Annotated in this window: 59 protein-coding genes (1 of these 59 cut by a window edge); 29 read left to right on the forward strand and 30 right to left on the reverse strand. The window is 55.1% G+C overall.

Features of this window, described 5'->3' with window-relative positions; translation table 11 throughout:
* The 6 genes from K0I31_RS16895 to K0I31_RS16920 form a co-directional block, all read left to right on the forward strand.
* Positions 1-410, forward strand: the end of a protein-coding gene (locus tag K0I31_RS16895) for a cation:proton antiporter family protein (protein WP_220079133.1). 1,219 nt of this gene lie to the left of the window's left edge; only the last 410 of its 1,629 coding nucleotides appear in the window; its start codon lies beyond the left edge, outside the window; its stop codon occupies positions 408-410.
* Between the two features lie 93 nt (positions 411-503).
* On the forward strand, positions 504-1,505 hold the full coding sequence (locus tag K0I31_RS16900; protein ID WP_220079134.1) for a TolB family protein: 1,002 nt from the start codon (positions 504-506) through the stop codon (positions 1,503-1,505).
* Complete coding sequence (locus tag K0I31_RS16905) at positions 1,502-4,756, forward strand: glycoside hydrolase family 2 TIM barrel-domain containing protein (protein ID WP_220079135.1); 3,255 nt, start codon at positions 1,502-1,504, stop codon at positions 4,754-4,756. The genes K0I31_RS16900 and K0I31_RS16905 overlap by 4 nt, the downstream gene beginning before the upstream one ends.
* Before the next feature lie 18 nt (positions 4,757-4,774).
* Positions 4,775-6,199 carry a solute:sodium symporter family transporter gene (locus K0I31_RS16910; protein WP_220079136.1) on the forward strand — a complete coding sequence of 475 codons (1,425 nt, stop codon included), beginning with the start codon at positions 4,775-4,777 and terminating at the stop codon, positions 6,197-6,199.
* A 263-nt stretch (positions 6,200-6,462) separates the two neighbouring features.
* On the forward strand, positions 6,463-7,629 hold the full coding sequence (gene galK, locus K0I31_RS16915; RefSeq protein ID WP_220072326.1) for a galactokinase: 1,167 nt from the start codon (positions 6,463-6,465) through the stop codon (positions 7,627-7,629).
* A 111-nt stretch (positions 7,630-7,740) separates the two neighbouring features.
* Positions 7,741-8,781, forward strand: coding sequence for an aldose epimerase family protein (locus K0I31_RS16920; RefSeq protein ID WP_220079137.1), 1,041 nt, complete (start codon positions 7,741-7,743; stop codon positions 8,779-8,781).
* Positions 8,782-8,898: 117 nt separating this feature from the next.
* Here K0I31_RS16920 and K0I31_RS16925 read toward each other — a convergent pair whose 3' ends face one another.
* A complete protein-coding gene (locus tag K0I31_RS16925; protein WP_144202743.1) occupies positions 8,899-9,333 on the reverse strand; it encodes a hypothetical protein in 435 nt (144 codons plus the stop codon).
* A gap of 310 nt (positions 9,334-9,643) precedes the next feature.
* The gene (locus K0I31_RS16930) at positions 9,644-10,657 is read right to left on the reverse strand and encodes an NAD(P)H-quinone oxidoreductase (RefSeq protein ID WP_220079138.1); all 1,014 of its coding nucleotides are present in this window, start codon (positions 10,655-10,657) and stop codon (positions 9,644-9,646) included.
* 282 nt (positions 10,658-10,939) lie between these two features.
* Here K0I31_RS16930 and K0I31_RS16935 point away from each other — a divergent pair, with 282 nt between their 5' ends.
* Positions 10,940-11,404 (forward strand): chemotaxis protein CheX, encoded by a 465-nt coding sequence (locus tag K0I31_RS16935; RefSeq protein ID WP_011867071.1) that lies wholly within the window; start codon positions 10,940-10,942, stop codon positions 11,402-11,404.
* A 26-nt stretch (positions 11,405-11,430) separates the two neighbouring features.
* Here K0I31_RS16935 and K0I31_RS16940 read toward each other — a convergent pair whose 3' ends face one another.
* From K0I31_RS16940 to dnaB, 3 genes are all read right to left on the reverse strand, one after another.
* The gene (locus K0I31_RS16940; RefSeq protein ID WP_220079139.1) at positions 11,431-12,720 is read right to left on the reverse strand and encodes a BamA/TamA family outer membrane protein; all 1,290 of its coding nucleotides are present in this window, start codon (positions 12,718-12,720) and stop codon (positions 11,431-11,433) included.
* A gap of 4 nt (positions 12,721-12,724) precedes the next feature.
* On the reverse strand, positions 12,725-13,801 hold the full coding sequence (gene alr, locus K0I31_RS16945) for an alanine racemase (protein WP_220079140.1): 1,077 nt from the start codon (positions 13,799-13,801) through the stop codon (positions 12,725-12,727).
* A gap of 109 nt (positions 13,802-13,910) precedes the next feature.
* Positions 13,911-15,317, reverse strand: a complete 1,407-nt coding sequence (gene dnaB, locus K0I31_RS16950) for a replicative DNA helicase (protein WP_011867074.1) — start codon at positions 15,315-15,317, stop codon at positions 13,911-13,913.
* 116 nt (positions 15,318-15,433) lie between these two features.
* On the opposite strand from dnaB, the gene K0I31_RS16955 reads away from it, so the two are divergent.
* Both K0I31_RS16955 and K0I31_RS16960 read left to right on the forward strand, forming a co-directional pair.
* Entirely contained in the window at positions 15,434-17,638 is a 2,205-nt protein-coding gene (locus K0I31_RS16955; protein ID WP_220079141.1) for a S46 family peptidase, read from the forward strand.
* Between the two features lie 142 nt (positions 17,639-17,780).
* Positions 17,781-18,182 carry a hypothetical protein gene (locus K0I31_RS16960; protein WP_220079142.1) on the forward strand — a complete coding sequence of 134 codons (402 nt, stop codon included), beginning with the start codon at positions 17,781-17,783 and terminating at the stop codon, positions 18,180-18,182.
* 93 nt (positions 18,183-18,275) lie between these two features.
* On the opposite strand, the gene rplI is transcribed toward K0I31_RS16960, so the two are convergent.
* The 4 genes from rplI to rpsF are packed head-to-tail and all read right to left on the reverse strand — an operon-like array spanning position 18,276 to position 19,717.
* The gene (gene rplI, locus K0I31_RS16965; RefSeq protein WP_011867077.1) at positions 18,276-18,728 is read right to left on the reverse strand and encodes a 50S ribosomal protein L9; all 453 of its coding nucleotides are present in this window, start codon (positions 18,726-18,728) and stop codon (positions 18,276-18,278) included.
* 27 nt (positions 18,729-18,755) lie between these two features.
* Positions 18,756-18,983, reverse strand: coding sequence for a 30S ribosomal protein S18 (gene rpsR, locus K0I31_RS16970; protein WP_011867078.1), 228 nt, complete (start codon positions 18,981-18,983; stop codon positions 18,756-18,758).
* 12 nt (positions 18,984-18,995) lie between these two features.
* Entirely contained in the window at positions 18,996-19,301 is a 306-nt protein-coding gene (priB, locus tag K0I31_RS16975; RefSeq protein ID WP_144202728.1) for a primosomal replication protein N, read from the reverse strand.
* Between the two features lie 8 nt (positions 19,302-19,309).
* Complete coding sequence (gene rpsF / locus K0I31_RS16980; RefSeq protein ID WP_011867080.1) at positions 19,310-19,717, reverse strand: 30S ribosomal protein S6; 408 nt, start codon at positions 19,715-19,717, stop codon at positions 19,310-19,312.
* Between the two features lie 222 nt (positions 19,718-19,939).
* Between rpsF and K0I31_RS16985 the strand changes: the two genes are divergently transcribed.
* Positions 19,940-20,683 carry a DUF481 domain-containing protein gene (locus tag K0I31_RS16985; RefSeq protein ID WP_220043398.1) on the forward strand — a complete coding sequence of 248 codons (744 nt, stop codon included), beginning with the start codon at positions 19,940-19,942 and terminating at the stop codon, positions 20,681-20,683.
* A gap of 439 nt (positions 20,684-21,122) precedes the next feature.
* Here K0I31_RS16985 and K0I31_RS16990 read toward each other — a convergent pair whose 3' ends face one another.
* The 9 genes from K0I31_RS16990 to zapE form a co-directional block, all read right to left on the reverse strand.
* Positions 21,123-21,920, reverse strand: coding sequence for a hypothetical protein (locus K0I31_RS16990; protein WP_220079143.1), 798 nt, complete (start codon positions 21,918-21,920; stop codon positions 21,123-21,125).
* A gap of 1,167 nt (positions 21,921-23,087) precedes the next feature.
* A complete protein-coding gene (rlmB, locus tag K0I31_RS16995) occupies positions 23,088-23,828 on the reverse strand; it encodes a 23S rRNA (guanosine(2251)-2'-O)-methyltransferase RlmB (protein WP_220079144.1) in 741 nt (246 codons plus the stop codon).
* A gap of 14 nt (positions 23,829-23,842) precedes the next feature.
* Complete coding sequence (gene rnr, locus K0I31_RS17000) at positions 23,843-26,317, reverse strand: ribonuclease R (RefSeq protein ID WP_220079145.1); 2,475 nt, start codon at positions 26,315-26,317, stop codon at positions 23,843-23,845.
* 57 nt (positions 26,318-26,374) lie between these two features.
* A complete protein-coding gene (locus tag K0I31_RS17005) occupies positions 26,375-27,064 on the reverse strand; it encodes a tetratricopeptide repeat protein (protein ID WP_220043402.1) in 690 nt (229 codons plus the stop codon).
* A gap of 267 nt (positions 27,065-27,331) precedes the next feature.
* The gene (locus K0I31_RS17010) at positions 27,332-28,627 is read right to left on the reverse strand and encodes an adenylosuccinate synthase (RefSeq protein WP_011867087.1); all 1,296 of its coding nucleotides are present in this window, start codon (positions 28,625-28,627) and stop codon (positions 27,332-27,334) included.
* 66 nt (positions 28,628-28,693) lie between these two features.
* Positions 28,694-28,882 carry a DUF2065 domain-containing protein gene (locus tag K0I31_RS17015; RefSeq protein WP_011867088.1) on the reverse strand — a complete coding sequence of 63 codons (189 nt, stop codon included), beginning with the start codon at positions 28,880-28,882 and terminating at the stop codon, positions 28,694-28,696.
* A gap of 106 nt (positions 28,883-28,988) precedes the next feature.
* Positions 28,989-29,381 carry a 30S ribosomal protein S9 gene (gene rpsI, locus K0I31_RS17020; RefSeq protein WP_011867089.1) on the reverse strand — a complete coding sequence of 131 codons (393 nt, stop codon included), beginning with the start codon at positions 29,379-29,381 and terminating at the stop codon, positions 28,989-28,991.
* 15 nt (positions 29,382-29,396) lie between these two features.
* The gene (gene rplM / locus K0I31_RS17025; RefSeq protein ID WP_011867090.1) at positions 29,397-29,828 is read right to left on the reverse strand and encodes a 50S ribosomal protein L13; all 432 of its coding nucleotides are present in this window, start codon (positions 29,826-29,828) and stop codon (positions 29,397-29,399) included.
* A gap of 273 nt (positions 29,829-30,101) precedes the next feature.
* Positions 30,102-31,208 (reverse strand): cell division protein ZapE, encoded by a 1,107-nt coding sequence (gene zapE / locus K0I31_RS17030; RefSeq protein WP_220079146.1) that lies wholly within the window; start codon positions 31,206-31,208, stop codon positions 30,102-30,104.
* 310 nt (positions 31,209-31,518) lie between these two features.
* Here zapE and degQ point away from each other — a divergent pair, with 310 nt between their 5' ends.
* Both degQ and degS read left to right on the forward strand, forming a co-directional pair.
* Positions 31,519-32,871 carry a Do family serine endopeptidase DegQ gene (gene degQ / locus K0I31_RS17035; RefSeq protein ID WP_144202716.1) on the forward strand — a complete coding sequence of 451 codons (1,353 nt, stop codon included), beginning with the start codon at positions 31,519-31,521 and terminating at the stop codon, positions 32,869-32,871.
* Between the two features lie 137 nt (positions 32,872-33,008).
* Entirely contained in the window at positions 33,009-34,088 is a 1,080-nt protein-coding gene (gene degS / locus K0I31_RS17040) for an outer membrane-stress sensor serine endopeptidase DegS (RefSeq protein WP_144202714.1), read from the forward strand.
* Positions 34,089-34,234: 146 nt separating this feature from the next.
* Here the strand turns inward: degS and K0I31_RS17045 are convergent, their stop codons facing one another.
* The 8 genes from K0I31_RS17045 to K0I31_RS17080 form a co-directional block, all read right to left on the reverse strand.
* On the reverse strand, positions 34,235-34,393 hold the full coding sequence (locus tag K0I31_RS17045; RefSeq protein ID WP_186300622.1) for a hypothetical protein: 159 nt from the start codon (positions 34,391-34,393) through the stop codon (positions 34,235-34,237).
* A gap of 151 nt (positions 34,394-34,544) precedes the next feature.
* The gene (gene murA, locus K0I31_RS17050) at positions 34,545-35,804 is read right to left on the reverse strand and encodes a UDP-N-acetylglucosamine 1-carboxyvinyltransferase (RefSeq protein WP_011867094.1); all 1,260 of its coding nucleotides are present in this window, start codon (positions 35,802-35,804) and stop codon (positions 34,545-34,547) included.
* A gap of 15 nt (positions 35,805-35,819) precedes the next feature.
* On the reverse strand, positions 35,820-36,071 hold the full coding sequence (locus K0I31_RS17055; protein ID WP_220072340.1) for a BolA family protein: 252 nt from the start codon (positions 36,069-36,071) through the stop codon (positions 35,820-35,822).
* Between the two features lie 15 nt (positions 36,072-36,086).
* Positions 36,087-36,380 carry an STAS domain-containing protein gene (locus K0I31_RS17060; protein ID WP_220079147.1) on the reverse strand — a complete coding sequence of 98 codons (294 nt, stop codon included), beginning with the start codon at positions 36,378-36,380 and terminating at the stop codon, positions 36,087-36,089.
* A complete protein-coding gene (locus K0I31_RS17065) occupies positions 36,380-37,033 on the reverse strand; it encodes an MlaC/ttg2D family ABC transporter substrate-binding protein (protein WP_220079148.1) in 654 nt (217 codons plus the stop codon). The genes K0I31_RS17060 and K0I31_RS17065 overlap by 1 nt, the downstream gene beginning before the upstream one ends.
* Before the next feature lie 11 nt (positions 37,034-37,044).
* Complete coding sequence (gene mlaD / locus K0I31_RS17070; protein WP_011867098.1) at positions 37,045-37,518, reverse strand: outer membrane lipid asymmetry maintenance protein MlaD; 474 nt, start codon at positions 37,516-37,518, stop codon at positions 37,045-37,047.
* A gap of 71 nt (positions 37,519-37,589) precedes the next feature.
* Entirely contained in the window at positions 37,590-38,375 is a 786-nt protein-coding gene (gene mlaE, locus K0I31_RS17075) for a lipid asymmetry maintenance ABC transporter permease subunit MlaE (RefSeq protein WP_041509945.1), read from the reverse strand.
* Entirely contained in the window at positions 38,362-39,171 is an 810-nt protein-coding gene (locus K0I31_RS17080; RefSeq protein WP_220080889.1) for an ATP-binding cassette domain-containing protein, read from the reverse strand. Before K0I31_RS17080 ends, mlaE begins: the two co-directional genes overlap by 14 nt.
* 234 nt (positions 39,172-39,405) lie before the next feature.
* On the opposite strand from K0I31_RS17080, the gene K0I31_RS17085 reads away from it, so the two are divergent.
* The 15 genes from K0I31_RS17085 (at position 39,406) to K0I31_RS17155 (ending at position 51,140) form a co-directional block, all read left to right on the forward strand.
* On the forward strand, positions 39,406-40,365 hold the full coding sequence (locus K0I31_RS17085) for a calcium/sodium antiporter (RefSeq protein WP_220079149.1): 960 nt from the start codon (positions 39,406-39,408) through the stop codon (positions 40,363-40,365).
* A gap of 33 nt (positions 40,366-40,398) precedes the next feature.
* Complete coding sequence (locus K0I31_RS17090; protein ID WP_220043407.1) at positions 40,399-41,376, forward strand: KpsF/GutQ family sugar-phosphate isomerase; 978 nt, start codon at positions 40,399-40,401, stop codon at positions 41,374-41,376.
* Between the two features lies 1 nt (position 41,377).
* Complete coding sequence (gene kdsC, locus K0I31_RS17095) at positions 41,378-41,929, forward strand: 3-deoxy-manno-octulosonate-8-phosphatase KdsC (protein ID WP_220079150.1); 552 nt, start codon at positions 41,378-41,380, stop codon at positions 41,927-41,929.
* Positions 41,926-42,483, forward strand: coding sequence for an LPS export ABC transporter periplasmic protein LptC (lptC, locus tag K0I31_RS17100; RefSeq protein WP_011867104.1), 558 nt, complete (start codon positions 41,926-41,928; stop codon positions 42,481-42,483). Before kdsC ends, lptC begins: the two co-directional genes overlap by 4 nt.
* Positions 42,470-43,015, forward strand: coding sequence for a lipopolysaccharide transport periplasmic protein LptA (lptA, locus tag K0I31_RS17105; protein WP_011867105.1), 546 nt, complete (start codon positions 42,470-42,472; stop codon positions 43,013-43,015). The genes lptC and lptA overlap by 14 nt, the downstream gene beginning before the upstream one ends.
* A complete protein-coding gene (gene lptB / locus K0I31_RS17110) occupies positions 43,012-43,743 on the forward strand; it encodes an LPS export ABC transporter ATP-binding protein (RefSeq protein WP_011867106.1) in 732 nt (243 codons plus the stop codon). Before lptA ends, lptB begins: the two co-directional genes overlap by 4 nt.
* A gap of 134 nt (positions 43,744-43,877) precedes the next feature.
* Entirely contained in the window at positions 43,878-45,365 is a 1,488-nt protein-coding gene (locus K0I31_RS17115) for an RNA polymerase factor sigma-54 (RefSeq protein ID WP_220079151.1), read from the forward strand.
* Between the two features lie 30 nt (positions 45,366-45,395).
* Positions 45,396-45,683 (forward strand): ribosome hibernation promoting factor, encoded by a 288-nt coding sequence (gene hpf / locus K0I31_RS17120; RefSeq protein WP_011867108.1) that lies wholly within the window; start codon positions 45,396-45,398, stop codon positions 45,681-45,683.
* Positions 45,684-45,685: 2 nt separating this feature from the next.
* Positions 45,686-46,129, forward strand: coding sequence for a PTS IIA-like nitrogen regulatory protein PtsN (gene ptsN, locus K0I31_RS17125; protein ID WP_011867109.1), 444 nt, complete (start codon positions 45,686-45,688; stop codon positions 46,127-46,129).
* Positions 46,126-46,974 (forward strand): RNase adapter RapZ, encoded by an 849-nt coding sequence (gene rapZ / locus K0I31_RS17130; protein ID WP_144202698.1) that lies wholly within the window; start codon positions 46,126-46,128, stop codon positions 46,972-46,974. Before ptsN ends, rapZ begins: the two co-directional genes overlap by 4 nt.
* Positions 46,967-47,242: an HPr family phosphocarrier protein gene (locus tag K0I31_RS17135; RefSeq protein WP_011867111.1), complete on the forward strand. Its 276-nt coding sequence runs from the start codon at positions 46,967-46,969 to the stop codon at positions 47,240-47,242. Before rapZ ends, K0I31_RS17135 begins: the two co-directional genes overlap by 8 nt.
* Before the next feature lie 100 nt (positions 47,243-47,342).
* On the forward strand, positions 47,343-48,710 hold the full coding sequence (gene mgtE, locus K0I31_RS17140) for a magnesium transporter (RefSeq protein ID WP_220079152.1): 1,368 nt from the start codon (positions 47,343-47,345) through the stop codon (positions 48,708-48,710).
* A 104-nt stretch (positions 48,711-48,814) separates the two neighbouring features.
* Complete coding sequence (locus K0I31_RS17145) at positions 48,815-49,498, forward strand: response regulator transcription factor (protein WP_011867113.1); 684 nt, start codon at positions 48,815-48,817, stop codon at positions 49,496-49,498.
* Between the two features lie 11 nt (positions 49,499-49,509).
* Positions 49,510-50,772 carry a sensor histidine kinase gene (locus K0I31_RS17150; protein WP_220079153.1) on the forward strand — a complete coding sequence of 421 codons (1,263 nt, stop codon included), beginning with the start codon at positions 49,510-49,512 and terminating at the stop codon, positions 50,770-50,772.
* A 119-nt stretch (positions 50,773-50,891) separates the two neighbouring features.
* Positions 50,892-51,140 carry a hypothetical protein gene (locus tag K0I31_RS17155; RefSeq protein ID WP_220079154.1) on the forward strand — a complete coding sequence of 83 codons (249 nt, stop codon included), beginning with the start codon at positions 50,892-50,894 and terminating at the stop codon, positions 51,138-51,140.
* Positions 51,141-51,221: 81 nt separating this feature from the next.
* On the opposite strand, the gene K0I31_RS17160 is transcribed toward K0I31_RS17155, so the two are convergent.
* From K0I31_RS17160 to mnmC2, 3 genes are all read right to left on the reverse strand, one after another.
* Positions 51,222-51,434, reverse strand: a complete 213-nt coding sequence (locus tag K0I31_RS17160) for a hypothetical protein (RefSeq protein WP_220079155.1) — start codon at positions 51,432-51,434, stop codon at positions 51,222-51,224.
* A 264-nt stretch (positions 51,435-51,698) separates the two neighbouring features.
* Positions 51,699-53,258: an FG-GAP repeat domain-containing protein gene (locus tag K0I31_RS17165; protein WP_220079156.1), complete on the reverse strand. Its 1,560-nt coding sequence runs from the start codon at positions 53,256-53,258 to the stop codon at positions 51,699-51,701.
* A 162-nt stretch (positions 53,259-53,420) separates the two neighbouring features.
* Complete coding sequence (gene mnmC2, locus K0I31_RS17170; RefSeq protein ID WP_220079157.1) at positions 53,421-54,131, reverse strand: tRNA (5-methylaminomethyl-2-thiouridine)(34)-methyltransferase MnmC2; 711 nt, start codon at positions 54,129-54,131, stop codon at positions 53,421-53,423.
* Positions 54,132-54,515: 384 nt separating this feature from the next.
* Between mnmC2 and rarD the strand changes: the two genes are divergently transcribed.
* Positions 54,516-55,442, forward strand: a complete 927-nt coding sequence (gene rarD, locus K0I31_RS17175) for an EamA family transporter RarD (protein WP_220079158.1) — start codon at positions 54,516-54,518, stop codon at positions 55,440-55,442.
* Here rarD and K0I31_RS17180 read toward each other — a convergent pair.
* The gene (locus K0I31_RS17180) at positions 55,362-55,997 is read right to left on the reverse strand and encodes an esterase/lipase family protein (protein WP_220079159.1); all 636 of its coding nucleotides are present in this window, start codon (positions 55,995-55,997) and stop codon (positions 55,362-55,364) included. The genes rarD and K0I31_RS17180 overlap by 81 nt on opposite strands.
* A gap of 105 nt (positions 55,998-56,102) precedes the next feature.
* Between K0I31_RS17180 and K0I31_RS17185 the strand changes: the two genes are divergently transcribed.
* Positions 56,103-57,116 carry a class I SAM-dependent rRNA methyltransferase gene (locus tag K0I31_RS17185; RefSeq protein ID WP_220079160.1) on the forward strand — a complete coding sequence of 338 codons (1,014 nt, stop codon included), beginning with the start codon at positions 56,103-56,105 and terminating at the stop codon, positions 57,114-57,116.
* Positions 57,117-57,509 lie beyond the last annotated feature (393 nt).

Genomic DNA, 57,509 nt, shown 5'->3' on the forward strand with positions numbered 1-57,509 from the left:
CCAACCAGTTTGACGGTGAGATCCTGGGGATAGAACACAAGCAAGATCTGGTGGACTTCCACCGCCAACAGGGACGTAACGTAGTACAGGGCGATGCCTCGGATACCGACTTCTGGGAGAAGCTGGACAGGGCGCCGAATCTCGAGCTGGTGCTGCTGGCCATGCCCCACCACGCGGGTAACCAGTTTGCGGTGGAGCAACTAAAACGCCTAGATTATCAGGGCAAGCTGAGCGCGATCGTGCAATACAGCGAGGATGCCCAATCCCTCAAGGCCGCCGGGGTGCACAGCGTGTTCAACCTCTACGAGGCCGCCGGCGCCGGTTTTGTCGAGCATGTGGTTTGCGAGCTCAAGTCCGGCAAGCAGCACGAGGCCGACATCGCCGTAGAGACCCAGGAGACCACAGGCTAGCCCTAACTGCGCTCAAACCATAGATTGTATACATTATTCTAAATATCTTGTATTGTACTTGCCATCCTGCGATAAGATGGGAAGTACAATACTGTGCCGACAAAAAAACAAAAAACTAATCAATACAATACTTTCGGAAACATACTCAAGACCAGTCTCTGCCTATTGGCTGGCGTGACCGCTCAGGTCAGCGCCGCGGGCTATGACATCTGGCTCTATCCCTTAGCCAAACAGGCCGAGGCCCCCCACTGGCGACTCGGCGAGCCCATCAGGGTCAGCGACCGCACGGGTTACGACAACCAGGCGGCATTTGGCCCCAAGGGCAAGCAGCTGGTGTTCGCGTCCGATCGCGCAGGTGTTCATAACGACATCTATCGATTCGACATCGACACGGGCGAAATAACCGCCCTGACCCACACCCCAGAGATCAGCGAATACTCGCCTCAGCTAAACTCACAGGGCATTACCTCTGAGCTCCTCACCTATGTGGCCGAGCAGGGCGTGCCCCACCAGAGTATCTGGCGGCAGTCACTGCATGATGAAACCGCTCCCGAGCGCGCGGTAAACAGCCTGATCCCAGCAGGTTACTATGCCAGGCTAGAGGGTATCGGCACCCTGATCTGGGCCAGATATGGCTATAACCTCTACTATGAGCCAGTCGGCGAAAGCGCCGACGAGCGCCACTTCGTGGTGAGCGATGTCGGGCGCAGCCTGCACGCCCTGCCGAGTATCAAGCAGTTCAGCTACCTTAAGAAACGTATGGACGGCGAGCGAGTGGTCACCCTGTTCGACCCAAAATCTCGCAGCCACACGCCGCTTATCGACCTGGGCCAGGGCAGTGAAGACTATGCCTGGAGCAGCGATGGCTGGCTGTTTAACCTTGAGGGCACTGTGCTTCGCGCCTGGCCCTACGCCCCGTTAGCAGGCACACATGAAAGAATGACCAAGATACCGCAGCAAGAGCTGCCCGGTTGGCAGGCGGTAACTAAGCTTGCCCCGCCGACGCCGCACCATCAGAGCCCTTCTCGTATCGCCATCAGCCCCACTTTGGATTTTATTGCCATCACCTGGCAACGTAAGGACACGCCACAATGATCAACCGCTTCTCTCTGCTACAGAGACTCTCCTATACACTTGCATTCCCCCTAGTCTTTGGGCTAGTAATCTCCAACCCGGCGTTTGCAAGGGATCGCTGGCAGGATCACACCCTATTTGAGATCAACAAGCTGGCGCCCCATGCCAGCTTCTTCGGCTATGAATCCGAGCCCCTGGCGCTGTTAGATGAGATGGAACTCAGCCAGCATTATCTGGCTCTCAACGGCCGCTGGCGCTTTCATCTAGCCAAGAATCCCGATGCCACACCCAAAGAGTTCGCCGCTCCCGAGTTTGATGCCAGCCACTGGGGCAGCATACAGGTGCCGGGCAATTTCGAGACCCAAGGCTACGGCCACGCCATCTACCTCGATGAGCGCTATCCCTTCGACACGAAGTGGCCCGATGCACCAAATGATCACAACCCCACAGGCCTCTACCGCAAGACCTTCACCCTGCCCGCCCATTGGCAGCAAAAACAGGTGTTTATCCACATAGGCGCGGCGCGTTCGGCCCTCACCCTGTTCGTCAATGGCCGTGAGGTCGGCTACAGCCAGGGCGCCAAGACCCCGGCTGAGTTCGACATTACCCCCTACCTGCAAGCGGGCGACAATCTTGTCGCCATGCAGCTTATCCGCTGGAGCGATGCCAGTTACCTGGAAAGCCAGGATATGCTGCGCATGACAGGGATAGAGCGCGAGGTCTACCTCTATGCCCCCCCCAAGCAGCGCATAGAAGATATCCAGGTTATTACTCATTTAAACGAGGATCTCACCCAAGCCGAGCTTGCCATCAGGGTAAATCTCACCAGCCACCAGCCAGAGGTAAGAGCCCTTGAATTAGAGGCGCGCCTGTTGGATCCCCAGGGCAAGCAGGTCGCGAAAGATAACCAGCGCCTGAGCCTGAAAGGCGATGCCAAGCTCGACTTTAGCCAGACCCTAAAGCATCCCAAGCTGTGGAACGCCGAGATGCCGAATCTGTACCGGCTCATCTTGACCCTCAAGACTGAGGCGGGAGAGACGCTTCAGGTTGCCAGTCAGCAGATAGGCGTGCGCAAGATCGCCATCGAAAATGGTCAGCTTAAGGTCAACAACAAGGCGATCACCATACGCGGCGTGGATCGCCACGAGACAGATCCCCAAACCGGCCATGTGGTCAGCCGAGAAACCATGGAGCTGGATATCCGCCTGATGAAGCAGAACAATATCAATGCGGTGCGCTCCAGCCACTACCCCAATCATCCCTACTGGCTCAACCTCGCCGACCGCTACGGCCTGTATGTGATCGATGAGGCCAACATAGAGTCCCACCCGCTGGCGATAGACGACAAGACCCAGCTGGGCAACGAGATGAGCTGGCTGCCCGCCCATCAGGCACGTATCGAGCGTATGGTCGAGCGCGACAAGAACCACGCCTCGGTGATCATCTGGTCTCTGGGTAATGAGGCCGGTGAAGGCAAGCTGTTCGAGCGCCTCTACCAGTGGATAAAGCAGCGGGATCCCAGCCGCCCGGTGCAGTATGAACCGGCGGGCGAGGCGCCTTACACAGATATCGTCGCCCCCATGTATCCCTCCATCGAGCGGATACGCGAATACGCCGAGCGCGCCAGCGACCGACCGCTGATCATGATCGAGTACGCCCACGCCATGGGCAACTCTGTGGGCAACCTGCAAGACTACTGGGATGTGATAGAGGCCTATCCCCAACTACAGGGCGGCTTCATCTGGGACTGGGTGGATCAGGCGCTGGCCTTCACCAACGATCTAGGTCAGAGGTACTGGGCCTACGGTAAGGACTATCACCCCGATATGCCCACCGACGGCAACTTCCTCAACAACGGCCTGGTGGATCCCGACCGTAATCCCCATCCCCACTTGAGCGAGGTGAAGAAGGTCTATCAACCCATCAAGTTGAGAGACTTTAAGATTGAGGGTGATAAGGCCTCAGTGAATCTCATCAACGGCTTCGACTTCGCCTCCACATCTGGCCTGAGCCTGAACTGGACGCTGCAGCGAGATGGCAAGATCATCGCCAGCAAGCGCCAGGCCATGCCGACACTCTCCCCTGGCGAGCAGGCCCGGGTGAGCTTCAAGCTGCATAGCAAACAAAGCTTAAGCGCCCCCTTCGAGTATCACCTGCTACTCGAGGTACTGGTCGATACCCCTAGACCCCTGCTGCCGAGCGATCACCGCATCGCCTTCGAGCAGTTCGCCCTGCCGCGCTACGCGGCTAAAACCGCTTACCAAGTAAAGAAAAACCAGGCCAAGATAAGCGAAGATAGCGACAGCTATCGCCTCATCTCGGGTGAGCTGAGCTATGAGTTTGATAAGCGCAGCGGCTGGCTGACCCAGATCTACCAAGAGAGTGAGCCTCAGCTTAAGGCGCCTCTGGTGGCCAACTTCTGGCGCGCGCCAACCGATAACGATCTGGGTAATCAGATGCCCGAGTGGGCCAGCGCCTGGCAAGACGCGGCAAAGCAACTTAAGGTCAGTAAGATAGCAAGCGACTCCGCACTCGGTCTGACCATCAGCCAGAGCCATCCCGAGATGGGCTTTAGCCTGCGTACCCGCTACAGCCTGGATAATGCAGGGCGCCTGGCTATCGACAGCCAATTTATCCCTGGGAATAAGCCGCTCGCCGATCTGCCCCGCTTCGGCTTCAGCACCAGGCTAGGCTTTGAGCACAGATACCTGAGTTACTTTGGCCGCGGCCCAGAGGAGACCTATGCCGATCGCCAGTCGGGCAATCCCCTGGGCTGGTATGCCCTGCCAATCGAGCAAACCTATCACAGATACCCAAGACCCCAGGAGACGGGCCAGCGCACCCAGGTGCGCTACGCCGCGGTGACAAATCATCAGGGTCAAGGATGGCTAGCGATCGCTAACCAGGCCCAAAGCGGAAATAAGGCAGGAGAGTTGTCCGGAGATCAGGGCAGCAAGGAGGCAGATGAGGTCGCCACCCTACAGACCAGCCTCTGGCCATTCGCCCAGGCCGACATAGATTTTCGCCGCGGCGATGCCCAGGACTCGGCCTCAGGTCTGGTGGCCGTCACCCGCAACCACGGCGCCGAGATCCCGCTCAGGGAGTTCGTCACCTGGAATATCGATTACCGCCAGATGGGCGTCGGCGGTGACACCTCCTGGGGCCGTCCTGTGCACGGGCCCTACCGCATCAAGGCCGAGCCGATCCGCTTCGGCTTTACCCTGATGCCAGTGGGCAGCGATGACGATATCAGCAACCTGGCAAGACAATAACAATAAGGAAGCAAGCAGATGGAACAGACAATACAGGTGGCGATCTTCGTCGCCCTCACGACGCTGGTCGCCCTGATCACCTATCTTAAGTGTCGCAAGGTGACCCGCGACGCCAACGACAGCCGCGACTACTTTCTCGCCGGCGGCGGCCTGAGCTGGATAGTGGTCGCAGGCTCCTTGATGATGACCAACATCAGCGCCGAACAGATCGTCGGCATGAATGGCGCCCAAACTCTGCTGGTCGCCTGGTGGGAGATCGCCGCCGCAATCGGTCTGATCATCCTGGCCAAGTGGCTGATCCCCATCTATTACCGCTACAACTGCACCACCACCACAGAGCTGCTGGAGCGTAAGTATCAGGACAAGGGAATCCGCGCCATGGTCTCTGTGCTCTTCATGCTGGGCTACGCCTTCATCCTGCTGCCCGTGGTGCTCTACACAGGTTCGCTGTTTATGAAGTCCATGTTCGGCCTCTCCATCTCTGTCACAGTGCTGGCGATCATCTTTGCCGTGGTGGGCGCCATCTACGCCATCTTCGGCGGCCTGAGAGCCATCGCCATCTCAGATACCCTCAATGGCCTGGGGCTGATCCTGATGGGGCTGGCGGTCTCCTATCTGGCGATGCACGCCGTGGACTGGGATCTCTCCGGCGTCCCGTTGGAACGCCTGACCCTGATCGGCGATAGCCAGTCAGATATTCCCTGGTCGACCCTGCTCACCGGGATGATCTTCATCCAGATCTTCTACTGGGGCACCAACATGGTGATCACCCAGCGCGCCCTTGCCGCCAAGTCGGTGAAGGAGGCGCAGAAGGGTCTGTACGCCGCCGTGGTGATGAAGCTGATCATCCCGGTGATCGTGGTGCTTCCGGGCATAGTCGCCTTTAAGCTCTATGGCGATGTGGGCGACGTGGCCTACGGCAAACTAGTGGGCGACCTGCTGCCTAGCTGGCTCTCTGGCGCCTTCGCCGCGGTGATCGCCGGCGCCGTGCTCAGCTCCTTCAACTCCTGCCTCAACTCGGCCGCCGCCCTCTACACCTGCGACATTCACCAAAACTACATCAACGCCGATGCCGACGTGCGCAAGATAGGCACCCGGGTCGCTCTACTGTTCACCCTGATCTCGGTCGCCCTGGTGCCCCTGTTTGCCCGCTCCGAGAGCATCATAGCCCTGCTGCAACAGCTCAACGGCCTCTACTCGATGCCGGTACTGGCGGCCTTTATCTGTGCGCTTGTCTTCAAAAATGTCAGCGCCAAGGCGATAAAATGGGGGCTGGTCTTCGGGGTCTTACTCTATGCCCTGTTCACCTTCGTCTGGAGCCCGCTGCACTTCATTCACCTGATGGCGATCACCCTGCTGGCGACCATACTGGTTACCCTGGTCTTGAGTCGCCTGTTTGCCCAGCCTGTCATCGCCCCCGTCGCCGAGCCAACCCTGGACTAAGCTATTTGACCAGAGCAAACAGACCCGTTCCAGGTTTTCCCTGCCGAGCCCATGATGGCTCGGCAAGTGGCCAAGATAAAACATCTGATTAACACTAGAGCCAGTCGGCGATATTTTCCCGATCCCAGCTGACAAATCTCAGTTACATCAATGACTGAGACATGATATAAAAATGACAAGGATGACTCATGGTTGTTACCACCATGAACAAGACTGCCCACAGGGGCAGAGAACGCTAACTTTTTCTGAGAAGTTCAACACCAATGTCGAATACCGCACAGCGCGCCAATAAACTTTTTGTGCAGACCTTTGGTACCACGGCCGATGACCTGTATCAGGCGCCGGGCCGGGTTAACCTGATCGGCGAACATACAGATTACAACGATGGGTTCGTCCTCCCCGCCGCCATCAACTTTAGAACCGTTATCGCAGTGAAACAACGCGACGACGACAAGTTCCGCGCCGTATCCGACGCCTTTCCCGGCAAGATCTACACCTGGCACTTCGGCCAGGAGGGTGAGATGGACCCCAACGACAGCTGGATCAATTACCTCAAGGGCTTTACTGCGGCGGTATCGGCCAGCGGCTTGCCTGCCAAGGGGATGGATCTGGCGGTCGTGGGTAGCGTCCCCCTAGGGGCTGGCCTCTCCTCATCGGCGGCCCTGGAGATCGCCTTCGGCACCGCGCTCAACGATTGCAGCCAGCTCAGGCTATCGCCGCTGGCGGTGGCCCAGATGGCCCAGCGCGGCGAAAACCAATATGTCGGCTGCGCCTGCGGCATCATGGATCAGATGATCAGCGCCATGGCTCAAGAGGAGCATGCCCTACTGATCGACTGTGAAGATCTCGACTGTGAGCCAGTGCCCATCCCCGAAAGCCTGAGCCTAATCATAGTCAACTCCAACGTCCCCCGCGGACTGGTGGACAGCGAATATAACCTGCGCCGTGAGCAGTGCGAGCAGGTCGCCGAGCATTTCGGCATCGAGAGCCTACGTCATCTTGAGCTGCGTACCCTGGAAGGGGCCAAGGATGAGCTGCCGGAGGTCTGTTACCGCCGGGCGCGCCATGTGCTGAGCGAAAACCGCCGCACCCAAAATGCCGCCCACGCCCTGGAGGCGGGTAACATTGCCAAGCTGAGCGAGCTCATGGCCCAGTCGCACCAATCGATGCGTGACGACTTTGAGATCACCGTGCCCGAGATCGACAAGCTGGTCGAGATCATCGACGCCGTGGTTGGCGATCGCGGCGGCGTGCGCATGACGGGTGGTGGCTTCGGCGGCTGCGTCGTGGCACTGGTGGATCACGACCTTACCGACGCCGTGGTCGAGGCGGTCGAGCGCCAATATCAGGCGGCGACAGGCCTGGAGCCCAGCGTCTACCTCTGCTCTGCAAGCCAGGGCGCCTCAAGGTTGGACGAGGAGCTCTATTAATCGCTGAGCCTTAGGCGTAAATCGCTGTTTAGAATACGTATTCATGCCCTCGTCCAGGGGCGAGATAATACAATAGGATCCCAACTTTAATCGCTTAAGGAAAAGATTATCATGGTACGTTTTCGCCCGCTCGATGCCTGGAACGATCCCCGTGGTGGCCAGATTGAACGCATCATCATAGACAACGGCACCCTGGCCATCGAGGTGCTTAGCCTCGGTGGCATTATCCGCTCCCTCTGGGCGCCGGATAACCAGGGCGAGCGTGGCAATATCGTACTGGGCTGCGACAGCGCCCAGGATTATCTGACCCAAGACGCCCACCTGGGCGCCATCGCCGGACGCTATGCCAACCGCATCTCAGGCGCCCGCCTGAGCCGCGATGGTCAAGCGTTCAGCCTGGACAACAACCATCAGGACAACTGCCTGCACGGTGGCCGCGAGGGCTTCAATCGTAAGCAGTGGCATATCGGCCAACTCAGCGATGGCGTGCGCCTCAGCCTGTTCAGCCCGGATGGCGACATGGGCTTTCCCGGTAACGCCAATATCCAGCTCGACTACCGCCTGGTGGGCAACAACCTCTATGTGGAGATCCTCGCCAGCACAGATAAACCCTGCCCCATCAGCCTGACCCAGCACAGCTACTTCAACCTGGAAGGCGCGAGTGAGCGCAGCAGCCTGGGGCATATCATCCAGAGCGACAGCCAGCATTACCTCACCACAGATGAGCAGGGGATCCCGACAGATGTGACTCGGGTAGCCGGTACGCCGCTGGATCTCAGCCAGGGACAGTCCCTCGCGAGCCTCAAGACGGCGCTGGAAACCGAGCCGACAAGGGGCATAGATCACTGTTACCTGACGCCCAACCACGACGGCAAGGCCCTGAGCCGCTTCGGCACTGTCAGCGCCCCGGCCTCAGGCAGACGCATGACCCTCTACACCAATCAACCAGGAGTGCAGATCTACGGCAGTAACTTCCTCGAGGGCACCCTTGGCAAACAAGGGCAGAAACTGGCCTCATATCAGGCGGTATGTATCGAGCCACAGCAGCTGCCCGACGCGCCCAATCAGGCACACCTAGCGGGCACGCCTTGGCTGATGCCGGGCGAGGTGTATCACCACATGAGTCGCTATCAGTTCGATCTCATCAAATGAGATGCTAACGGGAAGAGAGATAAGAGAAGTAAAAAAGATTTAGGTAGGGGTTCCAGAGGGACCGGAACCTCTTACCTAAGGATGGCGGCGAACTAAGCAGGAGTCCTGGCAGGTTGCCTAGTTGCGGTCGTCATCGTCAGACCAATCATCATAGCCGTCGTCCAGGCTATCGACTTCGAGTTCGACATCATCATCGTCGTCATCGCTGGTGCCTTCTTCGGCGTCCACCTTCACCTTCTTAGGCGCTGGTGCAGGTTTAGCATGAATCGCCTCAACCCAACCGGCATGCTGCTGCATGAAGGCGGCTCGGGTAGCTAACCAGTTCGCGTCATATTCAGCTTTAGCGGCCTTAAGTTCCTCTTCCGTAAGGTCATGCAGGTTCACCTTAACGATGTCCTCGGCATATTCAATCACGGCATCTCTTACCGTGTTATAGAGATAAACTCGTCCCGCCGTGGCTTCGGGAAACTCTTTGTCGTGAATGAGGATAGTATTACCTCGAGCCGTACGAAGTTCACCATACCAAACAGGTTCTTTAGACGTGTCATACATATATGCTAATACCCTTAAATCAACACATACCAATATAAAATTATAAAGCTGACAACAGTTAGCTTAGTCACTGCCATCGCCACAAACGCCTCTGGACAATAGCCCACACATTTTTAATAAATACCGCCAGAAATCAATAGCCAAATGGATCTATTTTATTTAATTGCTATCAAAATGTTCACTCGGTAGATACTAGTAACGAATTTAGCCGATCAAATCAGTTATTCAAGTTTTTTCTAACCTACTTTATACCAAAGTTAACGGACCGCTCAGCCCCCATGAGCGCGCGGCTTGTCACACCCGTTGACGGCTAGTCATTCGCCACCTTGAGCACCAGCTTTCCTCTGTGTTGCCCCGACTCCATCAGGGCGTGGGCCTTGGCCGCATCACCCAGCGCAAACTCGGCAAACAGGTGAGGCACCAGGCTGCCGCCCTCCTGGGTGTCGAACTTAGGCCACACCTGCTCACGCAGGCCATCGGCGATCGCCTGCTTGGCCGCCACCGATTGCGGCCTCAGGGTCGCCCCCGTCCAGCAGATACGCTTAGCCATCAAGAGCGCCACATCCACCTCGGCGCGCCTGCCCCGCTGCAGGGCTATGGTGACCAAGCGCCCCTCGATCGCCAGCACCTTGAGGTTAAGATCGATTAGGTCACCCGAGGCCATATCCAGCACCAGATCCACCCCATGAGGCACCACCGCCTTTATCTGAGCCAGCAGATCCTCGTCGTGGTAGTTAAAGCCGTGGTCGGCCCCCAGGGCGAGGCAGTAGTCAATCTTCTCCTGACTGCCGCAGGTGACCAGCACCTTAACAGCGAATTGTTTCGCTAAGGTGACCGCCGCCGAGCCGATACCGCCCGAGCCGCCATGAATAAGCACTGTCTCACCTGCCTTGAGGCCGCCGCGCATGAACATGTGTCCCCACACGGTGAAGAAGGTCTCGGGCAGGGCAGCCGCCTGGGCCATGGTCACTCCTGTGGGAATAGGCAGGCAGTGTACCGCCCAGGTCGTCACATACTCGCCATAGCCACCGCCGGGTACCAGGGCGCACACCTTGTCCCCCAACTGCCAGCCGGTCACCTGCTCGCCCATGGCCACCACTGTGCCAGACACCTCCAACCCCAAGATCTCGCTGGCACCGGTTGGCGGTGGATAGAGGCCGCGGCGCTGGGCGACATCCGGGCCATTCACCCCGGCATATTCCACCTTGATCAGCAGCTGATCCGGCGCTATGGCAGGCAAGGGACTCTGCGCCAACTCCAGCACCTCGGGCCCACCTGGGGCGTTAAATTGCACATGGGTATAGTGTGTGGGAAGCATTGACATAGCGGCTCCTAACATTAGCGGGCGTTAATGCTGTCGAGGCTAGCGCGAAATGGGTGAATTGGGCAAGCCTTAGCCGTCATCCTTATACGCCTTGGGCGACAAAAACAAACAGCAGCTCACAAATATCTTTACCATTAGTAAGTTAGATATAAAAGATTTGTCGCCCCGCCAGAGCTTTATGTTATGGTGTTAAAGTGCCAGCAGGCTTTACGCCCATTTATCACCTAAGCTTAAAGTCCGATATGCTGCGATCTGTTATCACCAGAAGGGGCTGCACCTGCGATGAATGTAGACTTTATCAATCCTTTTCTCGATTCCCTGCTCAATGTGCTCAAGACCATGGCCAACATGGAGCTCAAACCCGGCAAACCTAACCTGAAAAAAGATAACCTGGCCAAGGGCGATGTGTCAGGCCTGATCGGCATGGTCGGCCCTCAGACCAAGGGCTCGCTGTCGATCACCTTCGAAGAAACCTTGATCTTAGAGATCATGAACAAGATGTTGGGGGAGAAGCCGGAGAGCATAGACGAAGAGGTGACGGATCTGGTGGGCGAGCTGACCAACATGGTGACCGGTGGCGCCAAGAATCTGCTGAGCGATAAGGGCTACGAGTTCGATATGGCGACCCCAATAGTGGTGTCGGGTAAGAACCACACCATAGCCCACAAGTCGGACGGGCAGAAGATCATCATGCCCTTCAGCAGCATCTACGGCACCGCCTACATAGAGATCTGCTTCGAAGGCTAACCAGCGCAGCATTACTCAAGTAATGATTAGAAAGGCTGGTTCACCATGACCCAGAACTGGCTTTCCTCCTCGCCGATGGCGAGATCGGTACGCACCACCACACCTTCCACCTCGAAACGAATACCGGCGCCGAAGCTGGTTTTCATCTGGCTGTGCAGGCTATCTAAGGCAAACTCATCGCTCACCTTGCCCGCCTCGACAAATGCCGTCCATTGCCACCAGGGAATATCGAACCAGCGAAACACCGGCAGGCTCTGCAATGGCTGCCACTTGGGCTCTAGCCGATATTCGGCCGCATATAACAAGGCGCTGCGGCCGGTGAACTGATCGCCGCTGTAACCACGCAGGCGCTTAAAGCCCCCCAGGCCCACCCCGGCAAATCCAGGCGGACGCCCGTTGGTCTGACTGTTCGGGTCATAGTCGTTCCAGGTAGGGGTGTCGGCGAGATAAAAGTTAAAGGCCAATACCCGACTGTCGAACCAGCCAGATTGCCCAAGGGACAGGTAGAGGCTCTGCTCAAACTCCCAGGTGGTCCAGCTCTGACGCTTGCTGCTGCCCCAGTCGCGGGTCAGGGTCAGGCTGGTGCGCCCGCCCTGTTTGCTGTTCTCGCGATCGTCGCGGTTGTCCCAGGCAAGCTCAAGCTCAAGCCCCCGCGCCGATTGTGGCAGCGACTCATATCCCTCCAGGCGTTGCTCGGTAAAGAAGGGAGTCAACTCTATGCTGCTCACCCCAGAGGTGAGTGGGTTCCATTCGTGACTGCCTAAGGGTGCGCTTCGCAAACTAGCGGCCGCGCCCTTGGCGCCTCGTCCCCAGGGCAGCACATATTTAAGGTGCAGCCTGGCAAAGGATTCATCCCCCTGAGTCACCACCCTCTCAGGCGCATCGGCGGCGCGTCCAACCTCTTGCCCTGGGATGTAAAAGATCCCTTCTGTGTAGCGGGCGCGGTAATACTCACCGGAAAACAACCAGCTATCCACACCCGGCAGCTGATAGTCGTTGGCGCCAAGATAGGTAACCCAGGAGTCGTTGGCCGTGCCCAGCCCCAGGGCAAACAGGGAGGCCTGACGCTGACCGGCATGCTTGACCACACCAGCGGCGCCCACTGAGGTACTCAGGCTCTCGGTGGCGAAGATGAAGGGCACGGCCACATACTCGGCCTCGGTGCCATCATCGCTGCTTACCTGAACCTGAGGCGCCAGGTCATCGCTGGCCAGTGCCTGCTGGGTGGCTAAGGCGAGCAAGCCTGTAAAAAACAGACGGCTAGCCCGAGAAGCTAGCCGCGTGAGAGATATTTTCGCCATCAACAACTTAGTCATCTGATCATTCTAGGCAGACGGCGACACGGGGGGTCAGCTTAGTCACCAGCTCGTAGGCGATAGTGCCGATATGCTCGGCCACCTCCTCGACCGGCAGCGCCTTGCCCCAGAGCACGGCGGTATCGCCCACCTTGTCTGTGGCATCTAGGCCGAGATCCACCGTCAGCATATCCATGGAGACACGTCCCACCACGGGCACCAGGCGGCCATTGACCCAGACTGGGGTGCCTTCTGGGGCGTTACGGGGATAACCATCGCCATAGCCGATGGCCACCACGCCTAGCTTGGTGTCTTGTTTGGCGCGCCAGTAGCTGCCATAGCCAACGGGATCGCCAGCCTTATGATCCCGCACCGCAATCAGCTGAGACACCAGCTCCATGGCGGGCTCCAGACCATGATTGCGACCGAGATCGCCGACCACAGGCGATACGCCATAAAGCGCGATTCCGGGGCGGATCCAGTCCGCCTGAGTCGCCTGCCAGTAGAGGGTCGCGGCCGAGTTGGCCAGGGTGCGATCGCCCGGCAAGTTCGCCGTCATCTGCTCGAAGCGGCGCGCCTGCTCTGCGGTAGCCGGATTATCCGGCTCATCGGCGCAGGCAAAATGGGTCATCAGATTGATGGGCTTGGCCACGTTGGGACAGGCCTGCAGGCGCTGATAGATAGCCTCAAACTGATCTAGGTTAAAGCCCAAACGATGCATGCCGGTATCTATCTTCATCCACACAGTCACCGGCTTGGCCAGACTGGCGGCCTCCAGCATCTCGAGCTGCGACTCGTGGTGCACCACGGTATCGATATCATGCTCGACCAGGGTCGCCACGTCGCTTGGGCGAAAGAAGCCTTCCAGCAGAAGCAGCTTGGCATTCACGCCACCGGCCCTGAGCTCCAGTGCCTCTTCGAGGCGCGCCAGGCCGAAGCCGTCGGCGCTGGCCAGGCAGTGGGCCACATTCAACAGGCCGTGACCATAGCCGTTGGCCTTCACCACTGCCATCACCTTACTCTGGGGGGCCAGCTGGCGTAATCGCTTTAGGTTGGTTTTCAGCGCATCGCCGCTGATCTCTGCTCGGGGAAAGGGTTTCAAACAATAACCTTAATGTTAATGGCGTCGAGACTCGATGAGGGTAACGCAAAATAGCGACCCATAGGGCTAATTAAACCAAGTTTAATCTCACCCTATGAGCTTAGTCGGATTAATCTTCTTCGAACTGCGGACCGGCGTAGTTATCGAAACGGGAGAACTGGCCCTGGAAGGTCAAACGTACCCGGCCGATGGGGCCGTTACGCTGCTTACCTATGATGATCTCCGCGGTGCCCTTATCTTCGGAGTCGTCGTTATACACCTCATCACGATAAATAAACATGATCAAATCCGCATCCTGCTCAATAGAGCCAGATTCACGCAAGTCGGAGTTTACCGGGCGCTTGTCGGCGCGTTGCTCCAGAGAGCGGTTGAGCTGCGACAGGGCGATCACAGGGATCTCGAGTTCCTTCGCCAGCGCCTTGAGCGAGCGGGAGATCTCGGCGATCTCCAGGGTACGGTTGTCGGACAGAGCGGGCACCTGCATCAGCTGAAGGTAATCGATCATGATCATCGACAAACCGCCATATTCGCGGGCGATACGTCTGGCGCGGCTGCGCACCTCGGTCGGTGTCAGGCCCGAGCCATCGTCGATATACATCTTGCCCTGCTCCAACATGATCCCCATGGTGGAGGAGACGCGCGCCCAATCGTCATCGTCGAGCTGACCCGTACGTATCTTGGTCTGATCCACCCGGCCCAGAGAGGCCAGCATACGCATCATGATCTGCTCAGAGGGCATCTCCAAGCTGAAGATGAGCACTGGCTTGTCTTCATGCAGCGCCGCCTGTTCACACAGGTTCATGGCGAAGGTGGTCTTACCCATAGAGGGACGCGCCGCGACGATGATCAAATCGCCCGACTGGAAACCCGCGGTCATGCGGTCGAGATCGTTGAATCCACTGGACACCCCGGTCACACCGTTGTGAGGGTTGTTGTACAGCTCCTCGATCTTATCTACCGTCTTCTCGAGGATAGTCTTAATCCCCTCGGGGCCCTCGTTGGCGTTGGCGCGCTGCTCGGCGATCTTAAATACCTTGCTCTCGGCCAGATCCAGAAGCTCGCTGGAGTTACGCCCCTCGGGGTTAAAACCGGCGTCGGCGATCTCGTTGGCCACCTTGATCATCTCGCGCACCACGGCGCGTTCACGCACGATGGCGGCGTAGGAGAGAATGTTACCCGCGCTCGGGGTGTTCTTGGCGATCTCGCCCAAATAGGCGAAACCACCGGCATCTTCTAAGTTATCTTCCAGCTCCAGCTGTTCGGAGACGGTGATCAGATCGATCGGCTGACCCGCGGCTACCAGGGCCTCCATGGCGGTAAAGATCATCTTGTGGGAGCGGGAGTAGAAGTCATCCTTCACCACGGCCTCGGCCACCTTATCCCAGGCATCTGAATCCAACATCAAGCCACCGAGCACAGACTGCTCGGCCTCAATCGAATGGGGCGGCATCTTCAATGCGTCGATCTGTATATCTCTAGGCTTTTTCTTAGCCTGAAATCCACCTTGCTGTGACATTAACTCTCCAAATTTCCAACGATTAGGCAAAATATGATATAAAACCCGGGTCAAGCAGAAACAGGCCTCTCACCTGTTCGTCCTACAAACTTACACATAATAATTAAGGAATAAACATGCGCAAAGCATTGGTTGCAGCCTTAATGCTGTCATCTGGCGTAGTGATTGCCGATGAAGGGCAATGGCAACCGTATCAAATGCCTTCGATCGCCGACAAGCTGAGCGAACGCGGTATCCAAATTCCAGCAAAACAACTCGCCGATCTGACCCAATATCCGATGAATGCAGTTGTCGGACTGGGGTATTGTACCGCCAGTTTCGTGTCCCCCCAAGGGTTAGTTGTGACGAATCACCACTGCGCCTACCGCGCGATTCAATACAACAGCAAGAAAGAGCACAACTACATCGCCGATGGCTTCCTGGCGCGCAAACAAGCGGACGAACCTTCTGCCGGCCCTAACGAACGTCTCTACATCACAGAGGCGGTCACCAACGTGAGCGAGCAGGTCACCAAAGAGCTCAGCGACGACCCGCTGAAACGCTACGAGGAGATCCAGGCCAACCGTAAGGCACTGATCAAAGAGTGTGAGAGCGACGACAACTATCGCTGCTCGGTGCGCAGCTTCCACAACGGTCTGGAATACTATCTGATCAAGCAACTGATCATTCGCGACGTGCGCTTGGTGTACGCGCCACCTAAGAGCGTCGGCTCCTTCGGCGGCGATATCGACAACTACGAATACCCACGCCACTCGGGCGACTTCACCTTCCTGCGCGCCTATGTGGGCAAGGATGGCAAGCCAGCGGCCTACTCGCCTGACAACGTGCCCTTCAAGCCTAAGAGCTACCTGAAGATCAACGCCGACGGCGTCAAGGCGGGCGACGGTGTGTTCGTGGCCGGATACCCGGGCTCGACCAGCCGCTACCGCCTCACCAGCGAGCTAAAGTTTGCCAGCGACTGGCTCTACCCTACCCTGGCCAAGCGTTATCAGCAGCGTATCGACACCATAGAAGCCATGGGCGCACAGGACGCAGGCGTTAAGATCAAGTACGCAGGCACACTGGCCTCTATGGCCAACCGCATGAAGAAATATAACGGTCTGCTCGACGGTTTCAAGGCCACCGACATCGCTGGCATCAAGCAGGGTCGTGAAGACGACTTCCGCAAGTGGCTCACCACAGACGCCCAGTATCAGAGCTATCAGGCCAAGTTCGACCAACTCGAGACTCTGTTAGTTGAGCAGCGCCAGGCGCAGCAGACTCACTACTTCTTCGAGAACGCCCAATCGAGCGATCTGCTCTCTGCGGCCAACCGCCTCTACCGTCTGGCCAAGGAGAAGACCAAGCCTGATGCCGAGCGTGAAGAGGGCTACCAAGAGCGCGACATGAAGATGTTCAAGGCGCGCCTCAAGCGTATCGACTCAAGCTTCGCCATCAGCGTCGACAAGACCTTATGGCTACAGGATCTCGACGCCTATCTGGCCCAAGACAACCGCGTGCCAGAGCTGGATGCCATGCTGAAATCGGACGATGCAGAGGTGAGCCTGAGCGACAAGCTGGACGGCCTCTACTCGCTGACCGGCCTCACCAATCAGGATGAGCGCCTGGCCTGGATGGACGCCGATGTGAAGGCATTTGAAACCAGCGCCGATCCTTTCATCCGCATCGCCGTGGCCCTGTACGACACCAACCTGGCCCAGGAAAAAGCCAAGAAGACCCTGGCCGGTAAGCTGTCTAAGGCGCGTCCTGGCTACATGGAAGCGGTTATCGCCTACTACAAGGCCAACAACTGGCCGGTATACCCGGATGCCAACGGCACCCTGCGTATCACCTACGGCATGGTGGATGGTTACCAGTCGAAAGATGCCCTCTACAAACAGCCCTTCACCCGCCTGGAAGGCATAGTCGCCAAGCACACGGGCGTCGAGCCGTTCGATGCACCTCAAAAGGTGCTGGATGCCATCAAGGCCAAGCGTTATGGCAGCCACAAGGTCGAGTCTGTCTATCAAGACCCAGCCTCTTGGCTGTGCCGCCTCTTCTCTTGCCTGGATAAGCCGGAAAGCTTCGGCTCTGTGCCGGTGAACTTCCTCTCCAGCGTAGACACCACAGGTGGTAACTCGGGCTCTCCTGTGTTTAACGGCAAGGGCGAACTGGTGGGGCTAAACTTTGACTCTACCTATGAGGCCATCACCAAGGACTGGTTCTTCAACCCGACCATCACCCGCGCGGTGCATGTGGATTTCCGCTACATTCTCTGGATGATGGATGAGGTGGATCACGCCGACAACCTGATGGGCGAGCTGGACTTAGTCAGAAACTAGTCAGAAACTAGTCCTACGTCAGAGCGTTTACCCAATCGACAAATACCCGGCCTCGCCGGGTATTTTTTTACTTGTCGCTAACTCGGCAGTGGCATAGGTTAATAAGATGGACATCAAGATGAGGCATAGGACGAGGCATAGGATGAGCAGCCCATTAGGCGGATATTATCTCGCGGCCCAACAACGAAGAATACAAGCCCTGCAGCGCCAGCGCAGCACACCTAAGTGCCGCCTCAACTTCACCCTCACAGGCGACGACCGACCGCTTATTGCCCAGTGCCTCACCCTCGAGCCAGGCGAGAGTGATCTTGGTAATCAGGCAGTGACTATCCGGCTTTGCGCAAGCTTCACCCCGACGGGCCTGCTTAAGGTGGTGAGTGACATCTACCTATGCGCTGCGGATGAACCTCGCCATATCGGCACGCAAGAACTCTATCTAAGCCCGAATGCCCCCGTGACTAGCCTGGTAGCAGGCAACCCTCACTATCGGCTAACGCTGATGGCCACACAATTTGCACAGGATAAATCAAACCAAGCCGAATAGCGGCGAGAGCAGCTAGCGGTTATTTCAGGCATAAAAAAACACCGCACTAATCAGATTAGCGCGGTGTTTCTTTTAATCGTTTAAAACTGTGTATTAGTCTTCTGCAACAACAGAAAGTTTAACAACAGCCTTAACTTCAGCGTGAAGCTGAACGTCGATTTCGAATTCACCAGTAGCGCGGATAGCACCTAGTGGAAGACGAACTTCGCTCTTAGCCAGTTCAACGCCAGCAGCAGTTACTGCATCAGCGATGTCACGGTTACCGATTGAACCGAACAGCTTGCCTTCGTCGCCCGCTTTAGAAGCGATAACAACAGCTTCAAGAGCAGCCAGCTTCTCAGCGCGCTCAGTAGCAGTTGCTAGTTCAGCAGCTAGCTTAGCTTCTAGTTCAGCACGACGTGCTTCGAATACTTCAGTGTTAGCAGCGTTAGCAACTACCGCTTTACCTTGAGGTAAAAGGAAGTTACGAGCATAACCAGCTTTAACTGACACTTGGTCACCCAGGTTGCCTAGGTTAGCGATTTTATCAAGTAGAATAACGTTCATTATTAATTCCTCTAAATTGATGCGCTATTACTGATGTAGATCAGTGTAAGGCAGTAGAGAAAGATAACGAGCACGCTTGATAGCGCGAGCCAGTTGACGTTGGTATTTAGCGTTTGTACCAGTGATACGGCTAGGAACAATTTTACCACTTTCAGTGATGTAGTTCTTTAGAGTAGCGATATCTTTGTAATCGATCTCAGTAACGCCTTCTGCAGTGAAACGGCAGAACTTGCGACGACGGAAATAACGTGCCATTTTGACAGTCTCCTAAGTTTTCAATTCGACATTTTCAGCGTGTAATACCAGGCGGTTTTGACCATTGCGTCCTCTCTGGAGGGCGATGAAACCTTTTACCTCAATATCCACACCGGTTTTCAGTTTGTCTGTGATGCTGTTAAAGCGTTCGCCACTTAATATCACTTGCATCTGGCAGTATACGTTTCTCAGCATCTCTGCTTCATAAACCTGCGATTTGTGTTCCAGCATGATCACACAATGTGGGATGCCTGCCGGGCTACTAAAGCTTCTGGACCGGGTTATGGTTCCAGATAACACCAAGTGATTGGTGGCCACAAATAAACTTACTCTGCTGCGTTTTCAGCGGCTTCTTCAGATACTTCAGCTTCTACAGCTGAACGCTCTTCGCTAGAACGACGTGCTTCACGCTCGTCTTTCGCTTTAGCCATTGGAGAAGCTTCGGTGATGGCACCCTTGGTACGCATAACCATGCTACGAAGAACAGCGTCGTTGAAACGGAAAGCTGTTTCTAGCTCTTCAACCGATTCTGCAGTCGCTTCTACGTTCATCAGAACATAGTGAGCTTTATGCAGTTCGATGATTGGGTAAGCCAGTTGACGACGGCCCCAGTCTTCTAAACGGTGGATTTGACCGCCAGCTTGGGTAAGGATACCCGTGTAACGTTCGATCATACCTGGCACTTGTTCACTCTGATCAGGGTGAACTAAAAATACGATTTCATAATGACGCATTTTTTGCTCCTTACGGTTATCTAGCCTCGTTGTTGGCTCAGTCAGACCAAATGGAGGCAAGGAACTAAATAAAGTGACTGAATTAAGCCGCGGAATAGTACATGGTCACACATCAAAACTCAAGCAATATCTTTCGTGATTCACTTTGCCCATCGCCCAGTGAAACGGTATGATAGTCCGCTGTCATTTTTGTGTTCTAGACGCGTGCAAAAAATAAAAATAATGTTAAGAGCAACAAGTTTATTTATCACACTCGGCCTCAGCCACAGCGCCTGGGCATTGGTGCCCCCGGACTATCAGGAACCCCCCAGCGACTTCTCTGCCGAGATAGAGGCCGGGTTGCAGATCAACACGGGTAACACAGAATCCAGCAGCTTCAACGGCCGCACCAAACTCGTCTACGACACAGACAAGTTTCGTCAGGAAGGAGTCTTCAAGGCCTACTTCGCCTCCGACTCGGAAAAGACCACTTCGGAGAAGTACGACGTCCAGCTCCAGTCGAGCTACAAGATCTACTCAGGCTATATCTTCGCCCGCGGTGATTTCACCGAAGACAGATTCGGTAGTTATACCCGCATCTCCACCGTGTCGACCGGTTATGGTTTCGACGCCATCAGCGACGACAGCACTAAGCTGAGTCTCGAAGTCGGCCCAGGTTATCGATACAACCTGCCCCAGGTAAGCGAGTCGGTACCCGACCCCGAGGCCGATCGCGAGATCATTCTGCGTACCGCCGCCAAGTTCGAACAGAAGATCCACGAATACACCAGCTTCAACGCCGACCTCACTGCCGAGACCGGCGAGGCCAACAACACAGTCACCCTGGACATGAGTTACAAGAACACCCTATTTCAGGACTGGGCGTTTAAAATAGGCATGAACATCAAGTACACGGAAGTGGTACCAGAAGGATCGAAGCAGACGGATACTGTCACTACCTTTAATCTGCTTTACACCTTTAAATAAAGGTTTGCGAACCTTGATGGGCACAAGGATTCAATGCTGCCTATATAGGTGAAGCGCTGCTTCAATGGTTTTGGCTTTTAGCCGGGTTGAAATTTGAAAGGGTGCTTTGAACCATGGCTTCTTGGTGTATCAATTGCCTGCCGCAGGCTTTATGTGCAAACACGTTTTTGGCACGCCACTAGCACTTCCCTGTGGGCTCTACGAAATCATCCCTGATTTCGAAGGCCAAAAACGTGTTTACACCGATATCTATCGTCTCTTCGATTTGATGTTATTGTCATGACCCTAACAATCAAAAGCTAAGTCATTTTTGAAAAATTCCGAGTTAAATTTTTAATTATAAGTAATTACTACCGGATGAAGATTCCTATCGGCTAACGCCGTACTCTACGGAAATCTGAAAGTGCCAAGTAAATTTTCCGTAGCAGCATCTTGTTAGCTACCACACGTTCACCTCTGTATGATCAGATATCGGCACTATTACAAGTTTATTGTCTCCGCTGTTAATATAAGCATTTTTAGGCGTTAATAAAATCAATCTTCCTGCAACCTCAAATGCAGCCTTTTTATTCTGGCTCTTATCAACGATCTGTATACTTTTACCGCCTCCCATGTTAAAGCTCCTCAACCCCATAGACACCACTTCTGAAGTCACATCTTGATTAAAAAAAGGTAAAAAGATGGATGCAGCGATAAATAATATTGGTGACAACCAATTTTGAAGGTTTTTTTTGAAACCATGCCCCACAAAGGAGTAAAAGAATGCACAAAACATAGCTGATATTCCCATCAGCCAAAGGACTAAGTATGGCTTGTCATTTGCCAACGACAGTTCAAAGAACATTACATGTATCAAAACAGATACCAAAATAAACATCCAGGTTATAAACCTGTATCCATTCCTCCCCTCTTCTTTCTGCTGCTGTATTCCCAGCTTTAAAAACAGAAAAAAACCATAGAAGTACAATGACATAAAAATGACAAGTATTGCTGCTGCAACTATAAATGTATTTAAACCAAATATTCCTTCCACAAAAAAATCATATGAAAAGAAGCTGTTTTCGTGCATGTATATAATGAACAGATAAAATGGTAAAAAGCTGATCCACCCAGCTGTAATAAGCGCTACAAACACCCTTATTACGATCTGGATTGGCTTAAGAGAAATTTCATCACCTCGTTTAGGCGCCAAAAATAATAGTCTTGGCTTGAAAAAAAAATCTTTAATTCTATGCACTAATGCTCCTTATGTAGCTAACATGTTTATAGTGAGCGAGTCGGTTATTTTTTCACCACAGTGACGCTCACCTACCTTAAAGGCTTATTAGTAACAAAGTTATTAACCGATTGCTACATATATAAAAAATTGGTAGTTCCTCTTTTCCCTTCTAACAAAAACGAGATTGGGTCGCTTTCTTGGCTATGCGAGCCCTTAAACTATAACTGTATATTTAGTACTTAGAGAGCATGGCTAAATGCTCAACACATTAAAAAATATAAGGCGTTATTGCAGTTTTCAGGCGCTTAATTTTCTCTAGCTAGCACGTTTTGGGGCAAAACCAAATTAACTTTTGCCCCCCCCTTCACACTAAACACGGTCAAATCGAAGAGACGTTTGGATATGGGTGTAAGCACGCTTTTGGCTCTCGGCGGCATGGCCAAAAATGTTCCTACATTTTTTGGCATTCCCTACATCCATGTAGGTCAGTACCGCCGTGAAGCGTATAGAGACATATTCAAATACCCCCCTGTTTAACAGCCAGTTCGGCATCCATGCCTCTCGCTAATTAGCGCGAAACTGCGCTTCACTCACCGTACCAAAAGAGTGCTTGCACATCTCCCGCCAGACAGACAATAGACAACGGTGACGGTTAACGCTGCACGATCCAAGCAAGAACAAATGCACTTTTACCAGACACATAGAAAATTCCGATACCGTTCAATCGAAGAGATGAAAATACCGGGTGTAGATGCATCTGCGGACGTCGATGGCAGGGATGCCATCGTCGAGCCTCCAGGGAGGGATTCACGGCGTGTAGCAGATGTATCTGCACATAAGCGAGCCGCAGGCTATTAACAACAGCAACGGTTAACGCTACAAAACCCAACCCAACCCAAGTACATATCCCCCGCCGGGCAGGCGATTGGTAACAACGATGGTTAACGCTGCACAAACCACCCCAAGTACATCCCCCCCGCCGGGCAGGCGATAGGTAAAATCGACGGTTAACGCTAAACAACAGGTTATAAACCTAGATGACGGTGCGCATTACACCTAGACAATGGCTAACTGGTTAGCTGATTCCTGATCCGCATCAGATACAAAAATGCCGATGAAGTCTCCCTCATCGGCATTCATCAACCTTGAGTCAGCGACTCAAAAATTGACAGATCGAATTTCCGATCACCCCAACCTTTGGCGAACCGCCTCAAACAAACAGATCCCTGTGGCCACAGAGACGTTGAGGCTAGAGACGCTACCCGCCATAGGGATAGAGGCCAACGAGTCGCAGCTCTCGCGAGTCAGGCGACGTAGGCCCTTGTCTTCGGCGCCCATGGCGATGGCGATGGGGCCTTTAAGATCGGCCTTATAGAGGTCGTGCTCGGCTTCGCCGGCGGCGCCGACGATCCACACGCCCTTCTCTTGCAGGGCCTTCATGGTACGCGCCAGGTTAGTCACCTGGAACAGGGGCACCACTTCCGCGGCGCCGCAGGCAACCTTGCTAACGGTTGGCGTGAGGCCGACCGAGTTGTCGCGCGGCACAATCACCCCATGTACCCCGGCGGCGTCGGCGTTACGCAGACAGGCGCCCAGGTTGTGAGGGTCTGTCACGCCATCGAGGATCAACAGAAACGGCGTCTCTGTCTTATCCAGCAGCGCCTGCAGATCGTTGTCATTGAGCTGCTTGGCAGGCTTGGCGCGTACCAGCACGCCTTGGTGCTGACTGCTACCGGCCTTGTCGTCCAGCGCCTTGCGTGAGGCCTGCTGCACTGACACACCATATTCGGCGGCCATGGCGATCAGCGGCATCAGACGTTGATCGTCGCGTCCCTGCAACACCCACATCTCGATCACCCGCTCAGGGCTGTTTTTTAGCAAGGCCTCGACGGCGTGGATGCCGAAGGTGAAATCTTGTTTCTTCATCTAATTTGAGTCTCTTATTTCTTACTGCTGCGCTTCTTCACGCTCTTACGTTTCTTGGCGCCCGGCTTGGCCGATGACTTCTTCGCCCCGGCCTTCGACTTGCTCGCGCCCGCCTTACCGGCTCCCGACTTACCTGCTCCGGGCTTACTTGTCCCAGGTTTAGCGTCGCTGCGTCTGGCGGAGCGGCGCTTGCCAGTCGGCTTGTCATCTTCTTTGCCCTTGCGCGCCATCTTGGCGCCCTCGAGGTTGACCCGCTCGCGGGCGGTCAGTGGCTTCTTGGCGCGGCGGGGGCGCGATGTCTTACCATCGTCGCCCACCATCATGAGATCGATCTGGCGATCGTCCAGGTTGACCGCGGCCACCTTGACGGTGACAGGGTCGCCTATCTGATACACCAGGCCCGAGGCCTCACCCACTAGGCGCTGACGCATATTATCATAGTGATAATAGTCACCACCCAGGGTGGAGATATGCACCAGGCCGTCGATGAAGAGATCGCTCAGGCGGACAAACATGCCGAAATGAGTCACAGAGGCGATCACCGCCTCGAAGGTGTCGCCCACATGGTCACGCATAAACTCACACTTGAGCCAGTCGCTGACGTCGCGAGTCGCCTCGTCGGCGCGTCGCTCTGTGTTGGAACACTCCTCGCCCAGCAGATCCAGCTCTTCGATCTGGTAGTGATAGCCGCCATCTGGCGTCCACTTGTCGTTGGCTTCACCGCGCTCTTTCGACAACAGGTAACGGATCACCCTGTGGAGGATGAGGTCCGGGTAGCGACGAATTGGCGAGGTAAAGTGCGAGTACTCCTCCAGCGCCAAACCGAAGTGGCCTTCGTTATCCGGGGTGTAGGTGGCCTGGCGCATGGAGCGCAGCAACATCACCTGGATCAGCTCGGCGTCGGGCCGGTCGACCACCTGCTCCATCAAGGCCTGATAGTCGGCCGGCTCAGGCTCTAGGCCACCGCCCATGGACAGGCCGCGCTCCTTGAGGAAGTCCTTGAAGTTAGTCAGCTTCTGCTCCGAAGGCGCCTCATGCACCCGGTAGAGCACCTCGCCCTTATGCTTCTTCACAAACTTGGCCGCCGCCACGTTGGCCAGGATCATGCACTCTTCGATGATCTTATGGGCCTGGTTGCGGGTGCGCGGCTCGATACGCTCGATCTTGCGATCGGCGTTGAAGATAAACTGAGTTTCCGTAGTCTCGAAGGCGATAGCGCCGCGCTGGGCACGGGTATCATCTAGCGTCAGGTAGAGCGACTGCAATGTCTCTAGATGCGGGAAGATTGGCTTGAGCTCATCACTCACCTCGCCGCCCTCGAGCATCTCCGCCACCTGGGTATAGGTGAGGCGCGCGTGGGAGTGCATCACGGCCGGGTAGAACTTGTAACCCGACAGCTTACCCGCCGCCGAGATAGTCATCTCGGCCACCATACAGAGGCGATCAACCCCAGGGTTGAGGGAGCAGAGGCCGTTAGACAGCTTCTCCGGCAACATGGGGATCACCTGAGACGGGAAATAGACAGAGTTACCGCGGGCGCGGGCCTCTTTGTCCAGCGCCGACTCGGTGCGTACATAATGACTCACGTCGGCGATGGCGACCCACAGGCGCCAGCCGCCGCTCTTCTTGGTCTCGGCGTACACGGCATCGTCGAAGTCGCGCGCATCTTCACCGTCTATGGTAACCAGAGGCAGTTTGCGCAGATCGACTCTGCCTTGCTTATCCTCTTCGGTCACCTCATCTGGGATCTTACGCAGTTTCTTCTCGATCAGGCTTGACCAGGTATGGGGCAGATCATAGTTGCGCAGGGCAATCTCTATCTCCATGCCAGGCGCCATCTCTTTACCCAGTACCTCGGTGACCTTACCCGCCGCCTTCATGTAGCGACCGGGGCGGCGTGTCAGCTCGACCACCACCACATCGCCCTGACGGGCGCCGTTGCGATCGTCGTCGGGGATCAGGATCTCCTGGGTGATACGCTTGTCGTCGGCAATGACGAAGGCCATACCGGAATCCAGATGGAAACGCCCCACCAGAGGCGCGGTGCGCTCATGGGTCAGACGGACGATGCGTGCCTCGCGGCGCCCCTTACGGTCGACACCGGCCTTCTGGGCCAGCACCTTGTCGCCGTGAAAATACATCAGCATGTCACGGTTGTTGATGAAGAGATCGTCGCCGCCCTCATCGAGTTTGAGGAAGCCGAAGCCATCCTTGTGCCCCAGAACGGTGCCGCTGAGCAGATCCATACGCTCGGGCAGACCATAGGCCTGGCCACGGGTAAAGACCAGCTCGCCGTCTCGCTCCATGGCTCTGAGGCGACGGCGCAAGGCTTCGAGCTGCTCTTCGTCGCTGATGTTCAGCGCCTGGGCGATTTTCTCGCGATTGAGGGGTGATTGCTGTGAGCGTAAGTAATCTAAAATATACTCACGACTAGGAATGGGGTTGTCGTACTTCTCTTGTTCACGCTTTAAATGCGGATCTTTGATCATTCATTATCCATAAATTTTGCCCAGGCTCTCCTGTTGTTGCTAAGGGGCTTAGGGCGTTTACCGGGATCTCAGGTGCGCCTGCTTAGCCCTCTCAACTGCACTTGCGGGCATCTTTGCTTCCAGCACCATCAATAATTTCAGGGCTTCCTGTTTGGTCGCCTCATCACTAAATACATCGTTGTATAGCCAGTGGTAACCCATCTCATAATCTCTGGGGCTACCATAGCCTTCGCCAAACAATCTGACCAGCATCATGCGCGCAGGCAGATCGCCACTGGCGGCAGCGGGCAGTGTGTATTGCACCGCACGCTCCTTATCTTGGATCACGAACTTACCGTCATGGTAATACTCGGCGATCCTGACCATGGCCTCGGCGCTCCCCTGCTCTGCGGCGTCGCGTAGCATGGAGATCCCCCGTGGCGGATTGGCCTTGACGCAGATGCCATAGTTCAGCATCTCCGCCCATAAATATTGGTACAGCGGCTGCTTCAATACCTCGGCGCGGGCCTCGATATCTTGCACCAGCTGACAGTCGTCTCCCTTGACGCGGGTCAGGTAAGACTTGTCGCGGATCATCTCGACAAGCTGCTCCTGGCTGTAGATGTTGACCGCCTTGAGCTCCGCCTTCTTATCGGCAGACTTGTTATCGCTAGCCTTAACGGCTTGTGCCTCGGCTTGTACTTGTGTTTGGGCCTGGGCCAGCGTCGATAGACAGGCCAGCAAAATAACGCATACTAATCTCGTCATCACTCTTGCCTTAACTCCTACCTTAACTCTTGCATTAACTGTTACGTTAGTTAAGGTCTCTAGGTTAATCTCACGCCTTATCTCTATGACAGACTTAGGCAGTATACCTTATCTTATCGGCCGCTGCGGCGTTAGCTTAAAAAGTGATTGTAACCTTATCGCCAACCTAGCCTATTTGGCTGAGCTTATGCTAACCAGGCTCGCTTTCGCTACTCTACTTAGGCTAGACCCTAAAAATAAAAAGGCCGCTTAACGCGGCCCTTATGATTAACTGAACGGATTCACTAGAATCATGGTCTCGTTTCTGTCGGGACCCGTTGAGATAATGTCGACTGGCGTTTCCAGTAACTCTTCGATTCGCTTGATATAGTCGAGCGCTGCCTGTGGCAGTTGATCGATAGAGGTCGCACCGAAGGTGCTTTCGCTCCAACCAGGCATAGTCTCGAGCACAGGCGTTACCTGCTCGTAGCCTTCGGCTGCCAGCGGAGTTACGGTAGAGATGCTGCCATCTGGGTACTGATAACCCACACATAGCTTCACTTCTTTCAAGCCGTCGAGTACGTCAAGCTTAGTCAAGCAGAAACCGCTGATGCTGTTGATCTGTACCGCGCGCTTCATGGCAACGATATCCAACCAACCTGGACGACGCTTACGACCTGTGGTCGCACCGAACTCTTGACCCTTAGTACCTAAGTGATCGCCGATCTCGTCACGCAGTTCAGTTGGGAAAGGACCCGCACCCACACGTGTGGTATATGCCTTGATGATACCGCAGACATAGTCCAGATGACGTGGACCGAAACCTGAACCTGTTGCTACACCACCGGCAGTCGTGTTTGAAGAGGTTACGAATGGATAAGTACCGTGGTCGATATCCAGTAACGTGCCCTGAGCGCCTTCGAACAAAATGTTGTCGCCATTCTTACGAGCCTGATCCAGCAGCTCAGTAACATCGGTACACATGCTCTTCAGATAGTCGGCAATAGCCAACGCATCTTTTAGCGTGGTCTCGTAATCAACCGCTTCGCAACCATAGTATTCGGTCAACATGAAGTTGTGATATGCCATCACTTCCTTCAGTTTCTCGGCGAACAGTTCTGCATTAAACAGATCGCCAACGCGAAGACCGCGACGAGAGATCTTATCTTCATAAGCAGGACCGATACCACGACCCGTTGTACCAATAGCTTTGTTACCGCGTGCTTTTTCACGTGCGATATCTAAGGCACAATGGAAAGGAAGGATTAACGGACACGCTTCGGAGATAAGCAGACGCTCCTCTACAGGGACGCCACGCTCTTTAAGCATGTTGATCTCTTTCATCAGGGCGTCGGGCGCAAGCACAACACCATTACCGATAATGCATTTTACATTATCGCGTAAAATCCCTGATGGAATAAGATGAAGAACGGTTTTGTCACCATCGATAACAAGTGTATGACCAGCATTGTGGCCACCTTGATAACGAACGACATATTTGGCCTGTTCGGTAAGTAGATCGACTATCTTACCCTTTCCTTCGTCACCCCATTGGGTGCCGAGAACTACAACGTTTTTGCCCATTATTTGCTGCAAGGTAGTGGTTAAAACGGGATTTTAGCAGATCTTGGGGGGGAAGTGGCAAGTAATTTATGAAAAAATAATCAATATGACCACGCCCGCGGTCACTAAAGCACCACCTAACCTTTGTAAAACCCGTTGATTTTGGCTGGAAATTTCCTGCAAATATGCCCGCCAACGATTCGGAAATAAAAGCGGACCTATCCCTTCGATAATCAGCACTATGGCCAAAACCAGCATCAGGAGTTGGAATGTCATCTAGGTGTGTTTCCTGTAGCGAACAATTAGGGTTTAAAAATAGCAGAAAACAGCCATAAAAAAACCCAGCACAAGGCTGGGTTTTTCCAATCTTCGCAGCGTAATATTAACGCTTTGAGAATTGTGGCTTACGACGTGCTTTACGTAGACCGACTTTCTTACGCTCAACTTTACGAGCATCACGGGTAACGAAACCAGCGGCACGTAGAGATGGACGTAGAGCTTCATCAAGCTCCATCAGGGCACGAGTGATACCGTGACGGATTGCACCTGCTTGGCCAGTGATACCACCGCCCTTAACAGTTACATAGATGTCTAGCTTTTCAGTCATTTCAACTAGCTCTAGAGGTTGACGAACAACCATACGAGCAGTCTCACGACCAAAATATTCGTCAAGTGGACGTTGGTTCACGACGATGTTACCACTACCTACTTTAGCGAATACGCGAGCAGTAGATGTTTTGCGACGGCCAGTGCCGTAGTACTGAGTTGCAGACATTAGCTTACTCCCGGATTAGATATCAAGAACTTGTGGTTGTTGTGCAGCGTGGTTGTGCTCTGCGCCAGCGTAAACTTTCAGTTTACGGTACATGGCACGTCCTAGAGGACCTTTTGGCAACATACCTTTTACTGCTTTCTCGATAATCATTTCTGGCTTATGATCTTGCAGCTTATCGAAAGTAATCTGCTTGATACCACCTGGGAAACCAGAATGAGAGTAGTAAGTCTTAGCTGCTGCTTTGTTACCAGTTACAGTTACTTTCTCAGCATTGATAACGATGATGTAATCGCCAGTATCAACGTGAGGAGTGTATTCTGCCTTATGCTTGCCACGTAGACGACGAGCGATTTCAGTCGCGATACGACCTAAAGTTTTACCTTCAGCGTCAACAACGAACCATTCGCGCGTCACTGTTTCTGGTGTAGCAGTATATGTAGTCTTCATTTACAAAAACCCAATGTTTAAATTCTGTCTCAAATGCCATTATTTTTTAATAAATAACAACACAAAAAATGCCATTCTCCGCCCCTTCGAGCAAAGAATAAGGCTTTACAACTTCCGCCGTTTTGGCGGAGTAACGAGGGCAGGTCGCGAATTATAGACAAAGCTGAGTTAAAAATCACCTAATTTTTTCAGCTAATTTAAATGATTTACTCCGCTTGGCATCGATTAGATGGCGAAAGGGCAAAAAGCGCCCTTTATCGGTTGAAACTCGCCCTATGGCAGGTGTTCTAGCGCCAAATAATCGTGAGACTGCATCTCGGTCAGGCGCGAGCGGCAGCGTCTGAACTCGAAACTCAGCAGCCCCTGAGTGTAGATCTCCTCCAGTGCCACCTCGGCCGAGATGATCAGCTTCACATGGCGCTCGTAGAACTCATCCACCATGGCCAGGAAACGGCGGGCGATGTCATCCCCCGTGCTCTGGCTACCCATCTGCTCGACACCGCTAAGTAGTACGGTGTGATAGAGACAGGCCAGCTCCATATAGTCGCGCTGACTGCGAGGGCCGTCGCACAGGTCACGAAAATCGATAAGCAACACGCCCTGGGCCTGTTGACGTATGGCGATTTCGCGACCGTCGATATCTATCGCCTCACGGGAGACCTCTGACTCGGGCGCCAGCTGTTGGAAATAACTCAGCAGGTTTTTATCGGCCTGAGGATCCAGAGGATAATGATAGATCTCCGCCTGCTCCAGGGTGCGCAGACGATAGTCTATGCCGCTGTCGACATTCAGCACCTGGCAGTGTTTGTTGATCAGCGCAATCGCCGGCAGGAAGCGCGCCCGCTGCAGACCATTACGATAGAGCTCATCGGGAATGATGTTTGAGGTGGCGACCAGAGCCACCCCTTCGGCAAATAGCGCCTGAAACAGGGTGCCCAGCAACATGGCGTCTGTGATGTCGGAGACGAAGAACTCATCGAAACAGATCACCTGATAACGCTCGGCCATCCGCTTGGCGATCACCAACAGGGGATCTCTCTGTCCCTTAAGGCCGTCGAGATCCAGATGGATCTGATGCATGAAACGGTGAAAGTGCGCCCTGAGCTTACGCTCGCCCGGCAGGGCATCATAGAAGGTGTCCATCAGATAGGTCTTGCCGCGCCCTACCCCGCCCCAGAGATACAAGCCTTGCACCTGAGGAGCTGGCTTAGCCAGGAAACCCAATAGTTTCGCCATCCCCGAGGGCTTTTGCTGCGCCGCCAGCAACTCGTCATAGACACGTTGCAGGGCCTTGACCGCCTGCTCCTGAGCAGGGTCATAGGAAAAGTCATCACGTTGTAGATCGGCTTGGTAATGCTGCCAGGGGGTGAGATGCGACACTGAAATTATTCTCTTCTATCCTTAATTCAACCGCCAGATGGTATCACGACAATCGATCCCAGGGTATATGTGGACCAAGCTAAAACCTTGGCAGGTACAGACAAGCCTTAATGGGAAGGCCAGGGCTGTATCGCTCGCTAGTCGATGAAGACTAACGAAAAATTAACCTTTGTTAATCACCTGAACTTTATCGAGAAGGCGATAGTCGGATTGAGTAACACAGCATTATTTAATCACTTGATTTACGTCCGAGTAGCCTTATATCTACAGAGTCATAAGTTCATAATTGCAACATTGGAGTCATGAATAGATGAAAACGAAATTATCACTACTTTCCGCCGCACTGCTCGGCGCGAGCCTGATGGTTATGCCTGCCGTTTCTCAAGCCGCCATTCCACTGGCCGTCGACGGACAAGCGCTTCCCAGCCTGGCCCCCATGCTGGAGAAAACCACCCCGGCCGTGGTTGCCGTCGCAGTCTCTGGCACCCATGTCTCTAAGCAGCGTCTGCCCGATGCCTTCCGCTACTTCTTCGGCCCTAATGCCCCGAGAGAACAGGTGCAGGAGCGCCCCTTCAAGGGGCTGGGTTCTGGCGTCATCATAGATGCTAAGAAAGGCTATATCGTCACCAACAACCATGTGATCGAAGGCGCCGACGAGATCTTGATTGGCCTGCACGATGGTCGTGAGATCGAGGCCAAGCTCATCGGTACCGATGCCGAGTCAGACGTGGCCCTGCTACAGATAGAAGCCAAGAACCTGGTGGCCCTCAAGCGCGCCGACTCGGATGAACTCAAGGTCGGCGACTTTGCCGTGGCTATCGGTAACCCCTTCGGTCTTGGCCAGACGGTCACCTCGGGTATCGTCAGCGCCATGGGCCGCAGCGGCCTAGGTATCGAGATGCTGGAGAACTTCATTCAGACAGACGCCGCCATCAACAGCGGTAACTCGGGCGGCGCCCTGGTGAATCTCAACGGTGAGCTGATCGGCATCAACACCGCCATCGTCGCTCCGGGCGGCGGCAACGTGGGTATCGGCTTCGCGATTCCCGCCAACATGGTCAACAACCTGGTAGATCAACTGATCGAACACGGCGAGGTGCGCCGCGGCGTACTAGGTGTCAGTGGTCGTGACTTAGATAGCGAGCTGGCCCAGGGCTTCGGCTTGGATTCGCAGCACGGCGGCTTCGTCAACGAGGTGATGCCTGACAGCGCCGCCGACAAGGCGGGCATCAAGGCTGGGGATATCATAGTCAGCGTCAACGATAAGCCGATCAAATCCTTCCAGGAGCTGAGAGCCAAGATAGGCACCATGGGCGCCGGCGCCAAGGTGAAACTCGGTCTTATCCGCGACGGCGATGAGAAGACGGTCACCGCAGTATTAGGCGAGGCGAGCCAACAGACAGAAACCGCGGCGGGCGCCGTACATCCTATGCTGGCGGGTGCCACCCTGGAGAACAATAAGAAGGGGGTCGAGATCACCGAGATCGCCCAGGGTTCTCCGGCGGCGGCCAGTGGCCTGCTTAAGGGCGATATCATAGTAGGGGTCAACCGTACCCGAATCGAAGATCTTAAGGAGCTCAAGGCAGAACTTAAGGAGCAACACGGCGCCGTGGCCCTGAAACTGCTGCGCGGTGACAACAGCCTCTATCTGGTTCTGAGATAAGCCGCACTCGAGGCCATGACAGGGTTTAGACACCCGCATCATGGCCTCTTTTATTTCCAGCTTATGCACTTAGGCCAATAGTGCCCTATAAATAAACATGTTAATCTAACGCTACTTATCCCATAACACCTTAAATCATGACGCTTAAAGACACGGTAATTTACATCGCGAAAGCAGTTTTTTTCGGCCTTATTATGGCCGCCGTCTTTCTGGTCATCACCCCATGGATCACAGGTACAGCCAATCACGGCAACTTCTTCCAGAGCAGGGGACAAAACGGGATAGAACTCTCCTTCTCTCAGGCGGTGCGTCGCGCAGCACCCGCCGTGGTCAACATCTATAGTCTGAGCATAGATCAGAGCCGCCCGCTTAATTCGGGCTCCCTGCAAGGCCTGGGGTCAGGCGTGATCATGAGCAAAGAGGGCTACATACTCACCAACTATCACGTGGTCAAGAAGGCGGACGAGATAGTGGTCGCCCTGCAAGATGGCCGCAAGTTTACCTCAGAGGTGGTGGGTTCAGATTCTGTCACCGACCTGGCGGTGCTTAAGATAGAGGGCGATACCCTGCCCGTGGTGCCCATCAACTTGGACGTGCCCGCGCAAGTCGGCGACGTGGTGCTGGCCATCGGCAACCCCTATAACCTGGGGCAGACCATCACCCAAGGGATCATCAGCGCCACCGGCCGTAACGGCCTGAGTTCGGGTTATCTGGACTTCCTGCAGACAGATGCCGCCATCAACGCGGGCAACTCGGGCGGCGCGCTTATCGACACCAGCGGCCGACTGATCGGCATCAACACAGCAGCCTTTCAGATTGGTGGAGAGGGTGGTGGCCATGGCATTAACTTCGCCATCCCCATCAAGCTGGCCCACAGCATCATGGGTAAGCTGATCAAAGATGGCCGGGTGATACGTGGTGCACTGGGGATCACAGGCGAGGCAATTAACCCAGTGATGGCGCAGATCCTCAACCTGCCGGATCTGACCGGTGTCATGGTCACTGGCGTGGATCATCAGGGACCGGCCGCCCAGGCTAAGCTGAGACCCAGAGACGTGATCACTAAGTTTAACGACGAGACCGTTCCCGGCGTCGAGATGCTGATGGATAGGATTGCCGAGACGCCACCAGGCACTCAGGTGACCATGACCATTATCCGCAGCGGCAAGTACTATGAGGTACCTGTCACCATAGGGGAAAATCTGGGTACGGAATAACGGGTTCTGAGTAATTGCCTCTAAATAATGGGCCTGAATAATAACCGGAGCCTGACCGCAAACAAAAAAGCCAGCAATCGCTGGCTTTTCTTTTATCTATTCTCTAGTGATCTCTAGGTACTTGCTTAAGCCCTGAACTTAAGCCATTAGCTTGGGCTCTTAAACAGCCTCAACCAGAAACCACACTCGAGCAACGCGCCGACGACCAGCAGACTCAAGGCCCCCAGATGCATGCCCACGCCGTAACAGATCAGGGCGCCGATCAGCAGCCCCACTAATAACGCCATCCTTTTGCCATGTGCCATATACTCTCCTTAGCATATTCAAATTGGCCTACCCACCAATCATAAGCTTAGCCTATGTAAATTACCTGCATTATTTTGTGACCAGTTGCGTCAGCCATGCATCAGGTACAAAAAAGCCACCCTAAGGTGGCTTTATAAGATGAAGCTAGGCTTAGCTGACCCGCACGACTTCGCCGCCCAGGCCCTTAAACTTATCTTCGATATGCTCGTAGCCTCTGTCGAGGTGATAGATGCGATCGACCGTGGTTACGCCATCGGCCACCAGGCCGGCGATAACCAGGCTCGCCGAGGCGCGCAGATCCGTCGCCATCACCTGAGCGCCGTTGAGCAGCTCACAACCCTTGATGATACAGGTGTTGCCTTCCAGCTCCATGTTGGCGCCCATGCGGATAAGCTCGGGCACATGCATGAAACGGTTCTCAAAGATGGTCTCGGTAATGGTCGCCGTACCTTCCGCCAGGGCGTTGAGTACACAGAACTGCGCCTGCATGTCTGTCGGAAAACCTGGATAAGGCATGGTCTTGATGTTGACCGCCTTGGGGCGTTGACCCTGCATGTCCAGCTCGATCCAATCTTCCCCCGTGGTGATGCTGGCGCCGGCATCTTCGAGCTTGGCGAGCACGGCCTCCAGGGTCTTAGGATCGGCATCGACACAACGTATCTTGCCCTTGGTTACCGCCGCGGCCACTAGGAAGCTGCCGGTCTCGATACGGTCTGGCATCACGCGATATTCGCAGCCACTTAGCGACTCGACACCCTGGATGCGAATGGTATCGCTACCGGCGCCGCTGATCTTAGCGCCCATGGCGTTGAGGCAGTTGGCCAGATCGATAACTTCTGGCTCACGGGCAGCGTTCTCTATCACCGTCTCGCCATCGGCCAGGGCCGCCGCCATCAGCAGGTTCTCTGTGGCACCTACGCTGATCATGTCCATGAAGATATGGGCGCCCTTGAGACGTCCATCGACGCGGGCCTTGATATAGCCCTCTTTCACTTCGATCTTAGCACCCATCTGCTCCAGACCATGTAGGTGCAGGTTAACCGGCCGGGCACCGATGGCGCAGCCACCAGGCAGAGAGACGTCGGCGGTGCCGTAGCGAGCCAGCAAGGGGCCCAAGATCAAGATAGAGGCGCGCATGGTCTTCACCAGCTCATAGGGCGCGCAGAACTCGTTGAGATGGGTGGTAGAGATGGTGATCTTACCCTCGTCGCTACGGCTCACCTCGGCACCAAGACAACGCAGCAGCTCACAGCTGGTGTTGACGTCCCTCAGGTTAGGCACATTGCTGACCACGAAGTCTGTCTCGGCCAGCACACCGGCCATCAGGATCGGCAGGGCGGCGTTCTTGGCGCCTGAAATCACCACGTCACCGGCCAGTGCACCACTGGCCTGAATTGTTAATTTATCCACTATGAGTCTCTAGCCTTACATGTTGAAGATTTTTTCACGCTTCCACTGCGTAGGGGTAAAGGCGTTGATAGTGATGGCATGCAGCGCCCCACTGGTCACATGTTCCATCAAAGGGCCGTAGATCATCTGCTGTTGCTTCACGCGGCTCACACCGTCGAAACACTCACCGACGGCAACAATCTTATAGTGTGTCCCATCCTGGCTCACGTGTACTTCATCCAGTGTCAGCGCTTGGGTAAGCAGCTGTTCAATCTCATTACATTCCATAAACGGATAACCCTTTTATTTGGCTTCTTCGGTGAAGAAGTCTTGTAAATCATATAAATCTATTAACTTTTGCAGTTGCGCCGGCGGATTGCAGAGCACCAGCGACTGACCCTTCTTCTGCTGCTCTGCCACCAGATGCAACAAGAGCGCGACACCAGCGCTGTCGCTATAGGAGACGCCGGCAAGATCCAGTCGGTCACAGGCACCATTCAGTAGTGTCTCCAGCTTAGGCCAGAGCTCCACCACAGCCGCCTGAGACAGCTCACCGCTGACCTGGCACTGCCCCGCCGCTTGGTTAAAGGCCAGCATTATAGCTTAGTCCCCTTGTTAACCAAGCTGATATGGTTATCTGTGTGGGTTTCCAGCTCTTTTATCACCGCATCTATGCCGTTTTGGCGGATCAGGTTAGTGATCTCCGCGCTCTTAGAGGAGAGCAGGCTCACCCCTTCGGCCACTAGATCGAACGCCTTCCAGGTATCGTCCTTCAGGCGACGCACCCTGAAGATCAGCTTGATAGGCGGGCGGCCCTGCTCGATGATCTGCACGTTGACATCCACCATCTTCTCACCGTCAAACCCCTTAGCCGGGGCAAACTCCACCTGCTGGTCGGTATACTCGGTAAATGCCTGGGCATAAGTCGCGATCAGATAAGTCTTAAAGGCCTCGGCGAAGCGCTCGCGCTGATCCGGCGTACTCTGACGCAAGTAGGGCCCCATCACCTTATAAGACGCATACTTATAATCGATATAAGGCATCAACTCGTCAGAGACTATCACCTTAAGATGGTCTGGATTGGCCTGAATTGTGGCAATATCCTGATGAAAACGGGCAAAAGTCTTGTTGGCTACAGATTCCACCATGGCATAGGGGTCCTTGGTATTGACCGAGATCTCCTCGGCGCTAACGGCACCGCCGAGCAGCAATAACATGGAGGAGAAGAGTACTTGCAACAACTGTTTCATATTCGTCCCTATTAATTTTCTTTAGACTTCATACTGTATAAAAACTGGCCGATGAGATCTTCGAGCACTAAGGCCGAGTGAGTATCGTCGATACGATCGCCATCTTTGAGCATGCCGATATCGTCCATCACAAATCCTGGGGTCAGCCCCAAGAACTGCTCACCCAGCAGACCCGAGGTGAGGATCGACAGGCTACTGGTCTCGGGAAACTGATCATATTGATTGTCCATGGCCAGCTCGACCACGGCCACCAGTTCCTCAGGATCCAGGCTGATGTTTGTCACCCTGCCAACCACCACGCCACCCACCTTGACCGGTGAGCGCACCTTGAGGCCACCTATGTTGGTGAACTTGGCATACAGGGTGTAGTGGCTCTGACCAGGCTTCACCTCGACATTGGCCACGTTGAACACCAACACCAGAAAGGCCATCAGGCCCGACAGAATAAACAAGCCAACTAATAGTTCAATTTTTCGAGTCAACATACTCAATTACCACTCAGTTCTATACATACCACGACGGCAAATATATAGGTTTATCCATAAACAAAATTTAATCAGCGGCCAAACATCATGGCCGTCAACAGGAAGTCCAGCGCCAACACCGCCAGGCTGGACTGCACCACGGTTTGGGTGGTCGCCCGGCTGATCCCCTCGGGATTGGGGATCACATGATAGCCGCGATACAGGGCTATCCAGGTCACCACTACGGCAAATACCAGGCTCTTGATCAGGCAGTTCACTATGTCCTGACGCCACTCCACCGAGGCCTGCAGGATAGACCAGAAGCTACCGCTGTCGATCCCCTTCCATTCCACCCCGACCAGATGGCCGCCATAGATGCCCACGGCGGTAAACATCAGCGCCAGTAGCGGCAGGCTGATCACCCCGGCCCAGAAGCGCGGCGCGATCACCTGACGCAGGGGATCGATAGCCATCATCTCCAGGCTGGAGAGCTGCTCAGTGCTCTTCATCAAGCCAATCTCGGCGGTGAGCGCCGAGCCGGCGCGTCCGGCAAACAGCAGCGCGGTCACCACGGGCCCCAGTTCACGCAGCAGACTGAGCGCCACCATGGGCCCCAGGCTGTCTTCGGTGCCGAAACCCACCAAAATATTATAGCCCTGCAACGCCAGCACCATGCCGATGAAGAGGCCGGAGACCAGGATGATCACCATGGACTGCACGCCAATCACGTACAGCTGCTTGATCAGTAGCGGCGTGCCCTTGCGCACCCTGGGCACCTTGGCGATAGCGCCCCACAACATGAGTCCGGCGCGTCCCAGGCCGGTGACGCTATCGATCGCACCACGACCTAAGCGGGCGATTTGATCAATCACGCTCACCTAACATCTCCTTCTGGTAATCCTGGGCGGGAAAATGAAACGGCACGGGCCCGTCGGGCTCGCCGCCGATAAACTGTTTCAACTTAGGGTTGTCGGCCGCCATCAGTTCGGCCGGCGTGCCGTGGGCGATCACCTTCTTGTCGGCCAGCACATAGACATAGTCGGCGATCCCCAGCACCTCTTGCACGTCGTGGGAGACCACCACAGAGGTGAGGCTCAGCGCATCGCTCAGCTCGCGGATCAGCTTCACCAGCACCCCCATGGAGATGGGATCCTGACCGGCGAAGGGCTCATCGTAGAGCACCAACTCTGGCTCAAGGGCAATGGCGCGGGCCAGGGCCGCACGTCTCTGCATGCCGCCGGAGAGCTCACTCGGCATCATCTGCGCCGCGCCTCTTAGCCCCACGGCCTCGAGCTTCATCAGCACGATGCGGCGAATGATCGCCTCGGGCAGGTCCGAGTGTTCCCGCAGGGCAAAAGCCACGTTGTCGAACACATTCATGTCGGTAAACAGGGCGCCGCTCTGAAACAGCATGCTCATGCGTTTGCGCAGGGCAAACAGCTCGCTGCGATTGCATTTATGCACGTCAACGCCATCGACCTTGATGACCCCAGAGTCCGGCCGCAGCTGACCACCGATCAACTTAAGTAGGGTGGTCTTGCCTATACCGCTGGGTCCCATGATGGCGGTCACCTTCCCCCTGGGGATGGTGAGGCTGACGTCGTCATAGATAACATGGGTGCCACGACTGAAGCCCAGATGGCTGATCTCCACCAATGGCTGCACGTGTTCCATCGGCGCTTGTTCCATCGGCTTAGTCTCACCCTTGGCTTGGCTGTCATGACTTAACGATTGATGACTCATAACGGGACCTAATGCGTTCCATGGTTAGGCGGCAGGAAAAGAGACAAATTGTACGAAATTGACGGATTGTGCACAACTGAATCGACACTATCTTTGCGCAATACTTTCAATTTTGTTCAATTCCAGCGAAAATGCGCGGCAGACTCTTAAACAAAAAGATTTTCAATGCTATTTAATATTTTCTTACTGATTGCTGGTTTGGGTGCCCTTGTCTGGAGTGCCGACAAATTTGTCTTCGGCGCCGCGGCATTCGCCCGTAATCTCGGCCTGCCGCCCATGTTAATTGGCCTCACCATAGTCGCCATGGGCAGCTCGGCCCCGGAAATGTTTGTGGCAGCCACCGCCTCCATCGACGGCATGACAGACACCGCCATAGGGAATGTGCTGGGCTCCAACGTCGCCAACATCACGCTGATCCTGGGGATCACCGCCCTGTTAGGCGCAATCTCGGTAAGCTCACAGACACTCAAGCGGGAAATCCCTATGATGCTAGGCGCTACGGCGCTGGCGGGCTATTTCCTTCACGATGGTCAGCTGACCCGCGTCGAGGGCTTGGTGCTGATGGCACTCTTCTTCGCCCTCATGGGGTATCTGATCTGGCATGCGATCGTCAACAAGGAGAAAGATCCCCTGATCGACGAGGCCGAGAGCGAGGTGCCTAAAGATGTGCCTACGCCTAAGGCGATCCTCTGGCTGGTGATAGGCCTAGTGCTGCTGCCCCTGTCTGCCGACTGGATGGTGCAGGGCGCCGTGGGTATCGCCAAGGCCTTCCATATGTCAGACTTAGTCATAGGCCTGACCATTATCGCCGTCGGTACCAGCCTGCCTGAACTGGCGGCCTGTGTGGCCGGCGTGCTGAAGAAAGAGGACGACCTTGCCATAGGTAACGTGGTCGGCTCTAACCTGTTTAACATTCTTGCGGTTTTGGCGCTGCCTGCCCTTATCGCCCCAGGCGCGGTAGATGCCGCCGCCAGCAGTCGCGACTTTTACATGGTGATGGCAACCAGCGTTGCCCTGGCCATACTGATTTTATTAACCGGCAAGGCCCGCCAACTACGCCCCTGGCATGGCGGTGTGTTATTAGCGACTTTTATCGCGTACCAAGTCACGCTTTTCCTATCCTAATAACGTTTAGGCCGACAAAATAGAGAGAACAAGATGGTAGATGCAGATCAATTACGTCAATGGGGACGCAAGGTTATCGATACCGAGCGCAACGCGCTGGACAACCTGTATCAATATGTCGACTCGAGTGAATTTGCCAAGGCCTGCCAACTGATCCTCGCCTGCACCGGCAAGGTGATCGTGATGGGCATGGGCAAGTCCGGCCACATAGGTAACAAGATCTCGGCCACCCTAGCCAGCACAGGCACCCCAGCCTTCTTCGTCCACCCCGGCGAGGCCAGCCATGGCGACCTGGGCGTACTGAGCGAGAACGATATCGTGCTCGCCATCTCCAACTCGGGCGAGGCCAGCGAAATTTTAACCCTGATGCCTGTGATCAAGCGCATGGGGCTGCCGGTCATCGCGGTGACGGGCAAGCCTGAGTCCAACATGGCCAAGCATTCGGTCGTTCATCTGTGTATCGAGGTACCGGAAGAAGCCTGCCCGCTCGGACTGGCACCCACCTCGAGCACCACGGCGACGCTCGTCATGGGCGACGCCCTGGCAGTGGCCCTGCTGCAGGCCAGAGGCTTCACTAAAGATGATTTTGCCCTCTCCCACCCAGGTGGTAGCCTGGGACGCAAGCTGCTGCTCAAGGTGAGCGACGTGATGCACAAGGGTGACGACTTGCCTCTGGTGGCAGAAGATATCTGTATCACAGAGGCCCTGTATGAGATCTCCAAGAAGGGGCTCGGCATGACTGGCGTAGTCAACAGCCAGGGCCTGCTGGTCGGTATCTTCACCGACGGCGACCTGCGCCGGGTGATCGACGCCGAGATCAACCTACGTAAGACCTCCATCTCAGAGGTGATGACCCATGGCTGCGTCACCGTCAGCGAAGGCATCTTAGCCGCCCAGGCCCTCAAGGTGATGGACGAGAAAGAGATCAACGGCCTGATCGTCACCGACGAGCAGCAGAAGCCGATTGGCGCACTCAATATGCTGGACATGGTCAAGGCGGGGGTGATCTAACATGGCACATCAAGGTTTCTATGGCCCGATAACCGACGCAGTCTGGCAGAAAGCCAAACAGATCAAACTGTTAATCTGCGACGTCGACGGCGTCTTCTCCGACGGTCTGGTCTATATGAGCAACTCGGGCGACGAACTCAAGACCTTCCATACCCGCGACGGCTATGGCGTGCGCTCGCTGCTGACCAGCGACATCCCGGTGGCCATCATCACGGGGCGTAAGTCGCAGATAGTGGAAGATCGCATGACGGCCCTGGGTATCACCCACATCTACCAGGGCGTCGACAACAAACTCGAGCCTTATCAGGAGCTGCTTAACCTCTATAAGGTGGCGCCTGAGGAAGTTGCCTATATCGGCGATGACATGGTGGATCTGCCCGTGATGGAGCAGGTGGGCCTGTCTGTCTGCGTGGCCGACGGTCATCCCTATGTGCGCCAACACGCCGACATGGTTACCCATATCAAGGGCGGCCACGGCGCGTTGCGTGAACTAACGGATCTCATCCTGCTCAGCCAGGATAAGTTTGCCTCGGCCCACGGAATGAGCATATGAACAGAGTCACGCTGGCGATCATCGCCTTCTTCGGCACCGCACTGATCCTCTATTGGCAGGTTCAGTCGAAAAAGGGCAGCGAAGAGCTGGCCCTGGATAATGTCGATCGTCCCGACTACATAGTCCGGGATCTCAAGAGCGTGCAATACAATGATGAGGGTGGTATCAACAGCCGGGTATCGGCCAGTCACATGGAACACTACGCCGAACGCAACCAGACCTACTTTACCCAGCCCATCTATCTGGTCTACCCCGACAACGGCGATGCCCAGTGGCGCCTGAGATCCACCAAGGGCACATTGGACAAAAATAGCGGACGGGTCACCCTGGAAAATAATGTTATCATTGATGCCATTAGCCCAGAGGAACCGATTCAGACCATAGAGACCACCTATCTGGAGCTGGATCTCAATACTATGATTATGACATCCGACAGAAGCATTCGGATCACAGGGCGTGATTTCCTCATCACGGGGGAAGGCTTATATGCCGATCTCAACGCCCAAAATATCAAACTGACGAGTCAGGTAGAAGGAACATATGAAACTAAATAGCCTTATTCTTGCGGGCCTGCTGCCCCTGGTCAGTGTTGGCGCCTATGCCAAGGTGAACGACCTGCTGCAAGAGGTTAAGATCTCTGCCGCCAGCCAGGAAGCCGACATTAAGAACAACCAGATCATCTTCCACGGTCCGGTCGAGGTCACCCAAGGCTCAATCAAGATATTGGCCAGTGAACTACGCGCCTTCAGCAAAGAGAAGAACAGCGGCAAAATACTGATCGCCACCGGTAATCCGGCCACCTACTCTCAGGTGATGGAAGATGGCCGTCCAGCCTCGGCCAGCGCCAAGGAGATACGTTACGAGCTTTCCAGCCGCACCCTGACACTGATCGGCGACGCCACCCTGGAACAGGAAGGCAGCCAGGTCACGGGCTCACAGATCCGCTACAACATAGAGCAGCAACAGCTGATCGCCGAGAGCACAGGCAAAGACAGAGTGATCACCATCATTCAGCCTGAGAACTATCAGGAACAGATCCAGCCAGAGCAGAAGCCCGAGAAGAAACCAGAACAGGAAAAACAATGACAGACCTGATCTTGAAGGCGGAGAACCTCGCCAAGAGCTATAAGAGTCGTGCCGTTGTCCAAGACGTGAGCCTCACGGTAAAGACCGGGCAGATCGTCGGCCTGCTGGGGCCAAACGGCGCCGGCAAGACCACCACCTTTTACATGGTCGTCGGCCTGGTACAGAGCGACAAGGGCCGCATCTTCATCGACGATGACGACCTGACGCTAGACCCCATGCACCTGCGCGCCCGCAAAGGCATAGGCTACCTGCCCCAGGAAGCCAGTATCTTCCGTAAGCTCTCGGTGCGGGACAACATCATGGCCGTGCTCCAGACCCGCAGCGATCTTAATAACGATGGCCGCGAAGAGGAGCTGGAACACCTGCTGGAAGAGTTTCACATCACCCATATCCGTGACAGCCACGGCATGGCGCTCTCGGGCGGTGAACGTCGCCGGGTGGAGATCGCCAGGGCGCTTGCCGCCAACCCTAAGTTTATTCTTCTCGACGAGCCGTTCGCCGGGGTCGATCCCATCTCGGTTATCGACATCAAGAAGATCATCGAGCAGCTCAAGAATCGCGGCCTGGGGGTGTTGATCACCGACCATAACGTGCGCGAAACATTAGACGTCTGTGAGAAAGCCTATATCGTCAGCCATGGTAATCTAATCGCCGAGGGCACACCCGCCGAAATCTTAGACAACCAGCAAGTACGAGCAGTGTACTTAGGTGAACAATTCAAGCTATAGTTAATCTTATAATGGGGCCACAGAGGAAAAACCACGCGTTAATTGTGGCCTTAGGCACTATCCGATATATTTGTCCGGCACATATAGCCAGAGCTTTCTCATTTTATAATTAGAAACAAGGGAATAGCAGTACGATGAAAGCGTCACTTCAGCTCAAAATGGGTCAGCATCTCACCATGACGCCCCAGCTACAACAGGCCATACGTCTGTTGCAGTTGTCGTCATTAGAGTTGCAGCAGGAGATCCAGCAAGCATTAGAATCCAACCCGCTACTGGAGTTGGATGAAGAGCAGGAGAGCGCCAGCATCGAGCTGCAAGACGATAGCGTCGGCGACAGCTTCGACAACAAGTACGACGACAAGATAGAGCTGGATTCGAGCCAGGATAACTCAGGGGTCGAGACCTCAGACGCCCTGACTCAAGACTCAATGCCAGACGAGCTGCCGGTGGATACCACCTGGGATGAGGTCTACACTGCCTCGCCAAACTCAAGCTCGGGCGCCATGCGCGACGACGACATGCCTTTTCAGGGCGAGACCAGCGAAGGTCTTTACGAACACCTGGAATGGCAGAAGAACCTGACCCCTTTTTCCGATAACGATCTGGCCATCGCCACCGCCATCATCGACGCCATCGACGAACGCGGTTACCTCACCCAGACCTGTGAAGATATTCTCGAGGCCATGGGCGACCCTGAGATCGAACTCGACGAGGTAGAGGCGGTGCTCAAACGGGTACAACACTTCGACCCTATTGGTGTGGCCGCCCGTGATCTCAGCGAATGTCTGACCATTCAGCTGGCCCAATACAGCGACGATACCCCACACATCGCTAACGCCCGTATGCTGATCAAGGAGCACCTGGATCTCATCGCCGGACGCGACTTCCGTCTGCTGATGCGCAAGACCAAGCTCAAGGAAGATGAGCTGAGGGATGCCATCGCCCTGATACAGACCCTGAATCCCCGTCCCGGCCTCGCCATCACCGCCAGCCGCGACGAGTACGTGATCCCGGATGTGACCGTCACCAAGAAGAAGGGACGCTGGGTGGTCGAGCTTAACCCAGACAGCATGCCCAAGATCAACGTCAATCAGCAGTATGCCGCCATGGCCCGCAGCACTAAGAGTCAGGCGGATGGCCAGTTTATTCGCGGCCACCTGCAGGAAGCCAAATGGTTCCTCAAGAGCCTGGAGAGTCGCAACGAGACCCTGCTCAAGGTGACCAACTGTATCGTCGACTTCCAGCAAGGCTTCTTCGAATTTGGCGAAGAGGCAATGAAGCCCATGGTACTGAACGACATCGCCGAGGCGGTGGAGATGCATGAATCCACCATCTCGCGTGTGACCACGCAAAAATATATGCATACCCCGAGAGGGATCTTCGAGCTTAAATACTTCTTCTCCAGTCACGTCGGTACCGACGATGGCGGAGAGTGCTCTTCTACAGCAATACGTGCCTTCATCAAGAAGCTGGTTGCTGCGGAAAACCAGAAAAAGCCATTGAGCGACAGCAAGATGGCTCAACTCTTGGCCGAACAGGGGATTAAGGTGGCTAGACGCACCATTGCCAAGTATCGCGAGGCAATGCTTATACCGCCCTCGAATCAGCGCAAGAGCTTATAAAACAAACCTGGAAACTGGAGGACTATCTTTATGCAAATAAACCTGACTGGGCACCATATCGAGATCACCCAATCTCTACGAAGCTACATCGAAGAGAAATTCACAAAGCTTGAACGTCATTTCGATCAGATCAATAATGTGCACGTTGTATTAAATGTCGAAAAGTTGCAACAGAAGGTTGAGGCAAAGTTACATCTCCGTGGCGGAGAAGTGTTCGCAACATCCGAACATGCGGACATGTATGCCGCGATAGACTCCCTGATTGACAAACTCGATCGTCAGGTCATTAAACACAAAGAGAAGCTTACTAAACATTAACGATGGAACTGAGTACCATCCTGCGGCCGGAGTGCACCACCTGCGCCACTCCGGGCAGTAAGAAAAAGGTACTGGAGCTTATCAGCGACTTAGCCGCTGTCCAGTACCCCACCCTCTCCTCTCAAGAAATATTTGAAAGCCTTCTGGCTCGAGAGAAAATGGGCAGCACAGGTATAGGCAATGGTATCGCGATTCCTCACGGACGGCTGACTAACATAGATCAACCCGTGGCCGTACTGGTGAAATGTGCTGAACCAATCGCATTCGATGCCATTGACAATCAGCCCGTCGATATCCTTTTTGCGTTATTGGTGCCCGCAGATCAATGCGAGCAACATCTTAGCACCCTGGCCGCTATGGCCGAGAAGCTCAATGATAAGGCGATCATGAAGCAGCTAAGAAAGACCCAAGATGAATCCGAACTCTATCAGGTGATCACCCAATGAAATTGGTTTTGGTATCCGGACGCTCAGGATCGGGAAAATCCGTCGCACTCAGGGTCCTAGAAGATCTAGGCTACTACTGTGTCGACAATCTGCCCTTGCAGATGATGGAATCCCTGCTGGAGCAGCTCAAGGGACGCAGCGATCTCGTGGCCATCAGCGTCGATGTACGCAACATGCCCAGCGAAGAGATCCAGCTGGAAAAACAGCTGGCCAAGCTCCCCAAAGATACCGAAATCTTAAGTTTCTTCCTGAACTCAAGCGACAATGTGCTGCTCAAGCGCTATAGCGAGACCCGCAGACTACACCCGCTGTCACGCTCTAAGGTCTCCCTCAAGGAGGCAATTCAGCTCGAGGGCAAGTTGCTCGACCCCATAGCCAAACTCGTGGATCACTATATCGACACCTCTAACCTCAACATCTATGAGTTGAGCGACAAGGTGCGCGAGATCCTGCTGGGCACGGTCGACAAGGAGCTAGTGATCAACTTCGAGTCCTTCGGCTTTAAATATGGCATGCCGACCGAAGCCGACTTCATGTTCGACGTGCGCTTCCTGCCCAATCCCCATTGGGAACCTGAGCTAAGGCCTCTGACCGGCCTGGATGAGCCAGTGCAGCAGTTTCTGAGTCAGCAGCCACTGGTCAACAAGTTCATCTGGCAGATCGAAAACCTGCTGGAAACCTGGTTGCCACACCTGGAGCGCAATAACCGCAGCTACCTCACCATCGCCATCGGCTGCACCGGCGGCCAACACAGATCTGTTTATGTGACCGACCAGCTCGCCAAGCTGTTCAACAAGGGCAAGCATAAGGTTCAGGCGCGCCACCGAGAGCTAAAGCATGACTAAGTTGGCTCGCGAGCTGACCATCTGCAACAAGTTGGGCCTGCACGCCAGAGCGGCGACCAAGCTGGCGGTGCTCGCCGCCAAGTTCGACGCCGAGGTCACCCTGATCCAGGGCGATAAACAGGCCTCTGCCGCCAGTGTACTCGGCCTCCTGATGCTCGAAACCGGCATGGGTAAAACCATCACCATCACCAGCGAAGGCAAAGATGCCCAGGCGGCCCTGGATGCTATCAGCGCCCTTATTGACGCCAAATTCGATGAGGCCGTATAATCGGCTCGCTTTGCGGTGCCCGCTTAATTTCGTCCTATACTTATCATAGACTTACAAGCCTACCACCCAAGCCGTTCAATCAACTGCCAAAGGAGGAGCTATGCCGATCGAATTGTTAGATAGTGAAACCACAGATCAACGCCTTAATCAGCTCACTCAAGCCTTAGGCAGCGGCATGTTTGTCCATGTGCGCAGCATGCTGCACGACATGGCCGCCTCTGATATCGCCTTTATCCTGGAATCTTCACCACCGCGCACCCGTCAGGTGCTCTGGCAGCTAATCGATCAGCAGCACACGGGGGAGATCCTCGACGAGCTGGGCGAAGAGCTCAAAGATACCCTGATCACTCAGATGAGCCCAGAGCGCGTCGCCAAAGCGGCCGAAGGCATGGACACGGACGATCTGGCCTACATACTGCGTAGCCTACCCGACAGCGTCTTCAATCAGGTGTTGCAGTCGATGACGGCGCAAGACAGGGCCAGGGTAGAGCAAGCCCTTTCCTACCCGGAAGACACCGCCGGCAGTATCATGAACACGGACACGGTAACCGTGCGCCCCGATGTCACCATAGATGTGATCTTGCGTTACCTGAGGATCCGCGGCGAGCTGCCCGATGCCACCGACACCCTCTATGTGGTGGATAAACGCGACAGCCTGCTGGGCGGTGTGCGCATTACCGATCTGCTGACCTGCGACCCCAACGCCTCGGTGCGGGAGATCATGAACGACGATCTCGAAGGGATCCCCGTGGGTATGGACGACGGCGAAGTCGCCCAGCTATTCGAGCGTCACGACTGGGTCTCGGCCCCCGTGGTCGAAGAGGAGACCAACCGTCTGCTGGGGCGTATCACCATCGATGATATCGTCGACGTGATCCGTGAGGACGCCGAACACTCCATGATGGGGATGGCGGGGATGGACGACGACACAGATACCTTCGGCCCAGTGGTCAAGAGTACCCTGAGGCGCTCCCTCTGGCTGACCATCAACCTGTTTGCCGCCCTGCTGGCCGCCTCGGTCAGCAACATGTTCGAGAACACCCTGGAGCAGTTTGCCACCATCGCCATCTTGATGACCATAGTCCCCAGCATGGGTGGCGTCGCCGGCAACCAGACCCTGGCGCTGGTGATCCGCGGTATCGCCCTGGGGCAGATAGGCCAGAGTAACTCCCGCTGGCTGATCGGTAAGGAACTGGCCATCGGCTTTCTCAACGGCCTGCTCTGGTCCATGCTGGTATTTGCCGCCGTCTGGCTGTGGAAGGGCGACATTGCCCTGGGCGGACTGATCGGCGGCGCCATGCTGATCAACATGACGGTGGCCGGTCTGGCCGGCGCCTGTATCCCACTGCTGCTGAAGAAATTCAATGTCGATCCCGCGCTGGCCGGTGGCATGGTGCTGACCACGGTCACTGATGTGATCGGCCTGTTCGCCTTCCTCGGCCTGGCGACCCTGTTCCTGCTGCATTGACACCTAGGCGCATCTCAAAGCTCAATCGGATGCGCTTGAATTTCAATGTTATCGACATCTTTTTCACGCTAGGATAGGTAGAGTCATCCGGCCAGAGAACTGTCATGCAAAATACTCAAATACTCATCATAGAAGATAATGCCGATGTCGCCGGTGTCCTGGGGGACTATCTCGAATCCCAAGGAGCTCAGGTGGATTATGCCAGCAATGGCGAGCTCGGCCTGCGCCTCGCCACCGAAGGGCACTTCGACGCCATAGTGCTGGATCTCATGCTGCCCAAGATGGACGGCTACGCCGTGGCCAAGGCCCTACGTCAGCAGGGCTCCAGCGTGCCCATATTGATGCTGACGGCGCTGGACGACAAACAAGATCTGCTGCAAGGCTTTCATAGTGGCGCCGACGACTATCTGACCAAACCCTTCGATCTCGATGAGCTACATGTACGCCTGCTGGCGTTGATTAAGCGTCAGCTCGGGCGCGTCGCCCAGGGCTGTCAGCAGTGCGGGCCGCTCACCCTCAACATCGCCGAGCACACCGCCTATCGTGATGGCAAGAAGCTACAGCTGACCCCAAGCTGCTATCAGATCCTCCACCTGCTGATCTCCCGCGCGCCTAACGTGGTAAAACGTGAGGAGATAGTGCAGCACCTGTGGGGGGAAGAACCGCCCAACAGCGACATCTTGCGCAGTCACATGTACCAACTGAGAAATCAGGTGGATAAACCCTTCGACACCCCCATCATACTCACCGTGCCTAAGATAGGCTTCCGGTTAGACGTGAACCAATAGAGGCCCAACAGGTGCAAAAAACCGCCAAGAGTCTGACTCGCAAGCTAAGTTTCTACTTCGGGGGGATCGCCCTCTTGGTGGCCGCCATCCTCTACCTGCTCAGTATATTTATCCTCTACTGGGTCGAAGATGAGCTCAACCGCCGCAGTCTGGAGCAGATAGCGCCTAGCGCTATGGCGGCATTCGAACAGGGCGCCGAGTCGCCGCTGGTGTTGAGCACCACTATCGTGGCCTATAACGATGCCGCCAGCTTACCCGATGAATATCAGGGCATTATCGATCTGCCCGTCGGTTTTCTCGATGAGCTGCACGACACCTTCAAGGAAGATATCTTCATCTTTCGCGGCCAATATGGCGAGGGCGAGGCGACACATCCCCTGATTCTGGTGATGAATGCCGAGCAGGTAGAGCTGAGCCGCAACGAGTGGAATAACATCAGCCTGGTGATCCTGGCCGTCACCCTGATGCTGTTTGCCCTGTTCGGCTTTGCCATCACACTGCTCACCCGCAGGCTGATCGCGCCCATTCGCGCCATCAGCGAGCAGCTCGAGGATTCGGAGGGCGACCAGAGCTTTAGAGTCTCCAAAGATGCCACCCAGGAGTTTCATGCCCTCACCGCCAGCCTCAACCATTATCAGCAGCAGATCGCCCAGCTGATCCGCCGGGAACAGGCCTTCTCCCGCTACGCCAGCCATGAGCTGAGAACTCCATTGACCATTATTCAAGGCGCCAGCCGTCTGCTGGAGCAGGAGGGCAAACCTGAGTTTATGCAGCGACAACGGGCCCGTATCGCCAAGGCCGCCAGCAATATGCAGCACATCATAGACGCGCTGCTAAGCCTGGTGAAACAGGAGAAGGGACTGAGTTCACCCGACCTCAGGCCGCTACAAGAGAAAGAGCTAAAGCAGATCCTTGCCGAGGTCGAGCCGCTGGCGAGCCAGAAACAGATCCAACTGAGCCTCACCCTAGATGCCACGCCGCAGATTGCCCCCAGCGAGGCGGTGCTGCGCATGTTACTGATCAACTTGCTCAATAACGCCATCAACGCCAGCGACAGCGGCTGTATCGCCATTAGCATCGACGACGAGGGGATCTCAGTGAAAGATCAGGGCCGCGGCATGAGCAGCAGCGACACTCGCCCTCAGGGCCATGGCTTAGGGCTGGAGATAGTCGAGGCCCTGTGTCAGCGTTATCAATGGCGTTTTAGCCTCAGCAATTGCGACAAGGGGTGCATCGCCAGATTGCACTTTCCTGCATCAACCCATGCCTCCTGATGGTGCAAGATAGGTGCTGAGCCGAGTAATCACTCACTCAAGACCCAGTTTTCCGCCTGTCATCTAATTGGCATAAGTTTCGCTTATCCTAGCGCGGTCACGCACTAGGAGGCTTTCCCTTGTATTCACTCAAGACACAATGGCACACCAATGACACTGACGCCTTTTGGCAACCTCAATTTGACGGGGAACCAAGCCATGAAGAAGCGCCTTACCCGCACCCTCTGGGCGGTCATCCACAGCGGGGCGCGATAGATGCGCGTCTAAATGCGCTAGGTCGGGAAGAGATAGGCCAGAGCCAGCAGCTCAGCCTGAATAGGGAAATCATGACACTGGTCGCCGAACAGGCCAGGTTATCACTCAACTAGGCTTTCTAGCTCAACAAAATTGTTAAGCTCGGCCACCGGCGAATCAATAGCGCGGCGAAACGACGCTAGGATAGTAAGCCGCTAACGAGAACGCGGCGTGATATTGGAGAGGCTATCGAAGAATTTTTGCCTCTGCTTCTCGGCATCGAAGCGGCGCACCATCTGCCACTCCTGAAACAGGGCAATTGCAAACCCTATGACCACCACCAACAAGCATCCGGCTCCCAGGTAGGTGATGATATTTACTGCGACATCTGCTCCTGCAGAACTGCTGGCGCTGCCAAAACCTATCATACACAACCCTTACACTTAGTCTCTGGGTGACCAGGAGTCACCTTCGACCTCAGGGTAGCGATGAAAAATTAAACAAAACTTAAGCCAATTAGCCCCCTCGAGAGGTATTTGTGTTAGTGAGAGCTAACTCACTGAAGCAGAGCGGGTTATTACCGGCCAATCGAGCCCAGCTTAATTGCGACAAAGTGTATCACCAGGTCCGAGCCACCTTGCCGCGACCGACACAACGGGCAAAACTGACACAACTGACAAAGCAGCCAAGGGCTATTGGGTCATGATCACCAAAAACTGGCTCTGCAGCTCGGCCTTATCCTGCCTGCCATACTTGATAAGCAGATCCGCCTTACCGTCTAGATTAAGATCTTCGCTGCTGAGCATGTCGCCATCGATAGGCAGGGTGAGCTTGAGGCTTTCCTTACGATCGAAGGGCTTGCCCTTGGCACTCCCCAGAAACAGATCCAGCTCTGTGTCGCCGTCGGAGAGCAGCAGATCCTGACGCTTGTCGCCATCGATATCCGCCAGCTTTACCACGGGCGCACCGCTCTGGCCCGAGGTCAGGCTGAAACTCAGCTCCACCGACTTGCTCATGTTCGGTTTGGCGGCGAAACGCCGCTTATCGTCCATGGTAAACAGGTGCACGTCCTGATCGATACTGCCCGACACCAGGGCGCCGATGATCTGCGACAGGCCAATATCGAACCCAGAGACCAGCACCTCGCTGCGACCATCTAGGTCGATATCCACCAGCTCGAAGCCCGTCAGGGTGCCATCGCCGCGGATCACGCTCTGGGGCTGCTTGCCAAAGCTCACTCCCTTGTCGCCCTTCACCCCCAGATAGATCTCATAATCGTTGACCCTATCCAGCACCCCAGAGCTCTTGGTGTAGCGCACCACCATGTCCACAAGGCCGTCGCCATCGATATCCTGCAGCGCCTCGACCTTACGATAGACGAGATCGCTCTGATCCAGCGCCTCGCCATAGGCATCGCGTCTGTCCCACCAATCCAGGCCGCTGATCGCCTGACTCACGGGCTGGAATCTGGGGTAGCTCTCGAACTTGCCATCCTGATGTTGGGCATAGATCTCAAGCTCCCCCTCGCCCACCTTGATGATGTCGTCGCGACCATCGAAATTCATATCGGCAACATAGAGCTTGGTCTCGCTGTAGCGTGCACCATCGCGATAGAGCAGCACCTTGGGCTGGATCGCCAGGGTCTGGGCCTGCCAGCCATCCTCCTGACTGAGGAAGAGCTGTGTCTGCTCAAACTGGCCCACGATAAAGTCGTCACGGCCATCGCCGTTGAGATCCCGCACAAACTCGCCGCGGGCAATAAACTCAATGCGCGGCTTCACCACCAGCGGCGCCACATCAAGCAGCTCGCGAAGCGCCAGCCCTTGGTCGCTGACCGTCAACACAGAGAGATGAGCGCGCGACATGAAGTAGACAGACTGAAGTGAATCGGCCTGCTGTGGCTTGCCCTGCTGTGAATTGGCCTGCTTTGGCTTACCACTCACATCGTATCGATAGAGCTCGCCAGGCAGCGGCATCTTATGCAGCAGCCGATACTGGCTGCTTTCGCCATCTAAGCCATAGACGGCGAGCCATTTGGTCTGGCGGTCATCGACACCGATCGCTAGCAGCTCCTTGTTGGCATCGCCCACCAAGTTGAGGCTCTCCAGCGGATGGGTGAGTTTAAAACCGGTATCTATGGTTTGAGAGACGAAGGCCAACGGCGCCTTATCGGCTAAGACCTGCATGGAGCAGAGCAGAGTCAGGCTAGCGGTGAGCCAGGGGGCGAGGGCACGAATTGCCGGTATTTTCACAGATCATTTCCCTATGTGAAGCGAGTTGGGTTCTAATCTATCGATTCCCGGCGAAAAAGAAAGTTCAGTTAATGACTTGTTACAAACAAAAAGTGCTCGAGGTAGCCGGCAAGTTTAATCGGATCTCACCTAACTATTCCGGCTTACTCTTCCTGTCCCGGCTTACTCTTGATTTCCCGGCTGAGGCTTCCAGGCGCGGGTCATCTCCCGGCGACCCAGGGCACCCGGATGAGGCTTCACCTTAAAACCCGCGGTCTTCAGATTACGCTTGAACTGGCCGTTGGCACAGTAGCTCACCAGCATGCCGCCCGGCATCATCATAGGAAAGAGGCGATCGAAGTTATCCTGGGTCCAAAGCTCGGGCTGCTTGCTGGGCGCAAAGCCGTCGTAGAATACCAGGTTGATGGAATTATCCGGCAATTCCAGGCTATCCCAGGTGGCGTGGATCTTATGTAGCACGAAGCCGGGAAACAGGGTGACATCCTCGCCCCAGGGCGCGCTGTGTAGGCGATCGAACAGCTCCTGCAGCGCAGACGGCAGATGCTCCTTGTAGTTCAGCTGAGCGATCACATCGCTAGGCACTGGGTAGGCCTCTACCGTCACGAAACGTATCGGCCTTATGAGTCTATCCGGCTTACCATCGCTACCCAGCACCTGCTTTAGCGTCAGCATGGCGTTCATGCCCGAGCCAAACCCCAACTCGAGAATATTCACCTGCTCGAAGCAGGGGTCCAGATCGGCAAAACCCGACTGAATATAGACATGTTCAGACTCGCTGATGGCGCCATTATGGGCATGATAACTGTCGTCAAACAGGCTACTCATCAGGGTGTGGGAACCATCCTTGGTCATCTGTACATGGATCTTGTTCATTCTCGGCTCATCAACGGTATTTGCTGGAGCCAGATTGTACCTTAGACCCAGCTCCGACATGCAAGTCTTTCCCCATACCGCCTGACCAGGCACCCACAAAAACAAAAAGCACCGCGAGTGATCAAGCTCACAGCCAAGAAACCATAAGAATGAGAAAATCCGCCACACTTTCAGTCATCTAGATGAAGCCGGGTATTTTACCCATGTGACTTGGCATCTCACTTGCTGATGCTTCGACAGCTAGTGCCTCACCAGCTAGCGCTTTTCGAGATCAGGCCAAGGGGCAAACCCAAGAGCCTGAGTATCAGTCGAGTGAGCGATGACAAGGCAGTGCCCAGCACACAACCCAATACAAACATAAGCCAATAATACTTACGAGCCCCTATGCCCAGCCACCCCCAAGTTAGCGCCAAAGGTAACGCCCTGGCGATCGTCTCCTTTCTGCTGTGGGGGCTCCTGCCCCTCTACTATCAGTTTCTGCCGGGCGCGGATATCACTGAGATGCTGGCGATTCGCCTGCTCTGCTCTGTGCCCTTCATGCTGCTGGTCTTTCTGCTGCTTGGCAAACCTCTGCCCCGTTTGACACTGCTTAAGGCCAATCTTACCTCGGTCGCCCTGTGCGCCCTGGCCTCACTCATCATGTGCGTCTCCTGGTACAGTTTTACCTGGGCACTGACCCATGGACAGGTGTTGGCGGCGAGCCTGGGGTTCTTCATCAACCCGCTGTTTTCCATCGGATTAGGGGTGCTGTTTCTTAAAGACAGGCTGACTGTCGCCCAGAAATGGGCTGTGCTGCTCGGCACTCTGGGCATTGGCTACATGGTGATGGCCTATGGTCAGCTCCCCTGGCTGGCGCTGCTGATGGGCAGCTTCTTCGCCCTCTATGGTCTGTGTAAGAAGTTTATCCGCTTCGACTCGCTCACCTCTGTCACCATAGAGGCGGCGCTGCTCACCCCGATCGCCGCCGGCTATCTACTCTGGCTAAGTGCCACAGGTCAGAGTGAGGCGCTCTCGAGCGGCACGGGTACAATGCTACTCTACATGGGCTCGGCGCCCGTAACCCTGCTACCGCTGATCTTCTTCGCCCTGGCGATTCGTCACACCAGCCTCTCCATGGTCGGCCTGCTGCAGTACATAGAACCCACCATGCACTTCTTGCTGGCGATCTTCCTGTTTAACGAGACGTTCGATAGCGTCAAGGCGGTGAGCTTCGCCCTCATCTGGGTTGGGCTACTCCTCTGCTCGCTGGAGGCCCTGCCCGGTCTGTGGCGCAGTCTCGCCACCCGGCGACAGCTGCACCACCCCAGCTAGGATCTCTGCCACCACGCGGCGACTGAAGATCATCGACAGATGTAGCGGTCGCCAGATCACCTTATTCTCGGCCCCCGGCCAATGGGAGCTGCGACTCGGCACTATAGTGAAATCGATGGGCGTGCGAAACGAGTAGAGGGCTATACCCTCGAGACTCTCCTGGCTGTCGGCCAACTGAGACAACAACTGACTCTTTGGCCTCAGCTCACGCATCGCCCGCGACGGATAGGGTAACCAGGCGAGATAGCTGCCGTGATGGGGAGAGGAGATGGAAAACAGCGCCTTGGTGCGTTTCTCGCCCCCCAGATGCTGTAGGTAGTAACGGGCAACTATGCCGCCCATACTAAAGCCGATAAGGCAGATGGTCTCATCCTCGGCCAGAGCCGCCTCGATATAGCTTTGCAGCTGTTTGGCTGCAAAGGCTATCCCACGGCGGCCATCGATGGGGGCCAGGGTCGGCGTCAGGCACTCATAGCCCTGACGCTCAAACTGACGCCGCATCCACCCCATCACCTGACCGGTGTTAAAGATCCCATGGACTAACACGAGTTTCATTCCTTCGCCCTCTCGCTAACGTCTGAGTTAATCGCCCCCAAGGGGCAAATATTTGCTATGATCCGCGCTCACTCCAGCATACCACCGATTAGGGATCATAAGATCATGTCGAACGCCGACCTGCTGCGCCAGGCGATCAGCCAAAGAACCGAGCTACTCGCCGCGGCACAAGCCGCCAACACCAACTGTTTTCGCGTGTTTCACGGCACGGTCGAGGGGATAGACGGACTCACCATAGATCGCTATGGCGACGCCTGGCTGATCCAATCGTTTCACCAGAGCCTGACCCAAGAGGAGCTTGAAAGCCTCGGCCAAGAGCTCAAGCAGACTCAAGATCTTCCCGTCATCTACAATGATAGATCCAATAAAAACTCGCGTATTCTCAACCCGCTGACGCCTGAACTCGACGCCTTCGCCAGCGCCGAGCAGGAGATGACGGAAAATGGCATCCGCTTCATTAGTAAGTTACGCCACGAAGGGCAAGATCCCCTGCTGTTTCTCGACATGCGAATCGGCCGGGAATATGTGAAGGCCAACAGCCAAGGCAAGTCTGTGCTGAACCTGTTTTCCTACACCTGCGGCATAGGCACGGCCGCCGCCGTCGGCGGTGCAGAATCTGTCACCAACATCGACTTCTCCTCCTTTGCCCTGGCCGCCGGCCGTCGCAATGCCGAACTCAACGGGGTGAGCGACAGGTGTGAGTTTATTCAGAGCGATGCCTTTCCCGCCATGCGCCAACTGGCGGGCATGAAGGTGGGTGGACGCCGCAACCAACGACTCCCCAGCTACCCTAAACTGGCGCCGCGTCAGTTCGATCTGGTATTCCTCGACCCGCCGCGTTTCGCCAAGAGCCCCTTCGGCACTGTGGATCTGATCAACGACTATCAGAGCCTGTTCAAACCCGCCATGCTAGCCACCAAGGCCGGCGGCACCATAGTCTGCTGCAACAACGTCGCCAAGGTAGAGCGTCAGGTTTGGCTCGACGCCTTGATTCGCTGCGTCGAGAAGCAGGGACGGCAGGTCGCCAGCTTCGAGTGGATCCATTGCCACCAAGACTTCCCCTCCTTCGACGGCAATCATCCGCTTAAGATAGTGGCGCTCACCTTGGCAGAGCAGTAGCTAAATCGCTGCAAACTGTTCTTGGTTAACCTAGCCCGTTTAGAAAAGACAGGATAAAAGTGGTAAAAATTTGGCCGTTAACTTAAAAATTCACAGCCTTTAGCTACATAACGGCAACAAACAACAATCTGGCAACATAAAAACTATCAATTAACGCCGAAAATCCGCCACAAAAAGTTTAAAACAAGCCTCATACCAAGCTTAACCGCAAGAGTCCATCAACAAGAACGGCTGCGTGTTAATTAGTCGCAAAATGGCTTTTCAGGGCAAAATTAGCGCTATTACTGCGATTTTTATATCAAAAAATCATCAATCATTAAAATTCACTTTACTTAGCGCCTCGCTGGCACTACATTTCGCTTCCCGCTAAACAGTGAATAAATGGCAGTCCAA

It is taken from the genome of Shewanella spartinae, assembly GCF_019457555.1.
In the GTDB taxonomy this organism is placed as follows: domain Bacteria; phylum Pseudomonadota; class Gammaproteobacteria; order Enterobacterales; family Shewanellaceae; genus Shewanella; species Shewanella loihica.

Bases quoted from the DNA above. Each gene is read 5' to 3' on its own strand.
- K0I31_RS16905 (WP_220079135.1), top strand. From the start codon at position 1,502: ATGATCAACCGCTTCTCTCTGCTACAGAGACTCTCCTATACACTTGCA.
- K0I31_RS16910 (WP_220079136.1), top strand. From the start codon at position 4,775: ATGGAACAGACAATACAGGTGGCGATCTTCGTCGCCCTCACGACGCTG.
- galK (WP_220072326.1), top strand. From the start codon at position 6,463: ATGTCGAATACCGCACAGCGCGCCAATAAACTTTTTGTGCAGACCTTT.
- K0I31_RS16920 (WP_220079137.1), top strand. From the start codon at position 7,741: ATGGTACGTTTTCGCCCGCTCGATGCCTGGAACGATCCCCGTGGTGGC.
- K0I31_RS16925 (WP_144202743.1), bottom strand. From the start codon at position 9,333: ATGTATGACACGTCTAAAGAACCTGTTTGGTATGGTGAACTTCGTACG.
- K0I31_RS16930 (WP_220079138.1), bottom strand. From the start codon at position 10,657: ATGTCAATGCTTCCCACACACTATACCCATGTGCAATTTAACGCCCCA.
- K0I31_RS16935 (WP_011867071.1), top strand. From the start codon at position 10,940: ATGAATGTAGACTTTATCAATCCTTTTCTCGATTCCCTGCTCAATGTG.
- K0I31_RS16940 (WP_220079139.1), bottom strand. From the start codon at position 12,720: ATGACTAAGTTGTTGATGGCGAAAATATCTCTCACGCGGCTAGCTTCT.
- dnaB (WP_011867074.1), bottom strand. From the start codon at position 15,317: ATGTCACAGCAAGGTGGATTTCAGGCTAAGAAAAAGCCTAGAGATATA.
- K0I31_RS16955 (WP_220079141.1), top strand. From the start codon at position 15,434: ATGCGCAAAGCATTGGTTGCAGCCTTAATGCTGTCATCTGGCGTAGTG.
- K0I31_RS16960 (WP_220079142.1), top strand. From the start codon at position 17,781: ATGAGCAGCCCATTAGGCGGATATTATCTCGCGGCCCAACAACGAAGA.
- rplI (WP_011867077.1), bottom strand. From the start codon at position 18,728: ATGAACGTTATTCTACTTGATAAAATCGCTAACCTAGGCAACCTGGGT.
- rpsR (WP_011867078.1), bottom strand. From the start codon at position 18,983: ATGGCACGTTATTTCCGTCGTCGCAAGTTCTGCCGTTTCACTGCAGAA.
- rpsF (WP_011867080.1), bottom strand. From the start codon at position 19,717: ATGCGTCATTATGAAATCGTATTTTTAGTTCACCCTGATCAGAGTGAA.
- K0I31_RS16985 (WP_220043398.1), top strand. From the start codon at position 19,940: ATGTTAAGAGCAACAAGTTTATTTATCACACTCGGCCTCAGCCACAGC.
- rlmB (WP_220079144.1), bottom strand. From the start codon at position 23,828: ATGAAGAAACAAGATTTCACCTTCGGCATCCACGCCGTCGAGGCCTTG.
- rnr (WP_220079145.1), bottom strand. From the start codon at position 26,317: ATGATCAAAGATCCGCATTTAAAGCGTGAACAAGAGAAGTACGACAAC.
- K0I31_RS17005 (WP_220043402.1), bottom strand. From the start codon at position 27,064: ATGACGAGATTAGTATGCGTTATTTTGCTGGCCTGTCTATCGACGCTG.
- K0I31_RS17010 (WP_011867087.1), bottom strand. From the start codon at position 28,627: ATGGGCAAAAACGTTGTAGTTCTCGGCACCCAATGGGGTGACGAAGGA.
- K0I31_RS17015 (WP_011867088.1), bottom strand. From the start codon at position 28,882: ATGACATTCCAACTCCTGATGCTGGTTTTGGCCATAGTGCTGATTATC.
- rpsI (WP_011867089.1), bottom strand. From the start codon at position 29,381: ATGTCTGCAACTCAGTACTACGGCACTGGCCGTCGCAAAACATCTACT.
- rplM (WP_011867090.1), bottom strand. From the start codon at position 29,828: ATGAAGACTACATATACTGCTACACCAGAAACAGTGACGCGCGAATGG.
- degQ (WP_144202716.1), top strand. From the start codon at position 31,519: ATGAAAACGAAATTATCACTACTTTCCGCCGCACTGCTCGGCGCGAGC.
- degS (WP_144202714.1), top strand. From the start codon at position 33,009: ATGACGCTTAAAGACACGGTAATTTACATCGCGAAAGCAGTTTTTTTC.
- K0I31_RS17045 (WP_186300622.1), bottom strand. From the start codon at position 34,393: ATGGCACATGGCAAAAGGATGGCGTTATTAGTGGGGCTGCTGATCGGC.
- K0I31_RS17055 (WP_220072340.1), bottom strand. From the start codon at position 36,071: ATGGAATGTAATGAGATTGAACAGCTGCTTACCCAAGCGCTGACACTG.
- K0I31_RS17060 (WP_220079147.1), bottom strand. From the start codon at position 36,380: ATGCTGGCCTTTAACCAAGCGGCGGGGCAGTGCCAGGTCAGCGGTGAG.
- K0I31_RS17065 (WP_220079148.1), bottom strand. From the start codon at position 37,033: ATGAAACAGTTGTTGCAAGTACTCTTCTCCTCCATGTTATTGCTGCTC.
- mlaD (WP_011867098.1), bottom strand. From the start codon at position 37,518: ATGTTGACTCGAAAAATTGAACTATTAGTTGGCTTGTTTATTCTGTCG.
- K0I31_RS17080 (WP_220080889.1), bottom strand. From the start codon at position 39,171: ATGGAACACGTGCAGCCATTGGTGGAGATCAGCCATCTGGGCTTCAGT.
- K0I31_RS17085 (WP_220079149.1), top strand. From the start codon at position 39,406: ATGCTATTTAATATTTTCTTACTGATTGCTGGTTTGGGTGCCCTTGTC.
- K0I31_RS17090 (WP_220043407.1), top strand. From the start codon at position 40,399: ATGGTAGATGCAGATCAATTACGTCAATGGGGACGCAAGGTTATCGAT.
- kdsC (WP_220079150.1), top strand. From the start codon at position 41,378: ATGGCACATCAAGGTTTCTATGGCCCGATAACCGACGCAGTCTGGCAG.
- lptC (WP_011867104.1), top strand. From the start codon at position 41,926: ATGAACAGAGTCACGCTGGCGATCATCGCCTTCTTCGGCACCGCACTG.
- lptA (WP_011867105.1), top strand. From the start codon at position 42,470: ATGAAACTAAATAGCCTTATTCTTGCGGGCCTGCTGCCCCTGGTCAGT.
- lptB (WP_011867106.1), top strand. From the start codon at position 43,012: ATGACAGACCTGATCTTGAAGGCGGAGAACCTCGCCAAGAGCTATAAG.
- K0I31_RS17115 (WP_220079151.1), top strand. From the start codon at position 43,878: ATGAAAGCGTCACTTCAGCTCAAAATGGGTCAGCATCTCACCATGACG.
- hpf (WP_011867108.1), top strand. From the start codon at position 45,396: ATGCAAATAAACCTGACTGGGCACCATATCGAGATCACCCAATCTCTA.
- ptsN (WP_011867109.1), top strand. From the start codon at position 45,686: ATGGAACTGAGTACCATCCTGCGGCCGGAGTGCACCACCTGCGCCACT.
- rapZ (WP_144202698.1), top strand. From the start codon at position 46,126: ATGAAATTGGTTTTGGTATCCGGACGCTCAGGATCGGGAAAATCCGTC.
- K0I31_RS17135 (WP_011867111.1), top strand. From the start codon at position 46,967: ATGACTAAGTTGGCTCGCGAGCTGACCATCTGCAACAAGTTGGGCCTG.
- mgtE (WP_220079152.1), top strand. From the start codon at position 47,343: ATGCCGATCGAATTGTTAGATAGTGAAACCACAGATCAACGCCTTAAT.
- K0I31_RS17145 (WP_011867113.1), top strand. From the start codon at position 48,815: ATGCAAAATACTCAAATACTCATCATAGAAGATAATGCCGATGTCGCC.
- K0I31_RS17160 (WP_220079155.1), bottom strand. From the start codon at position 51,434: ATGATAGGTTTTGGCAGCGCCAGCAGTTCTGCAGGAGCAGATGTCGCA.
- mnmC2 (WP_220079157.1), bottom strand. From the start codon at position 54,131: ATGAACAAGATCCATGTACAGATGACCAAGGATGGTTCCCACACCCTG.
- rarD (WP_220079158.1), top strand. From the start codon at position 54,516: ATGCCCAGCCACCCCCAAGTTAGCGCCAAAGGTAACGCCCTGGCGATC.
- K0I31_RS17180 (WP_220079159.1), bottom strand. From the start codon at position 55,997: ATGAAACTCGTGTTAGTCCATGGGATCTTTAACACCGGTCAGGTGATG.
- K0I31_RS17185 (WP_220079160.1), top strand. From the start codon at position 56,103: ATGTCGAACGCCGACCTGCTGCGCCAGGCGATCAGCCAAAGAACCGAG.